Source organism: Providencia sp. PROV269 (assembly GCF_028477785.1).
In the GTDB taxonomy this organism is placed as follows: Bacteria; Pseudomonadota; Gammaproteobacteria; order Enterobacterales; family Enterobacteriaceae; genus Providencia; species Providencia rettgeri.
The window spans coordinates 346030-403700 of sequence record NZ_JAMPLV010000005.1 but is presented as its reverse complement, the minus strand read 5'-3'; the positions used below and the strand labels follow the sequence as shown (position 1 = coordinate 403700).

Annotated in this window: 57 protein-coding genes and 3 tRNA genes (2 of these 60 only partly in view); 40 read left to right on the top strand and 20 right to left on the bottom strand. The window is 41.7% G+C overall.

The window, feature by feature from the left end:
- Together asd and rsgA are read right to left on the bottom strand one after the other, a co-directional pair.
- Positions 1-751 carry the 5' portion of an archaetidylserine decarboxylase gene (asd, locus tag PR683_RS09885; RefSeq protein WP_004907387.1) on the bottom strand. It extends 146 nt beyond the left edge of the window, so the window shows 751 of its 897 coding nt (coding positions 1-751); its start codon is at positions 749-751; the stop codon falls past the left edge of the window.
- Positions 752-907: 156 nt separating this feature from the next.
- Positions 908-1960, bottom strand: a complete 1053-nt coding sequence (gene rsgA / locus PR683_RS09880; RefSeq protein WP_109912144.1) for a small ribosomal subunit biogenesis GTPase RsgA — start codon at positions 1958-1960, stop codon at positions 908-910.
- A gap of 110 nt (positions 1961-2070) precedes the next feature.
- Between rsgA and orn the strand changes: the two genes are divergently transcribed.
- The 4 genes from orn (at position 2071) to PR683_RS09860 (ending at position 3187) form a co-directional block, all read left to right on the top strand.
- Entirely contained in the window at positions 2071-2616 is a 546-nt protein-coding gene (orn, locus tag PR683_RS09875; RefSeq protein ID WP_110731581.1) for an oligoribonuclease, read from the top strand.
- A gap of 264 nt (positions 2617-2880) precedes the next feature.
- A tRNA-Gly gene (locus PR683_RS09870) sits at positions 2881-2956 on the top strand.
- 40 nt (positions 2957-2996) lie between these two features.
- A tRNA-Gly gene (locus PR683_RS09865) sits at positions 2997-3072 on the top strand.
- Between the two features lie 39 nt (positions 3073-3111).
- Positions 3112-3187: transfer RNA gene (locus tag PR683_RS09860), tRNA-Gly, on the top strand.
- A 686-nt stretch (positions 3188-3873) separates the two neighbouring features.
- Here the strand turns inward: PR683_RS09860 and queG are convergent.
- Complete coding sequence (gene queG, locus PR683_RS09855) at positions 3874-5055, bottom strand: tRNA epoxyqueuosine(34) reductase QueG (RefSeq protein WP_110731582.1); 1182 nt, start codon at positions 5053-5055, stop codon at positions 3874-3876.
- Positions 5056-5342: 287 nt separating this feature from the next.
- Here queG and tsaE point away from each other — a divergent pair, with 287 nt between their 5' ends.
- The 16 genes from tsaE (at position 5343) to rplI (ending at position 21388) form a co-directional block, all read left to right on the top strand.
- A complete protein-coding gene (gene tsaE / locus PR683_RS09850) occupies positions 5343-5807 on the top strand; it encodes a tRNA (adenosine(37)-N6)-threonylcarbamoyltransferase complex ATPase subunit type 1 TsaE (protein WP_004907392.1) in 465 nt (154 codons plus the stop codon).
- Positions 5808-5821: 14 nt separating this feature from the next.
- Entirely contained in the window at positions 5822-7108 is a 1287-nt protein-coding gene (amiB, locus tag PR683_RS09845) for an N-acetylmuramoyl-L-alanine amidase AmiB (RefSeq protein ID WP_272581777.1), read from the top strand.
- Positions 7109-7119: 11 nt separating this feature from the next.
- Positions 7120-9093, top strand: coding sequence for a DNA mismatch repair endonuclease MutL (gene mutL, locus PR683_RS09840; RefSeq protein WP_196719592.1), 1974 nt, complete (start codon positions 7120-7122; stop codon positions 9091-9093).
- The gene (gene miaA, locus PR683_RS09835) at positions 9086-10027 is read left to right on the top strand and encodes a tRNA (adenosine(37)-N6)-dimethylallyltransferase MiaA (protein ID WP_109912139.1); all 942 of its coding nucleotides are present in this window, start codon (positions 9086-9088) and stop codon (positions 10025-10027) included. The genes mutL and miaA overlap by 8 nt, the downstream gene beginning before the upstream one ends.
- Positions 10028-10134: 107 nt before the next feature.
- On the top strand, positions 10135-10428 hold the full coding sequence (gene hfq, locus PR683_RS09830; protein ID WP_004906005.1) for an RNA chaperone Hfq: 294 nt from the start codon (positions 10135-10137) through the stop codon (positions 10426-10428).
- Between the two features lie 92 nt (positions 10429-10520).
- Positions 10521-11801, top strand: coding sequence for a ribosome rescue GTPase HflX (hflX, locus tag PR683_RS09825; RefSeq protein ID WP_272581776.1), 1281 nt, complete (start codon positions 10521-10523; stop codon positions 11799-11801).
- 100 nt (positions 11802-11901) lie between these two features.
- Positions 11902-13107: an FtsH protease activity modulator HflK gene (gene hflK, locus PR683_RS09820; protein WP_209101667.1), complete on the top strand. Its 1206-nt coding sequence runs from the start codon at positions 11902-11904 to the stop codon at positions 13105-13107.
- Between the two features lie 2 nt (positions 13108-13109).
- Entirely contained in the window at positions 13110-14111 is a 1002-nt protein-coding gene (gene hflC, locus PR683_RS09815) for a protease modulator HflC (protein ID WP_109912137.1), read from the top strand.
- A gap of 280 nt (positions 14112-14391) precedes the next feature.
- Entirely contained in the window at positions 14392-15693 is a 1302-nt protein-coding gene (locus PR683_RS09810; protein WP_004907406.1) for an adenylosuccinate synthase, read from the top strand.
- Between the two features lie 329 nt (positions 15694-16022).
- Entirely contained in the window at positions 16023-16445 is a 423-nt protein-coding gene (nsrR, locus tag PR683_RS09805; protein ID WP_004907407.1) for a nitric oxide-sensing transcriptional repressor NsrR, read from the top strand.
- 42 nt (positions 16446-16487) lie between these two features.
- Complete coding sequence (gene rnr, locus PR683_RS09800; RefSeq protein WP_196719593.1) at positions 16488-18956, top strand: ribonuclease R; 2469 nt, start codon at positions 16488-16490, stop codon at positions 18954-18956.
- Positions 18957-19041: 85 nt separating this feature from the next.
- A complete protein-coding gene (gene rlmB, locus PR683_RS09795) occupies positions 19042-19791 on the top strand; it encodes a 23S rRNA (guanosine(2251)-2'-O)-methyltransferase RlmB (RefSeq protein ID WP_004907412.1) in 750 nt (249 codons plus the stop codon).
- Positions 19792-19946: 155 nt separating this feature from the next.
- The gene (rpsF, locus tag PR683_RS09790; protein WP_004905988.1) at positions 19947-20342 is read left to right on the top strand and encodes a 30S ribosomal protein S6; all 396 of its coding nucleotides are present in this window, start codon (positions 19947-19949) and stop codon (positions 20340-20342) included.
- Between the two features lie 8 nt (positions 20343-20350).
- Positions 20351-20668: a primosomal replication protein N gene (gene priB / locus PR683_RS09785; protein ID WP_004907414.1), complete on the top strand. Its 318-nt coding sequence runs from the start codon at positions 20351-20353 to the stop codon at positions 20666-20668.
- Positions 20669-20672: 4 nt separating this feature from the next.
- Positions 20673-20900: a 30S ribosomal protein S18 gene (rpsR, locus tag PR683_RS09780; protein ID WP_000135199.1), complete on the top strand. Its 228-nt coding sequence runs from the start codon at positions 20673-20675 to the stop codon at positions 20898-20900.
- 38 nt (positions 20901-20938) lie between these two features.
- Entirely contained in the window at positions 20939-21388 is a 450-nt protein-coding gene (gene rplI, locus PR683_RS09775; RefSeq protein WP_004907418.1) for a 50S ribosomal protein L9, read from the top strand.
- A gap of 124 nt (positions 21389-21512) precedes the next feature.
- Here the strand turns inward: rplI and PR683_RS09770 are convergent, their stop codons facing one another.
- Positions 21513-22112, bottom strand: coding sequence for a LysM-like peptidoglycan-binding domain-containing protein (locus PR683_RS09770; RefSeq protein ID WP_109912135.1), 600 nt, complete (start codon positions 22110-22112; stop codon positions 21513-21515).
- 218 nt (positions 22113-22330) lie between these two features.
- On the opposite strand from PR683_RS09770, the gene PR683_RS09765 reads away from it, so the two are divergent.
- Both PR683_RS09765 and cysQ read left to right on the top strand, forming a co-directional pair.
- A complete protein-coding gene (locus PR683_RS09765) occupies positions 22331-22951 on the top strand; it encodes a peptidylprolyl isomerase (protein ID WP_004907421.1) in 621 nt (206 codons plus the stop codon).
- Between the two features lie 124 nt (positions 22952-23075).
- Positions 23076-23816: a 3'(2'),5'-bisphosphate nucleotidase CysQ gene (gene cysQ, locus PR683_RS09760; protein WP_004907423.1), complete on the top strand. Its 741-nt coding sequence runs from the start codon at positions 23076-23078 to the stop codon at positions 23814-23816.
- A gap of 44 nt (positions 23817-23860) precedes the next feature.
- Here cysQ and mqo read toward each other — a convergent pair whose 3' ends face one another.
- The 4 genes from mqo to PR683_RS09740 form a co-directional block, all read right to left on the bottom strand.
- The gene (gene mqo, locus PR683_RS09755; protein ID WP_110731583.1) at positions 23861-25354 is read right to left on the bottom strand and encodes a malate dehydrogenase (quinone); all 1494 of its coding nucleotides are present in this window, start codon (positions 25352-25354) and stop codon (positions 23861-23863) included.
- 8 nt (positions 25355-25362) lie between these two features.
- A complete protein-coding gene (locus tag PR683_RS09750) occupies positions 25363-25752 on the bottom strand; it encodes a cupin domain-containing protein (RefSeq protein WP_004907427.1) in 390 nt (129 codons plus the stop codon).
- 319 nt (positions 25753-26071) lie between these two features.
- A complete protein-coding gene (gene nudK / locus PR683_RS09745; protein WP_004907428.1) occupies positions 26072-26659 on the bottom strand; it encodes a GDP-mannose pyrophosphatase NudK in 588 nt (195 codons plus the stop codon).
- 114 nt (positions 26660-26773) lie between these two features.
- Positions 26774-27178: a YgiW/YdeI family stress tolerance OB fold protein gene (locus PR683_RS09740; RefSeq protein WP_042851727.1), complete on the bottom strand. Its 405-nt coding sequence runs from the start codon at positions 27176-27178 to the stop codon at positions 26774-26776.
- A gap of 180 nt (positions 27179-27358) precedes the next feature.
- Here PR683_RS09740 and qseB point away from each other — a divergent pair, with 180 nt between their 5' ends.
- Entirely contained in the window at positions 27359-28021 is a 663-nt protein-coding gene (gene qseB, locus PR683_RS09735; protein ID WP_272519945.1) for a quorum sensing response regulator transcription factor QseB, read from the top strand.
- Positions 28021-29382, top strand: a complete 1362-nt coding sequence (gene qseC, locus PR683_RS09730) for a quorum sensing histidine kinase QseC (RefSeq protein WP_272519964.1) — start codon at positions 28021-28023, stop codon at positions 29380-29382. Before qseB ends, qseC begins: the two co-directional genes overlap by 1 nt.
- 169 nt (positions 29383-29551) lie before the next feature.
- Here qseC and PR683_RS09725 read toward each other — a convergent pair whose 3' ends face one another.
- A complete protein-coding gene (locus tag PR683_RS09725) occupies positions 29552-30112 on the bottom strand; it encodes a YtfJ family protein (RefSeq protein WP_272519944.1) in 561 nt (186 codons plus the stop codon).
- A gap of 290 nt (positions 30113-30402) precedes the next feature.
- Here PR683_RS09725 and PR683_RS09720 point away from each other — a divergent pair, with 290 nt between their 5' ends.
- Positions 30403-30609, top strand: a complete 207-nt coding sequence (locus PR683_RS09720; protein ID WP_109912131.1) for a DUF1107 domain-containing protein — start codon at positions 30403-30405, stop codon at positions 30607-30609.
- A gap of 75 nt (positions 30610-30684) precedes the next feature.
- Here PR683_RS09720 and PR683_RS09715 read toward each other — a convergent pair whose 3' ends face one another.
- Together PR683_RS09715 and msrA are read right to left on the bottom strand one after the other, a co-directional pair.
- Positions 30685-32052 carry a hemolysin family protein gene (locus tag PR683_RS09715; protein ID WP_109912130.1) on the bottom strand — a complete coding sequence of 456 codons (1368 nt, stop codon included), beginning with the start codon at positions 32050-32052 and terminating at the stop codon, positions 30685-30687.
- Between the two features lie 253 nt (positions 32053-32305).
- Entirely contained in the window at positions 32306-32947 is a 642-nt protein-coding gene (gene msrA / locus PR683_RS09710; RefSeq protein ID WP_272519943.1) for a peptide-methionine (S)-S-oxide reductase MsrA, read from the bottom strand.
- A 133-nt stretch (positions 32948-33080) separates the two neighbouring features.
- Between msrA and tamA the strand changes: the two genes are divergently transcribed.
- Genes tamA through PR683_RS09695 form a run of 3 tightly spaced genes read left to right on the top strand, consistent with a single transcriptional unit; the run spans position 33081 to position 38947 of the window.
- A complete protein-coding gene (gene tamA / locus PR683_RS09705; protein ID WP_004907439.1) occupies positions 33081-34823 on the top strand; it encodes an autotransporter assembly complex protein TamA in 1743 nt (580 codons plus the stop codon).
- Positions 34820-38596, top strand: coding sequence for an autotransporter assembly complex protein TamB (gene tamB / locus PR683_RS09700; RefSeq protein ID WP_272581775.1), 3777 nt, complete (start codon positions 34820-34822; stop codon positions 38594-38596). The genes tamA and tamB overlap by 4 nt, the downstream gene beginning before the upstream one ends.
- A 3-nt stretch (positions 38597-38599) precedes the next feature.
- Positions 38600-38947, top strand: a complete 348-nt coding sequence (locus PR683_RS09695) for a gamma-glutamylcyclotransferase family protein (protein WP_004907442.1) — start codon at positions 38600-38602, stop codon at positions 38945-38947.
- A 142-nt stretch (positions 38948-39089) separates the two neighbouring features.
- On the opposite strand, the gene ppa is transcribed toward PR683_RS09695, so the two are convergent.
- A complete protein-coding gene (gene ppa, locus PR683_RS09690) occupies positions 39090-39620 on the bottom strand; it encodes an inorganic diphosphatase (RefSeq protein ID WP_004905951.1) in 531 nt (176 codons plus the stop codon).
- A gap of 206 nt (positions 39621-39826) precedes the next feature.
- A complete protein-coding gene (gene fbp / locus PR683_RS09685) occupies positions 39827-40834 on the bottom strand; it encodes a class 1 fructose-bisphosphatase (RefSeq protein WP_272581774.1) in 1008 nt (335 codons plus the stop codon).
- 163 nt (positions 40835-40997) lie between these two features.
- Between fbp and mpl the strand changes: the two genes are divergently transcribed.
- Positions 40998-42380, top strand: a complete 1383-nt coding sequence (mpl, locus tag PR683_RS09680) for a UDP-N-acetylmuramate:L-alanyl-gamma-D-glutamyl-meso-diaminopimelate ligase (protein ID WP_109912127.1) — start codon at positions 40998-41000, stop codon at positions 42378-42380.
- Positions 42381-42385: 5 nt separating this feature from the next.
- Here the strand turns inward: mpl and PR683_RS09675 are convergent, their stop codons facing one another.
- Both PR683_RS09675 and argR read right to left on the bottom strand, forming a co-directional pair.
- Positions 42386-42838 carry a DUF6122 family protein gene (locus tag PR683_RS09675; RefSeq protein ID WP_004907447.1) on the bottom strand — a complete coding sequence of 151 codons (453 nt, stop codon included), beginning with the start codon at positions 42836-42838 and terminating at the stop codon, positions 42386-42388.
- Between the two features lie 87 nt (positions 42839-42925).
- On the bottom strand, positions 42926-43396 hold the full coding sequence (argR, locus tag PR683_RS09670) for a transcriptional regulator ArgR (RefSeq protein WP_004907450.1): 471 nt from the start codon (positions 43394-43396) through the stop codon (positions 42926-42928).
- Positions 43397-43888: 492 nt separating this feature from the next.
- On the opposite strand from argR, the gene mdh reads away from it, so the two are divergent.
- Complete coding sequence (gene mdh / locus PR683_RS09665) at positions 43889-44827, top strand: malate dehydrogenase (protein ID WP_004905937.1); 939 nt, start codon at positions 43889-43891, stop codon at positions 44825-44827.
- Positions 44828-44899: 72 nt separating this feature from the next.
- Here mdh and PR683_RS09660 read toward each other — a convergent pair whose 3' ends face one another.
- Positions 44900-45874 (bottom strand): LysR family transcriptional regulator, encoded by a 975-nt coding sequence (locus PR683_RS09660; RefSeq protein ID WP_004905935.1) that lies wholly within the window; start codon positions 45872-45874, stop codon positions 44900-44902.
- A gap of 260 nt (positions 45875-46134) precedes the next feature.
- Here PR683_RS09660 and PR683_RS09655 point away from each other — a divergent pair, with 260 nt between their 5' ends.
- Positions 46135-47322, top strand: a complete 1188-nt coding sequence (locus PR683_RS09655) for an amino acid permease (RefSeq protein WP_226537980.1) — start codon at positions 46135-46137, stop codon at positions 47320-47322.
- 25 nt (positions 47323-47347) lie between these two features.
- Positions 47348-48520, top strand: a complete 1173-nt coding sequence (gene metC / locus PR683_RS09650; protein WP_196718302.1) for a cystathionine beta-lyase — start codon at positions 47348-47350, stop codon at positions 48518-48520.
- Positions 48521-48613: 93 nt separating this feature from the next.
- Here metC and PR683_RS09645 read toward each other — a convergent pair whose 3' ends face one another.
- On the bottom strand, positions 48614-48886 hold the full coding sequence (locus PR683_RS09645) for a helix-turn-helix domain-containing protein (RefSeq protein ID WP_004907453.1): 273 nt from the start codon (positions 48884-48886) through the stop codon (positions 48614-48616).
- Positions 48887-49402: 516 nt separating this feature from the next.
- Here PR683_RS09645 and PR683_RS09640 point away from each other — a divergent pair.
- Positions 49403-49750: a DNA-binding protein gene (locus PR683_RS09640; protein WP_109912123.1), complete on the top strand. Its 348-nt coding sequence runs from the start codon at positions 49403-49405 to the stop codon at positions 49748-49750.
- Positions 49751-49881: 131 nt separating this feature from the next.
- Positions 49882-50244, top strand: a complete 363-nt coding sequence (locus PR683_RS09635) for a DNA-binding protein (RefSeq protein WP_004907457.1) — start codon at positions 49882-49884, stop codon at positions 50242-50244.
- Positions 50245-50284: 40 nt separating this feature from the next.
- Here the strand turns inward: PR683_RS09635 and ispB are convergent, their stop codons facing one another.
- Positions 50285-51256 (bottom strand): octaprenyl diphosphate synthase, encoded by a 972-nt coding sequence (ispB, locus tag PR683_RS09630; RefSeq protein WP_004907459.1) that lies wholly within the window; start codon positions 51254-51256, stop codon positions 50285-50287.
- A 334-nt stretch (positions 51257-51590) separates the two neighbouring features.
- Here ispB and rplU point away from each other — a divergent pair, with 334 nt between their 5' ends.
- The 3 genes from rplU to cgtA all read left to right on the top strand — a co-directional run bounded on the left by rplU (position 51591) and on the right by cgtA (position 53517).
- Entirely contained in the window at positions 51591-51899 is a 309-nt protein-coding gene (gene rplU, locus PR683_RS09625) for a 50S ribosomal protein L21 (protein ID WP_004905925.1), read from the top strand.
- A 19-nt stretch (positions 51900-51918) separates the two neighbouring features.
- A complete protein-coding gene (gene rpmA, locus PR683_RS09620) occupies positions 51919-52176 on the top strand; it encodes a 50S ribosomal protein L27 (protein WP_004905922.1) in 258 nt (85 codons plus the stop codon).
- Positions 52177-52341: 165 nt separating this feature from the next.
- Positions 52342-53517, top strand: coding sequence for an Obg family GTPase CgtA (gene cgtA / locus PR683_RS09615; protein WP_004907460.1), 1176 nt, complete (start codon positions 52342-52344; stop codon positions 53515-53517).
- A 60-nt stretch (positions 53518-53577) separates the two neighbouring features.
- On the opposite strand, the gene dacB is transcribed toward cgtA, so the two are convergent.
- On the bottom strand, positions 53578-55026 hold the full coding sequence (gene dacB / locus PR683_RS09610; RefSeq protein WP_110731588.1) for a serine-type D-Ala-D-Ala carboxypeptidase: 1449 nt from the start codon (positions 55024-55026) through the stop codon (positions 53578-53580).
- 245 nt (positions 55027-55271) lie between these two features.
- Here dacB and greA point away from each other — a divergent pair, with 245 nt between their 5' ends.
- Positions 55272-55748, top strand: a complete 477-nt coding sequence (greA, locus tag PR683_RS09605) for a transcription elongation factor GreA (protein WP_004907463.1) — start codon at positions 55272-55274, stop codon at positions 55746-55748.
- 118 nt (positions 55749-55866) lie between these two features.
- Here greA and yhbY read toward each other — a convergent pair whose 3' ends face one another.
- A complete protein-coding gene (yhbY, locus tag PR683_RS09600; protein ID WP_004905914.1) occupies positions 55867-56160 on the bottom strand; it encodes a ribosome assembly RNA-binding protein YhbY in 294 nt (97 codons plus the stop codon).
- Between the two features lie 135 nt (positions 56161-56295).
- Here yhbY and rlmE point away from each other — a divergent pair, with 135 nt between their 5' ends.
- Positions 56296-56925 (top strand): 23S rRNA (uridine(2552)-2'-O)-methyltransferase RlmE, encoded by a 630-nt coding sequence (gene rlmE / locus PR683_RS09595; protein WP_004905912.1) that lies wholly within the window; start codon positions 56296-56298, stop codon positions 56923-56925.
- Positions 56926-56973: 48 nt separating this feature from the next.
- Positions 56974-57671, top strand: partial view of an ATP-dependent zinc metalloprotease FtsH gene (ftsH, locus tag PR683_RS09590; RefSeq protein ID WP_004907466.1) — the 5' portion only. 1312 nt of this gene lie beyond the right edge of the window; the window shows 698 of its 2010 coding nt (coding positions 1-698); the start codon lies at positions 56974-56976; its stop codon lies beyond the right edge, outside the window.

Genomic DNA, 57671 nt, shown 5'->3' with positions numbered 1-57671 from the left:
TAAACAGTCCCATTTCCTCACCTTTTTTCAAGAAAACAGCCCCTTCAGAGTCTAACTCAGGGTAAACCCAACGCTTAATGACGCCTTCACGAGAGGAGTTAACGCAACCGCTCCATACGGTTTCAATACTACCAACGATGGTTGCACCGACGAGGATCTGTACCATTAGGCCGACAGGGGTGTCAAAGACACAAATCAAGCGTTCATTACGTGCAAATAGATTGGGAACATTTTGTGCCGTCAACGGATTTACAGAGAATAAATCGCCAGGAACATAAATCATCTCTTTGAGCAAACCGTCACACGGCATGTGTACACGGTGATAGTCACTCGGGGAGAGGTAAGTGGTAATAAAGTCACCACCACGAAAACGTTCCGCTAATTGGTATTGGCCTGCAAGTAACGCTTCCACTGTGTAATTATGGCCTTTAGCTTGGAAGATAAGGTCATCATTAATCGGGCCTAATTGGCTAACTGCACCGTCAGCAGGTTGAGCAAGTTGGTGCTCTTTTTCGACAATCGGGCGTGCGCCTTCTTTTAGCAGACGGATAAAGAAATCATTAAAAGTGGCATAAGCAGTAAGTTCGCTTTTTTGCGCTTCATTCATGTTGACTTTATAGGCTTTTGCGAACAGTTTAATTGCCCATTGTGTCATGAAACCCGCATTGCGGCTTGCAAACCAGCCTGCAAATTCAGTAAGACATTGTTTTGGAAGCATATATTGCAAGCGAATTTTAATTTTATCTAGCACGTTAACCTCTGATTTTTAAAGGTATGTTAGCAAAAGGGCGGCTATTGTACACAGTTTACTCATCATATTTCAAACGGTCGCGTAACAGGCTAACCGTAATTAAATTATTTAGAGCTGTCTTAGCGTTAGGGAGTTAATTGTAAGCACTCACTAACATTATTTATCTTTTGCCGTAAAATTGCCACGAGGTTTGATTTGTTCCATGCTTTCTAAAATGCGATGGTAGTTTTCAAAACGTGATTCAGCAATTTTATTTGCTTCTACGGCTTCACGTAACAGACAACCTGGATCATCTAAATGTTTACAGTCACGGAATTTACAGCCACCAAGGTAATCTTTAAATTCGACAAATCCTTTGGTCACTTGTTCCGTTGTTAAATGCCATAAACCAAATTCGCGCACACCAGGGGAGTCAATCACATCGCCGCCCAACGGGAAGTGGTATAAACGAGCTGTTGTTGTTGTATGTTGCCCTAGCCCTGAGTTGTCTGAAACCTCATTGACTAAAATCATTTCTTCATTGTGAGGGAGTAATGCATTTAATAAACTTGATTTGCCCACACCAGACTGCCCAACAAATACTGAAACTTTACCTGCTAGCGCGTTAGTAAGTGCTTCCATGCCTTCGTTGGTATGGCTTGAAACTTCGAGAACTTGATAGCCAATATTGCTATAAATCGTCATTAAATCGCTTACCCACTCACGGTTTTCGTCGTCGAGTAGGTCGACTTTATTGAGAACGATAACAGGCTTAATCCCTGTGGTTTCGCAGGCAACTAAATAGCGGTCAATAATATTCAGCGAAAGCTCAGGTAAAATAGCGGAAACTACGACAATTTGGTCAATATTAGCAGCAATCGGTTTTAAGCCATCATAATAATCGGGACGAGTTAGAACAGAACGGCGTTCATGAACAGCTTCGACGATGCCATTTACTTTGATATCGCTCTGTGTGTTCAAGGCTGGCCGCCACACCACGTTATCCCCTGTTACGAGGGATGAAATAGTTCTACGCAAGTTACAGCGCTGGATAGTCCCGTCACTTGCTTGAATGTCAGCATGTTGCCCAAAACGGCTAATGACTAAGCCTTCTTGTGCTTCACCTAATTGGCTATCATCAATTTCAACTGTTTTTTGCTTTTTAAGTCTTTTTTGATGATTTTCTTGAACTCGGCGCTGTTGGCCTTTCGAAAGTTTCTGTTTAGCCACCTGTCCTCTCTTTACTATGGGCTGTATTTTAGGGGTTACTCACGCCTGTCACTGAAGGCATGAAGAGTGCTATCATACCTTAACTTCATAGAATGCAGTTAGGGTATATCATGCAAAAGAATGAGAATAATTTAATTTGGATCGATTTAGAAATGACGGGGCTCGATCCTGTTCGTGATCGTATTATTGAAATAGCGACTATTGTAACAGATAGCCATCTTAATATTTTAGCAGAAGGCCCTGTAATTGCAGTTCATCAAACGAATGAACAACTTGCTTTAATGGATGAGTGGAATGTAAGCACTCACACCAATAGTGGTTTAGTTGAACGTGTGCGCAAAAGTACCGTGAGTGAGCGTGAAGCTGAGCTAGCCACCATTGAGTTTTTAGAAAAATGGGTTCCCCAAGGGGCATCACCGATTTGTGGGAATAGTGTTGGGCAAGACAGGCGTTTTCTATTTAACTACATGCCTGAATTAGAACGCTATTTTCATTATCGTTATCTTGATGTTAGTACACTTAAAGAACTTGCACGTCGCTGGAAACCTGAAATTTTAGCAGGGTTTTCGAAGAAAAATACCCACCAAGCTCTTGATGATATTCGTGAATCGGTCGCTGAACTGGCTTATTATCGGGAAACATTTATTAAAGAATAAATGATTCGTTATGAAAGTCGCCATTGGCGACTTTCATTCGCGGTTTTTTCTCAATAAGTTAACAATGTTAACGTATTGAAATCAGTTTATTACAACGGGTGTTGATAAAATCACCATTGTGATTGAATTGTCAGCAAACGAATAAAAAAATAAAAATTTTGAGCGCAAGGGCTTGCTAGTATCTGAATTTTTCGTATAATGCGCTCCCCGTACCGATGAAGTTTTTGTTATTGAGTCGGCACGTGAAACATCCAGAAATGTGATGCGGGAATAGCTCAGTTGGTAGAGCACGACCTTGCCAAGGTCGGGGTCGCGAGTTCGAGTCTCGTTTCCCGCTCCAAATTTTCTTGATGTTTTAGCTAGAACACTATTTTCGTGATGCGGGAATAGCTCAGTTGGTAGAGCACGACCTTGCCAAGGTCGGGGTCGCGAGTTCGAGTCTCGTTTCCCGCTCCAAACTTTCTTAGTGTTTTAGTTCGATAGTACCCACCAAATGCGGGAATAGCTCAGTTGGTAGAGCACGACCTTGCCAAGGTCGGGGTCGCGAGTTCGAGTCTCGTTTCCCGCTCCAATATTTTCTTTATCTCTTAACTTTTCTTCTTAATTAAATCTCACATAATATTCATTTAACTTAATTTTATTTAAGTAAAATCACTTAGTGCATATGAACTGCGTTTGTTCACTGTTTTTATCCCTTGAACACTGGGATCTAAAAGGGTTTCGCGATCTTTTTTGGATCATATCCAGATTTGTGCTTGCATTCATTTTCAGGGCGCCATAGAATAGCCACCCCTTAGCAATAGGGTGTTTTACTTCCATCTCTAAGATGAAAACATGAAGTTTAAATAATAAACAAAAATATGCTTTTTTATTTACTTCGAGTGTTTTTTCATTTTAATCTTACTTTTTGGTCACTTTTGTATTGCTAGTTAACGTAAAATCAGTGTTTTTCTTTTCAACGCGACATTAGAAAGTTATCCACAGCTAACTCAATCAATCTGAGTTTTTATTGCGATTTGAAATAACTTATTACACAGAGTTATCCACAGGCTAATTAACAAATTCCTGCTGTGCTATTTAATTCTAGCGTTTAAGTTGTATTATTATAACTTGTTGATTTTATTGGTCTGTGAATTATTTTGTCAAAATGAGGCTAGCACAGCTTGCAAATTCTTTACCTATTGTCAGGTAAGCATTTTTTATTTTATTCACATCAATTTGACAATTCTTCATTCCGGATATATAGCAGGCTTTTTTCTAGGCGTCTCTCGGTAAACCTTTGTTAATAGCGCGTACAAGGCGTTTTTGCTGTGAAGTTTGAATTGTGACTTGGTTTGCATCGCGTCGGTTAAGCTGTTGTTGTATAGACCATTGGAAGTGCTCATCTAGCATTTCGTTGATCCCCAATCTATTTTGTAAAGCCAGTACAATACGGTCTTGATAAGGTGCATTACCTAGTGCCACACTGATATTTCGCAGCCACTTAATATAACCAATGCGGCGGATTGCAGAGCCTTCGGTCACCTTTAAAAAGGTTTTTTCATCCCATGAGAACAAGTCAAGTAGCTCTGGTGTATGTAAGTCCTTTCTTGGACTAAAATCATCTTCATCAGTAAGCTGGGAAAAACGGTTCCACGGGCAAATGAGCTGGCAGTCATCGCAACCATAGATCCGATTTCCCATGAGTGGACGAAATTCTTCTGGGATAGCACTATCTAGCTCGATTGTGAGATAAGAAATACAGCGTCTTGCATCGACGGTGTAAGGTTCAACAATCGCACCTGTTGGGCAGGTTGTCATACAAGCAACACAGCGACCACAATCTTCTTCGACAGGTTTATCAACAGGAACGGGTAAGTTAATCAATAACTCACCGAGAAAAAACCAAGATCCTGCTTCACGATTTAAGACTAATGAATGTTTCCCTGTCCATCCTAAACCTGCTTTAACTGCAAGAGGGCGTTCTAAGATTGGAGCGGAATCGACAAAAGGTCGAAAATTAAGATCATCGCTACTGGTGCCATCGGGCAGTATCACTCCGTTAAATTCACGACAATAGTCTAAAATACGATCTGAAAGTTGTTTTAGGCGTTTTTTTAATAGCTTGTGGTAGTCTCGTCCTAGGGCATAACGGCTGATATAACCTAATTCGGGGTTATTTAATGTACTGGCAAATGCGGCTTTGGCGGGCAAGTAATTCATACGCACACTAATGACACGTAACGTGCCTGGGTGCAGTTCGTGTGGTCTGGCTCGCATCATTCCATGGCGGCTCATCCATTCCATCTCGCCATGAAATTGTTTGTCTAGCCATGCTTGTAATTTGGGCTCTTCCGCAGAAAGGTCAGTATCGCAGATCCCTACTTGTTGGAAACCTGCTTCAATGCCCCATTGTTTAATATTCTGAGCGAGAAGATCGAGATCGAGGTATCTTGCCATCAGATCCTATCTTGATAAAGATTAAAACGGCAGGCACTCTATCATGACCTGCGTTGTTCATCAAAATGCATGAAAAATACCGTCAATATTGAGAACAATTATAGGATATTTCTGAACTCATCATTCAAGCAATGTTAATTAAGAAAAAAGCCCCATCTTAGGTTAATATAAGCGGTAATATTGATGTTTGTTGATATCTCTTTATGCATTTTGATCAGCAATATAAACTATGCATTTAAAGGATAAACAGGCGACACCGCCTATTAATGACATAATAAAAGAACAATATGAAAGAATGTACAATACAACTTGCCAATGAAGCGCAAACTGTTGCGTTAGGTAATGCTATCGCTAAGGCTTGCCATCAAAGCACTGTGATTCACTTATACGGTGATCTTGGTGCAGGGAAAACCACCTTTAGCCGAGGTTTCTTACAAGCGCTAGGTCATCAAGGCCATGTAAAAAGTCCAACTTACACATTGGTTGAACCCTATGAATTAGCAGATCGTCAAGTTTTCCACTTTGATCTCTATCGGTTAGCCGATCCTGAAGAACTTGAATTTATGGGAATTCGTGACTATTTTTCTGGAAATTCGATCTGTTTGGTCGAATGGCCGCAACAAGGTAAAGGTTTTTTACCTGAAGCGGATCTTGAGCTCCATCTGACCTATCAAGGCGAAGGGCGTCAGGCTCACTTTGTTGCTTTTTCTGCCAATGGGGAGTCGTTGTTAGAAGCATTACCCCTACTCTAAGGAAGCTATTGCTCATGTTGAATGCATCAATGCACAGAATAACAAAAAAGGGTTTTTTTACTGTTTTCGTCTTGTTTATGGTATCCGTTATGTGGCTGTTTGCTGCAAAAACACAAGCGGCAACATTATCGAATATTCAAGTTAACAATAGTCCATCACAAGCAGAAGTGGTACTAAGCTTTGTTGATGGTAAGCCTGATTACTCCTATTTCCCATTGCATTCACCTGAGCGCCTTGTTGTTGATATCAAACAGCGAGGCGAGATTATTGGCCTACCGCTTAAAGTTCCCGCAGGGGATCTTGTAAAACTAGTACGGGCAAGCCAACCTTCTGATAATCAACACAAACGCTTAGTTTTAGAGCTATCTCGTGCAGCTAAAACGAAAGCAGTACTTAAACAAGTTTCAGGTGAATATCAGTTGGTATTAATGATATCGACGGGAAATTCATCCGGTTCTACTTCCTTTAATCAAACCAATAATACGATTAAAGCAGCGGCAAATAGCGCTCAAGATAAACCATTGAAGATGAATAATCCTGCACCTGTTGCCACGCCAACACCGACTAAATATAAAAATATGCCGAAGGGCAGCAAGCAGGTAGTTATTGCGATTGATGCAGGGCACGGTGGAAAAGACCCTGGTGCGATTGGTAAGAATGGTTTTAAAGAAAAGGATGTGACTCTTAGTGTTGCACGTAAGTTATACCAACGTCTTGAAGCCGACCCAATGTTTAAACCTGCGATGACACGTGATGGAGACTATTTTATTTCCGTTAGTGGCCGTTCTGATGTGGCACGTAAGAAAGGGGCTAATATGTTGGTGTCAATTCACGCAGATTCGGCTCCGAATAGCAGTGCACGAGGAGCATCAGTGTGGGTATTGTCTAATCGACGTGCAAACAGTGAGCTGGGTAGTTGGCTCGAACAACGTGAAAAACAATCTGAATTATTAGGTGGGGCGGGTGATGCGCTTAGTGGTGCGGACCCTTATTTAAGCCAAGCTGTTTTAGATCTACAATTCGGCCATTCTCAGCGTGTGGGGTACGATGTTGCGGTTAAAGTGATCGAACAGCTGCGAAAAGTGGGTAATATTCATAAAAGAACACCTGAGCATGCAAGTTTAGGTGTATTGCGCTCCCCAGATATCCCATCGATTTTAGTCGAAACTGGTTTTATTAGTAATACGGCAGAAGAACAGTTGCTAAAATCTAATGAATTCCAAGACAAAGTCGCAGAAGCTATCCATTTAGGATTACGTCAATATTTCTTGGCGAATCCAATACAAGCGGCACCACAATAAGGGGGGAAGACATGGCAATACATATTCTCTCCCCACAGCTAGCCAACCAAATTGCGGCAGGAGAAGTGGTCGAAAGGCCTGCGTCAGTGGTTAAAGAGCTCGTTGAGAACAGTCTTGATGCCGGGGCAACGCGTATTGATATCGACATTGAGCGTGGTGGAGAAAAACTGATCCGTATTCGTGATAATGGCTGTGGTATCGGTAAAGATGAACTGATTCTCGCATTAGCTCGCCATGCGACCAGTAAAATTGCCACTTTGGATGACCTTGAAGCTATTATGAGTATGGGGTTTCGCGGTGAAGCGCTAGCGAGTATCAGTTCCGTTTCACGTTTAACATTGACATCCAAGCCCGCAGACCAAACAGAAGCATGGCAATCATATGCCGAAGGCCGGGATATGGAGGTGATGGTTAAACCTGCAGCGCATCCCAATGGCACAACGGTTGAAGTATTAGATTTATTCTATAATACGCCAGCTCGCCGTAAATTTATGCGCACAGAAAAAACCGAGTTCGGCCATATTGATGAAATTGTTCGCCGAATTGCACTTTCTCGTCCTGATGTGGCTATTAACCTGACTCACAACGGGAAATTAGTAAAGCAATATCGAGCCGCTCATGATGAAGCGCAGCAAGAGCGGCGTCTCGGGACGATTTGCGGTACGGGTTTTCTGCAAGGCGCTTTGGCGTTATCTTGGGAACATAGCGACCTTGCTATCAAAGGGTGGGTTGTTTCTCCATCAATGACATCAGGTAGCGAAACGCAATATTGCTATGTTAATGGCCGTATGATGCGTGACCGCCTGATTAACCATGCTATTCGCCAAGCCTATGAAGGGCATTTAGACGAAAACCAACAGCCTGCTTATGTCTTGTATTTGACGATTGATCCAAAACAAGTTGATGTTAACGTACATCCAGCAAAACATGAGGTTCGTTTTCACCAAGCTCGCTTGGTACATGATTTTATTTATCAAGCGGTACGAACGGTATTATTAGAAGCTGCATCTATTGATGAGCTTCCGGGTATTGAACCAGCAAATATAGAGTTAGAAAATCGACCTTCTGCGGGGGAAAACTATTTTTCTTCACCAAACGTGACTCCCAAGCAGCAACATAAGACAGAAAATCATACGCTCATTGAAAATACCGTTCGAGAGTCTAAAATACCTTATGACCAGCCCAGCCACTTAAAGGATAGTGCCGCAAATCACGCTTTTTCTTCACCGAAGACAACGTCAGGTTTTTCAGAAAATGCGCCAGCAAAAACGTTTGGTTCAACGTATGACAAAAAAGCGGGTGAGCTGTATCAGAGCTTAATGTCAATTCCGGTTGCCTCTGAAGATAAAAAACCGCTTTTTCCTGAGCGTAAACCGATAAACTCGCCACCAATATCGTCACAACCTGTAGCAAAAAATGCGGATAACTACCTTTTTGGCAAGGTATTGACAATTTACGCAAAAAACTTTGCATTAATTGAGTCTTCGTTGGGGCTAATCCTGTTATCCTTAACGGAAGCTAATTATTTATTGAAATTGTCACAATTGTCACCGGGTGGCGGAGCCTTAAAGCCTCAGCCATTGTTAATACCTCTAAAAGTGTCACTTAAAAATGATGAAATAGAGGTTTTACAGCGGTACAAGGAACAATTGACAATATTTGGTATCGAAGCCACGATATTACATGGAAAAGTAACAATTCATACGGTATCGTTACCATTAAGAACACAAAATTTATCACAGCTTTTTTCTGAACTACTCGATTTTTTATCGAGAAAAGAAAGTGTCACTGACGAAGAGATTGCACAATGGCTCGCTAAAGCAGTTTCACAGGTTAAAACAGAAGAAAGTTGGAGTTTAGCACAGGCTGTTCAGTTGCTGGCTGATGTTGAGCGGGTATGCCCTCAGTGGGTAAAAAATCCCCCACCAACATTATTACAATTAATTAATTTACAATCCGTGGTAGCTACACTAACAAATGAGTGATTTAGCAACTCAGAAAAAACCTGACGCAATATTCCTAATGGGTCCAACGGCCTCAGGTAAAACCGCTTTGGCGATCGAACTTCGCAAGCATTTGCCTGTGGAAATTATTAGTGTCGATTCGGCATTAATTTACCGAGGAATGGATATTGGCACAGCAAAACCAACAGCGGAAGAACTCAGCCAAGCTCCCCATCGTCTGATTGATATCCTCGATCCGTCTCTACCATACAGCGCTGCCGATTTTCGCCGTGACGCATTAAATGCCATGGCTGAAATTACCTCACAAGGTAAAATTCCGTTATTAGTTGGCGGCACTATGTTGTATTTTAAAGCCTTATTAGAAGGACTTTCACCACTTCCTTCAGCTGACCCAACAGTTCGTGCTGAAATTGAACACATTGCGAAAGAACAAGGATGGGGAGAAATTCATCGTCGTCTTACTGAAGCTGACCCAGTTGCCGCGGCAAGGATCCACCCTAACGATCCACAAAGATTATCCCGTGCTTTAGAGGTATATCTCATTTCGGGACAAACTTTGACTGAAATGACACAAACAGCTGGGGAAGAATTACCTTATAATGTGTTTCAGTTTGCTATTGCGCCACAAGATCGTAAAATTTTACATGAGCGCATAGAACAACGTTTTCATCTGATGATAGATGCGGGTTTTGAAGAAGAAGTTCGCAAATTGCATCAACGAAATGATTTACATGTTGACCTCCCTTCAATCCGTTGTGTGGGATATCGGCAAATGTGGTCATATTTAGATGGTGAAATTAGCCATGATGAAATGATTTATCGGGGAATTTGTGCAACTCGCCAATTGGCAAAACGTCAAATTACCTGGTTAAGAGGCTGGGAGAATGTTCATTGGTTAGATAGTGAACAACCTCAGCAAGCGCTTAGCACCGTTATGCAGGTTATGCGTGCATAGGACTGATGTTTGTGTACAATTAGAACGTTAAGCGCAATTTTTGAGTAGTTACTTTTTGGAATCTAAAAGATTCTCTTTTAAAAACAACAAAATAAGGAAAACATAGAATGGCTAAGGGGCAATCTTTGCAAGATCCGTTCCTGAACGCATTACGTCGTGAAAGGGTTCCGGTCTCTATTTATCTCGTTAATGGCATCAAATTGCAGGGGCAAATTGAGTCTTTTGACCAATTTGTCATTTTATTAAAAAACACAGTTAGCCAGATGGTTTATAAGCACGCTATCTCTACTGTTGTCCCTGCTCGCCCTGTTTCTCATCATAGCGGTACTGCGGGTAGCACTGGCAATGGTAATTACCATTCAGGTAACCCTGCAGCGCAAGATGGCGAAGTAACTGAGTAAGTTTGTACGCTAAAAGACAAGGAAAGCATGGGTAGGGAGACTGTACCTGTGTTTTTCCTTTGCAATTATTGTTTAGCCTAAGAGGTTACACCTTGTTTGATAGGTATGAAGGCGGTGAACTAGCTGTATTAGTCCATGTCTTTTTTTCTCAAGAAAAAGATGTTGATAATCTGGCAGAATTTGAGTCACTTGTGACATCTGCTGGCGTAAAACCAGTACAAATAGTCACGGGCAGTCGTAAAGCCCCTCATCCAAAGTTTTTTGTTGGGGAAGGTAAAGCAGAAGAAATCGCCCAAGCTGTTGAGGAAAGTGGTGCAGATGTGGTGTTGTTTAATCATACTCTAAGCCCTGCTCAAGAACGTAATCTCGAAAGGATTTGCCAATGTAAGGTGGTTGACCGTACAGGGGTAATTTTAGATATTTTTGCTCAACGCGCACGTACACACGAAGGTAAGCTTCAAGTTGAATTGGCTCAGTTAAGGCATTTATCGACTCGCTTAGTGAGGGGATGGACGCACTTAGAGCGACAAAAAGGCGGGATTGGCTTACGAGGTCCCGGTGAAACTCAACTTGAGACTGACCGCCGGCTATTAAGAGATAAAATTAAACAAATCTTATCTCGTCTTAGTCGGGTGGAAAAACAGCGTGAACAAGGGCGTCAAGCGAGAAGTAAGGCTGATATCCCGACTATTTCGCTTGTCGGTTATACCAACGCTGGTAAGTCTAGTTTGTTTAACCGCATGACGGCCGCTGATGTTTATGCTGCTGACCAGTTATTTGCAACACTTGACCCAACACTTCGTCGTATTGATGTAGAAGATGTTGGTGTTGTCGTTCTTGCAGATACTGTGGGTTTTATCCGTCATTTACCCCATGATTTGGTTGCAGCTTTTAAAGCAACCCTGCAAGAAACACGTGAAGCAACGTTACTGCTGCACGTTATCGATGCAGCTGATAATCGCTTGGATGACAATATTCATGCAGTTGAAAGTGTGTTAGAAGAAATCGAAGCGGATGAAATACCAACACTTTTAGTGATGAACAAAGTTGATATGCTGGAGGATTTTGTCCCGCGTATTGACAGAGATGAGGATAACAAGCCGGTTCGTGTCTGGGTTTCAGCGCAAACGGGCGATGGTATCTCATTGCTGCTACAGGCATTGACGGAACGTCTTTCAGGTGAAATCGCACATGTTGAATTGCGTTTACCACCGAATGAAGGCCGTTTACGTAGCCGTTTCTATCAACTTCAGTCAATCGAACGTGAATGGCAGGAAGAAGACGGCTCAATTGGCCTTGAGGTGCGTATGCCAATGGTGGATTGGCGGCGTCTGTGCAAACAAGAGCAGCAATTACCTGACTACGTTATTTAATTGTTTTGGTGATTAATGATGTAGTTAGGCAATGGAATTGATATTAAGAGCCCTATCGCTCTTAGCCCTGAAAATCAATCATAAAGAATGGAGCTAAAACATGGCGTGGAATCAGCCCGGTAATGACGGACAAGACCGCGATCCGTGGGGAAGCGGCAATAAAGGCGGCAACTCTAGCGGGAACAAAGGTGGTCGAAAACGTGGGGCTTATGATCTCGACGATCTCTTTCGTAAACTAGGCAGCAAGCTTGGTGGAAATAAAGGCAGCGGTGGTGATGGCGATAATAAACAACCATCACAAATCAGCGGCCGTTTAGGTATGTTAGCTCTTGCTGCTATCGTTGTTGTATGGGCAGGTTCAGGCTTCTACACCATCAAAGAAAGTGACCGTGGCGTAGTATTACGTTTTGGTGAATATAGTGGTGTTGTTGGGCCTGGTTTGAACTGGAAACCAACCTTCATTGATAGAGTTATTCCTGTCAACGTAGAAACCGTACGTGAACAAGCGACAAATGGCATGATGTTAACGTCAGATGAAAACGTGATCCGCGTTGAAATGAACGTTCAATATCGTGTTACCGACCCTGCGCAATATTTATTTAGTGTCACAAACCCAGACAATAGTCTGCGTCAGGCGCTAGATAGTGCTGTGCGTGGTGTAATCGGTCAGTCTGCGATGGAGCAAGTACTGACTACGAATCGTGCTTTTATCCGTGATGTAACACAAAAAGAGCTCGAAGCAACAATTGCGCCATACAAAATGGGTATCACACTGCTTGACGTCAACTTCCAGGCAGCGCGTCCGCCTGAAGACGTTAAAGCCGCATTTGATGATGTAATTGCAGCAAGGGAAGAAGAACAAAAAACCATTCGTGAAGCACATGCTTATCGAAACGAAGTTCTTCCTCTGGCAAAAGGTAACGCACAACGCTTAATTGAAGAAGCTGAAGCTTATAAAGCCAGTGTGGTCTTCAAAGCAGAGGGTGAGGTGGCAAGTTTTGCAAAAATGTTGCCTGAATATCGTGCTGCACCTGAGATTACCCGTGAACGTCTATATATCGAAACGATGGAACGTGTATTAGGTAATACACGTAAAGTGATAGCAAATGATAAGAGCAACAGCATGTTAGTGCTGCCGCTTGATCAAATCATGCGTGGTGCTAATACGAACGCTACATCAGCACCGAAAGTCAGTCCATCAGCCAGAATGGCGACGCCAAATAATAACGCGTCATCTAATGGCGCAACATCAGCTCAGCCAAACAGTGCTGTTCGTGGTGATGCAGTTAGAGTAGGGAGACAATAATCATGCGTAAATCGCTAATTGTTATCGTTCTGGCCATTTTGGCAGTCGCATACGCATCTATCTTTATTGTTCCTCAAACTGATCGCGGCATTGTCTTGCGTTTTGGTAAGGTTCTGCGTGATTCTGAAAACAAACCGATCATTTATGAGCCGGGTCTGCATTTCAAAGTACCATTTATTGAAACGGTAAAAATGTTGGATGCACGTATTCAGACACTGGAAATTCAGGCTGACCGCTATCTGACAAGTGAAAACAAAGACTTAATGGTGGATTCCTACCTGAAATGGCGTGTTACTGATTTCAGTCGTTACTATGTAGCGACTGGCGGTGGTAATCCATTCCAAGCGGAAACCCTGTTAAAACGTAAATTTAGTGACCGTTTACGTTCTGAGTTTGGTCGCTTAAGCGTAAAAGATATCATTACTGACTCACGTGGCCGTTTGACCATTGATGTCCGTGATGCTTTGAACAAAGGTACAGCAACTGACGATGCAACCAAAGAAGCGGATGCAGCGATTGCGGATGCAGCAAAACGTGTTGAAGAAGAAACAAACCTGAAGCCACTGGTTGTGAATGCAAACAGTATGGCGGCGTTAGGTATTGAAGTTGTCGACGTACGTATTAAACGTATCGAGCTACCAAACGAAGTTTCTGAAGCTATTTATGCGCGTATGCGTGCAGAACGTGAAGCAGTTGCACGTCAACACCGTTCACAAGGTCAAGAAGAAGCGACTAAGATCCGCGCTGTTGCAGATAAAACAGTAACAGAAACGTTGGCTGAAGCGGAGCGTACCGCATTGACTTACCGTGGTGAAGGTGATGCGATGGCAACAAAATTGTTTGCTGATGCATTCAACCAAGACCCAGAGTTCTATGCGTTTATTCGTAGCTTACGTGCTTATGAACAAAGCTTTAAGAGTGGTGATGACGTGATGGTCATGAGTCCAGACACTGACTTCTTCCGCTTTATGAAGGCACCAACTAAGCTTCGCGCGACAGATTAATAACAAGCTAAGTTGCGTGCAACCTAGCAAAATAACTGTTAATCTATTAAAGAAAAGCCCGCTTCGGTGGGCTTTTTTTCGCCTGTCGTTTTAAGTATAGGATTTTTCAGGGAAAATTTGAGCTGCTCAACTGATGGCATTCATTTTGAGTTTACGGCAGAAATAAAAAATACCATTTTACTTGCTTTCCAGAAAAAAATTTTTGTATTGCCAAAATATCACTGGAACAGTTCATTTTTGATGGTAGAATTCATTTTTAAGCAACCGAGTGTATTTCAAAATGGGTAAGAACGTTGTCGTACTGGGCACCCAATGGGGTGACGAAGGGAAGGGCAAGATCGTTGACTTGCTGACAGAGCGTGCTAAATACGTAGTTCGCTATCAGGGCGGCCATAATGCTGGCCATACTCTTGTTGTAAACGGTGAAAAAACCGTTCTCCACTTAATTCCATCCGGTATTCTTCGTGAAAATGTCATCAGTATTATTGCTAATGGTGTTGTTTTAGCGCCAGACGCATTAATGAAAGAGATGAAAGAATTGGAAGACCGCGGTGTTCCTGTTCGGGAACGTTTACGTCTTTCTGAAGCATGCCCACTGATCCTGCCTTATCATATCGCATTAGATAATGCGCGTGAAAAAGCACGTGGTTCCAAAGCGATTGGAACAACAGGTCGTGGTATTGGTCCTGCTTATGAAGATAAAGTTGCACGTCGTGGTCTACGCGTTGGTGATTTGTTTGATAAAGCCACGTTTGCAGAAAAATTAAAAGAAATCGTTGAATACCATAACTTCCAACTTGTTCATTATTATAAAGAACCTGCTGTAGATTACCAAAAAACGTTAGATGATATTATGGCTGTAGCGGATATCCTGACTGGCATGGTAATTGATGTTTCTGATCTGCTATATAAAGCAAATCAGAAGAATGAATTAGTGATGTTTGAAGGTGCACAAGGGACATTATTAGATATCGACCACGGTACTTATCCTTATGTAACCTCTTCAAATACGACCGCTGGTGGTGTAGCGACAGGTTCTGGTTTAGGCCCTCGCTATGTCAACTACGTATTAGGTATCATCAAGGCTTACTCAACGCGTGTTGGTGCAGGTCCATTCCCAACTGAGCTGTTTGACGAAGTGGGTGAGTTCCTGCGTGAAAAAGGCCAAGAATTTGGTGCAACTACGGGTCGTAAACGCCGTACTGGTTGGTTAGATATCGTTGCGATTAATCGTGCGGTACAAATTAACTCACTGTCAGGCTTCTGTATGACTAAACTGGATGTTTTAGACGGTTTAGAAGAAGTCAAAATCTGCGTAGGCTACCGTCGTCCAGATGGCAAAGTGCTTGAAACAACGCCTTTAGCTGCTGATGAGTGGGATGGCTTAGAGCCAGTTTATGAATCAATGCCAGGTTGGAAAGAAACAACTTTTGGTGTGAAACAAAGAGAATTACTGCCACAAGCAGCTCTGAATTACATCAAACGCGTTGAAGAACTAACGGGTATTCCAGTTGATATTATTTCAACCGGTCCAGATCGTTCAGAAACCATGATCCTGCGTGATCCATTTGACGTTGAGTAATAACACTGACTGCGCCTAATACAGGCGCAGTTTTTTACTGCTTTACCTCCTTCCACTATGCAGCTTCTTTGATAAAACAGTCAAAATTCCCCATAATGATTGAATCAAGTCACTTTTGTGTGCAAATTATGTGCAATTAAGTGCATATTTGACTTGTGTTATACGTTAAACTTTATTTAACGACATATAATTTATTAGCATGCTATATTTTGTTCAGAAAACTGAATGTGTTGGGTTAGAAATAGCAAGCGTGAATTTTAAAATGAGTCGCATTTTTTAGGCCAATGATTTGCGGCCAACAGCGTTATAGCTAAAATTTTGAGGTGATTGTGCAACTGACTAGTTTTACAGATTATGGGTTACGAGCTCTTATTTACCTGGCATCCCTAGGTGAAGGGAAAATGACCAGTATTACAGAGGTCACCGAGGTTTACGGTGTATCGCGTAACCATATGGTAAAAATTATTAATCAGCTCAGTCACCTAGGTTATATTAAAGCCACTCGTGGCAAAAATGGCGGGATTACACTAGGACAACCAGCGGAATCAATTCGTATAGGGGACGTTGTCAGAGCATTAGAGCCCCTGACTCTTGTTAATTGTAGTGGCGAATTTTGCCACATTACACCTGCGTGTCGTTTAAAAGGTGTGCTACACCAAGCAATACAGCAGTTTTTACAAGAACTTGATCAATACACGCTGGCGGACATGGTGAAAGATAACAGCCCGCTCTATCAACTACTGCTTGACTAGCATTTGCGGTAGTTATGAATTCTGATGACAACGGAGGTAACGATGTCACAAGATCCTTTTCAGGAAAGAGAAGCAGAAAAATACGAGTCCCCAATTCCAAGTCGAGAATACATTCTTGACCTTATCTCGAAGCGTACTGCACCCGCTAATCGCGAAGAAATCGCACAATTATTGAATTTATCGACAGAAGATGAATTAGAGGCACTGCGTCGTCGGTTAAGAGCCATGGAACGGGATGGGCAATTAGTCTTCACTCGCCGTCAGTGTTATGCATTACCGGAGCGTTTAGACTTATTAAAAGGGAAAGTGATTGGCCATCGTGATGGCTACGGCTTCCTGCGTGTTGAGGGTAAAAAAGAAGATTACTATTTATCTCAAGACGAAATGAAACGCGCCCTACATGGTGACGTTATTCTAGCGCAACCTTATGGGCAAGACCGTAAGGGGCGGACAGAGGTTCGTGTTGTTCGTGTGTTAGAACCGCGTAATAACCAAATTGTTGGCCGGTATTTTATTGAATCGGGTATGGGGTTTGTCGTACCGGATGATAGTCGTTTAAGCTTTGATATTTTGATTCCGAAAGATCGCGTCCTTGGCGCTCGTATGGGAAATGTGGTGGTGGTTGAATTAGTCACCCGTCCACAACGTCGCTCGCAAGCGGTGGGGAATATCATTGAAGTATTAGGCGAAACAATGGGAACAGGTATGGCGGTAGAGATCGCTTTACGTACCCATGAAATTCCACATTCATGGCCACCACAAGTTGAAAAACAAGTTGCGGACCTGAGTGAGAATGTCCCTGAGTCTGCAAAAAAAGGGCGCGTTGATTTACGTGATCTCCCTTTAGTGACCATTGATGGCGAAGATGCCCGCGACTTTGATGATGCGGTTTATTGTGCACCGAAAAAAGGCGGTGGTTGGCGCTTATGGGTGGCGATTGCGGATGTCAGCTATTATGTCCGTCCGCAAACAGCTCTAGATACAGAAGCTCGTAGTCGCGGTAACTCGGTATATTTTCCATCTCAAGTTGTTCCTATGCTCCCGGAAGTCTTATCGAACGGCCTGTGCTCACTGAATCCTGGTGTTGACCGCCTGTGTATGGTGTGTGAAATGACAGTATCGGCATCCGGTAAGCTTTCGTCATACAAGTTCTATGAAGCGGTTATGAGCTCTCATGCAAGGTTAACTTACACGAAAGTGTGGAAAATCTTGGAAGGAGACGAAGAGCTGCGTGAGCATTATAAAGCCTTAGTGCCGCATATTGAGCATCTGCACCAATTATATAAAGCACTGGATGCTGCACGTATTGAGCGTGGTGCAATTTCCTTCGAATCCGAAGAAGCGAAATTTATTTTTAACGCAGAACGCCGTATTGAAAGTATCGAACCGGTTGAGCGAAATGATGCACATAAATTGATTGAAGAGTGCATGATTTTGGCTAATATTGCGGCGGCTCGGTTTGTTGAGAAAAACGAAGAGCCTGCTTTATACCGTGTGCATGACCGTCCTAAAGAAGAAAGCGTGATGAATTTACGCTCAGTATTCAGTGAATTAGGGTTGACCCTACCGGGTGGAATGAAGCCAGAGCCGAAAGATTATGCGCAGGTAATGAATGAAGTGGCTGAGCGCCCTGACCATGAATTACTGCAAACCATGATTTTACGTTCGATGAAACAAGCGATTTATGATCCTGAAAACCGCGGGCACTTTGGCTTAGGTTTGAAATCGTATGCTCACTTTACATCACCAATTCGTCGTTATCCTGACCTGACGTTACATCGTGGGATAAAATATTTACTGGCGAAAGAACATGGTCATTCAGATAAGCGCTGGACGGAAACAGGTGGCTGGCATTCAGATATGGATAGCATGTTACAGCTTGGTGAGCACTGTTCAATGACTGAGCGCCGTGCGGATGAAGCGACGCGTGATGTGGCTGACTGGCTTAAATGTGATTTCATGCAAGACCAAGTTGGCCAAACCTTTACAGGTTTAATCACAAGCGTCACTGGTTTTGGTTTCTTTGTGCGTCTTAATGATTTATTTATTGATGGTTTAGTGCATATTTCAACGTTGGATAATGACTACTACCGTTATGATGCGGTCGGTCAGCGTTTAATTGGTGAGTCATCAGGTACCACTTACCGTCTTGGTGATGAAGTGGAAATTCGTGTCGAAGCTGTGCATATGGATGAGCGCACCATTGATTTCGCTTTAATTTCAACTACTCGTAAAGCGAAAAACCCGGGTAAAACAGCGCGGGACAAAATGAAGCAAGAAGTGAAAAACGCGACGCGTCCAGCTCGTCGAAAAGCGGATGCGAGCAAAGATAAAAACTTCGAGCCTGATTCTGCATTTCGTCGCTCAGAGAAAAAAGGGAAAAAAGCTGAAGCTAAGCCCGAGGCGAAAGGGAAAGGAAAAGGCAAAAAACCGTCTGATAAAACCAGAAAAATTACAGCAAAATTAAAAGCTAAGCGTGTTGCAAAAAAATCCCAAAAACAAGAGGGATAATGGTATTGCTGTAGTTATGAACCATCGTTATTAACCAAAGTGGCGTATTAGCGCCACTTTACTATTTATATAAATAAGAAATTTTATGAGCGAAATGATTTATGGCATTCACGCAGTGAAAGCCTTACTGGAGCGTTCACCGCAACGCATCAAAGAAGTCTATATTCTGAAAGGTCGTGAAGATCGCCGATTAATGCCGTTGGTGCATGAAATTGAAGCATTAGGTGTCGTCGTTCAAGTGGCGAATCGTCAATGGATGGATAGCCAAACTGAAGGTGCGGTTCACCAAGGCATCATTGCGAAAGTACTACCAGGTAAACAATATCAAGAAGGTGACCTGCCTGATTTATTGGAGAGCACACCATCGCCATTTTTATTGGTATTGGATGGCGTGACAGACCCACATAACTTAGGTGCATGTTTACGTAGCGCTGATGCGGCAGGTGTTCATGCTGTGATTGTTCCTAAAGATAAATCCGCTCAGCTTAATGCAACTGCGAAAAAAGTGGCCTGTGGTGCGGCAGAAAATATTCCTCTTATTCGTGTGACGAATCTAGCAAGGACATTGCGCTTGCTACAAGAATACAATGTATGGATTGTGGGAACGGCAGGTGAAGCTGACCACAATTTATATCAAAGCAAGTTAACGGGCCCGATAGCTCTGGTGATGGGAGCTGAAGGTGAAGGTATGCGTCGTTTAACTCGTGAGCATTGTGACGAGTTAATTAGCATTCCAATGGCAGGTTCTGTGTCATCATTGAACGTCTCTGTAGCAACAGGGGTTTGCTTGTTTGAAGCCGTGCGTCAGCGCTTATCCGTTTCTGTAGAAAAATAATATTTAGCGTAAAATTGCATCCATCTCTTGAGTTTTATATCAGGGATGGGTATAGTTACGCGTCAATTTTTTAGCCGCACTCAACAAGTTCCTTGCCTCCGCGGGCCGCGGTTAACCCAGACAGGAGGCTAATAATCCGTAAGGAGCAACTACTAATGCGTCATTACGAAATCGTTTTTATGGTCCATCCTGACCAAAGCGAACAGGTTCCGGGCATGATCGAGCGTTACAGTGCTGTTATCACTAACGCACAAGGTCAGATTCACCGTCTGGAAGACTGGGGCCGCCGTCAACTGGCTTACCCAATCAACAAACTGCACAAAGCACACTATGTTCTTCTGAACGTAGAAGCGCCGCAGGAAGCGATTGATGAGCTGGAAACTAACTTCCGCTTCAACGATGCCGTTATCCGCAGCATGGTTATGCGCTTAAAACACGCAGTAACAGAAGCTTCTCCAATGGTCAAAGCTAAAGACGAACGTCGTGGCCGTGACATGTCTGATGAATATCAGGATGAAGAAGTAGAAGAAACTGGGGATTCTGAAGAGTAATTGCGCAAGTGACCACTAATCGTTTGGTGCTCACAGGCACAGTCTGTAAAGCATTGATTCGAAAAGTGAGTCCGTCAGGCATTCCTCACTGCCAGTTTGTTTTAGAACATCGTTCGGAGCAACAGGAAGCGGGGTTGTCAAGGCAAGCATGGTGCAGAATGCCCATTATCGCCAGCGGACAAACCTTACAAGCTCATACTCACAGTATAACGGTCGGCAGTTGGATTACAGTAAGCGGTTTCATTAGTACCCATCAAGGTCGCAATGGGATCAGCAAGATTGTCCTCCATGCCGAGCAGATTGATTTGATAGATTCTGGAGACTAGCCATATGGCACGTTATTTCCGTCGTCGCAAGTTCTGCCGTTTCACAGCGGAAGGCGTTCAAGAGATCGACTATAAAGATATCGCAACGCTGAAAAACTATATCACTGAAAGTGGTAAAATTGTACCAAGCCGTATCACCGGTACTCGTGCAAAATATCAACGCCAGCTCGCTCGTGCTATCAAGCGCGCTCGCTACCTGTCTCTGTTACCATACACTGATCGTCATCAGTAATTGGTACAGTCCATTAACGACTAATAGAGGATAAGGTAATGCAAGTTATTCTGCTTGATAAAGTAGCTAACCTAGGTAGCCTGGGTGACCAAGTTAACGTTAAATCGGGCTATGCTCGTAACTTCTTAGTACCACAGGGCAAAGCTGTTCCTGCAACTAAGAAAAACGTTGAATTTTTCGAAGCTCGCCGCGCTGAACTGGAAGCTAAATTAGCTGACGTTCTGGCAGCAGCACAGGCTCGTGCAGCAGCTGTTACTGCACTGGGTTCTGTAACTTTAGCTTCTAAAGCTGGTGACGAAGGTAAACTGTTCGGTTCAATCGGTACTCGTGATATCGCTGACGCAGTTACTGCGGCTGGCGTTCAAATCGCGAAAAGCGAAGTTCGTCTGCCAAACGGCGTTCTGCGTACTACTGGTGACCACGAAGTTCACTTCCAGTTACACAGCGATGTTTTCGCAGAGCTGAACGTTATCATCGTTGCTGAGTAATCAATAATGATGATATGCATCATTGGGTTATCCATGGTGCAAATAAAAAACACCGGCTAAGTCCGGTGTTTTTTGCTTTTTAGATATCTGTTTTTTTTATTTCATAAGCGTTTTTGCACTAATACTAAGGCGTTCTGTAATAACTCCCATCGCTTAATCGCGCAAAGCTATAGGTTTTTCCATCAGAACCGGTAGTTTCTAATAATTGAACTTCACCTTTTGAATTGGCTTTTAATCGAATTTTTTGCCCTTGACGTAAATTACTCAGTGGTTTTTCTGCACCTTCTACGCGAGCCATAATAAAAGCGTCATTGGCTTGTAAGTTATTATCACGAAACAGTTGTGCGAGAGTCTTCCCTTTTTGAACTCGGTAGTTTTGCCATTCGCTAGTTGAAGGGCGAGTGGTTTTGGGCTCAGGCGCTTTTTCTGGTGAAGTCACTATTGGAGGCTCATTGGGTGTGGGCTCAATAGGTTCTGGAATAATCTCAGGCTCAGTAGGTAAAAGTGGGGAATTACCTTCAGGTGTCGGCACTGGCTCTGGTACTGGTGGTGTAATAGTAGATTCAGGCATGACCTCAGGGGTAGTGGGTGGGGGAATGACAATCGGTTGGTTTTGAACAATATCGCTGGGGGATTTATCACTTGTAGGCCAAAAAAAAGCGACCACGACAATTAGAGCGAGCAGTGCAATACCATAGCGATGAAATTTTGAAAGTTTAAACATCACTCCTCCTTGATGAGGCAATGAGTAAATTAGACCGTATTAATACGCATACTAGCACCCTTTTTAGACATTTTTAGCGTTTAGCTGAATTTTTCAGAGAACACTGAATAAATTTGTCGGGAATCAATCAGTTTTATTCTTTAGATTCATTGTTTGGGTTTACCCATAAGGGTGAGGCTGCTATTCTTGGTTTTTCTCAAAATCATATGGGTATTTTCATGGCAAACCAAAATTTCGATTCGGTAGAAGCTCAAGCGAGTTATGGCATAGGTCTACAAGTTGGGCAGCAATTATTAGAGTCAGGGCTAGAAGGTTTAGTGCCAAATGCAATCCTAGCAGGTCTCGTTGATGCTTTAGAAGGCAATATGCCATCGGTACCTGTTGAAACTCTGCACAAAGCATTGCGTGAAGTGCATGAGCGTGCCGACGCTGTCCGTGTCTCTCGTCAGGCAGCATTAGCGGAAGAAGGCCAAAAATTCCTAGATGAAAACCAAAAACGTGATGGTGTTTCAACGACTGAGTCAGGCTTACAATTTTCAGTGATTAACCAAGGTGATGGTGCTATCCCATCCCGCTCAGACCGTGTACGTGTTCATTACACAGGGCGTTTAATTGATGGCTCTGTGTTTGATAGCTCAGTACAACGTGGTCAGCCAGCAGAATTTCCTGTAAGTGGTGTTATTCCTGGTTGGATTGAAGCATTGACTCTGATGCCAGTTGGTTCTAAATGGGAATTGTATATTCCTCATCAATTAGCTTATGGTGAGCGTGGTGCAGGCGCATCAATCCCGCCATTCAGCACATTAGTATTTGAAGTTGAATTACTTGAAATTTTATAATTTCTGTTAATTCAGTTCACAGCTAAAAAGCCTCATTGTCTTTGGACTTTGGGGCTTTTTTTATGGCGTTAATTTCACACAATTGCTACTCTTGCTATAAAGGGTCATCAGAGAGGTGAATAATATGCTACAGCAAATTTGCGAATTAGCTCAAGAAGCGGGTTATGCGATTATGGAAACTTATAATGCGCAAGAACCTTTACAGGTTGAACATAAAAGTGATAATTCGCCTGTGACCGAGGCTGATATTGCCGCCCACAATGTGATTACAGCAGGCCTTGCTCGCATTGCCCCTGATATCCCTCAACTGTCTGAAGAAGACCCTCCACAGTGGTCAACCAGGCAGAATTGGCAACGTTATTGGTTGATTGACCCATTGGATGGAACGAAAGAATTTATTAATCGTAATGGGGATTTTACGGTTAACATTGCACTGATTGAGAATGGCGTACCAACGATGGGGGTGGTATATGCCCCCGCGAAAGGGTTGCTATATTATGCGGAAGGAAATCAAGCCTGGAAGGAAGAAGGTGGCCACAAGCAACTTATTCATGTGAATGATGCTAAGCCTCCGGTGATTGTTATTAGCCGTTCTCATCAAGACAATGAATTAATGGATTATTTAAAACAAATGGGTGAACACACGACAGTAGAAATTGGTTCTTCACTCAAATTTTGTTTGGTTGCGGAAGGAAAAGCACAGCTTTATCCACGTTTTGGGCCTACGAATATTTGGGACACTGCTGCGGGTCATGCGGTTGCCATTGGTGCAGGTGCGAAAGTCGTTGATTGGCACGGAAAAACGTTAGACTACACACCGCGAGAATCCTTTTTGAACCCAGGTTTTCGGGTCATTTTATTCTAAATATTGGTAAAGGTTGGGAAGTGATTTCCCAACCTAATTAATAACTAATTATCTAGTTTCAGCACTTTGGCAGTAGCTGTACGAATATCTAAACAGGCTTTTGCATCCGTTTTTAAATCAATCCCATAGGTTGGAATGATATCTTTTAAACGTGTTTCCCATCCATCGGCTTTGAGTTGGTCATCAAAACAGGTTTTTAATACATTTAGTGCAATAAATGCCGCAGTGGAGGCCCCCGGAGATGCGCCCATCAATACAGTAAATGATTTATCCGCACTGGTAATCAGTTCTGTACCAAATTCTAAAACCCCTTTCTTATCATGGTCAGGCTTAATAATTTGTACTCGTTGCCCTGCAACCACCTCTTTCCAATCCTCATGCTGTGCTTCTGGGTAGAATTGTTGCAACATGGCAAATTGGTGAGCAGAAGTTTGCAGAACTTGGCCTACTAAGTATTCTGCGAGTGACCAGTTATCTTTCGCAACCGCAAGCATTGGTTCAATGTTATTCAATTTAACCGATTCAAACAGGTCTAAATAAGAGCCGTGCTTAAGGAATTTACTCGAAAAACCGGCATAAGGCCCAAATAATAGAGAACGTTTACCTCCAATAATGCGAGTGTCCAAGTGTGGAACAGACATTGGTGGTGAGCCTTTATCTGCTTTACCATAAACTTTTGCATGGTGGCGAGAAGCAATTTCTTCGTTATCACAACGCAACCAGATACCACTAACAGGGAATCCACCATACCCTTTTCCTTCAGGGATCCCAGATTTCTGCAGTAATTCGATTGCCCGCCCGCCTGCACCAACGAACACAAACTTCGCGGAAGTGATCGTTTTTTCATGCGTGAGTAGATTTTTAACTTCAATATTCCATCTGCCATCGGGGGTCTTTTTAACATCGATGACTTCATGTTTATAGTGAATTGAAAAACCGGATTGTTCGCTTAATTGTGCAATTAATAAATGCGTTAGTGCACCGTAATCGACATCAGCACCAGTATTAACACGGGTAACCGCAATCGCTTCTTTAGGGTCACGACCCTCCATGATCAAGGGAGCCCATTCGTTGATCTGTTTTGGATCATCACTGTATTCCATATTGTGGTAACAGTGGTGAGCAGACATCTGTTGGTAGCGTTGTTTTAAGAATTTTACATTGTCTTCACCCCAAACAAAGCTCATATGTGGGCATGGGTGAATAAAGTCACGTGGATCTTTAATTTTACCTTTGGTGACTAGATAAGACCAAAGCTGGCGAGAGAGATCGAACTCCGTATTGACTTCAAGCGCTTTACTGATATCCACCGTACCATCTGGGTTTGGTGGAGTATAGTTCATCTCACAGTTAGCGGCATGACCTGTTCCCGCATTGTTCCACGGATGGGAGCTTTCTTGGGCACAGTCGTTTAGCCTTTCAAAAACAGCAATCGTTAGCGAAGGCTCTAGTTCTTTGAGAAATGTACCAAGCGTTGCACTCATGATCCCTGCGCCGATGAGAGCAATATCGACATTTTCAGCAATCGGTTTATTCATGATGGCCTCTATTTTTTTGTTGGAGTAAAGCTAAGATTGGTACCTTCTTGATAGACAACATAAGCACGACGCCATGGCTCATCACCAATAAGCCGCCATTTATGGCCGGTTCCTGTATTATCTTGCGCAAGTAAGATATCACCAGGATTGATGATAAATTTAGAACCATCTTTAGTTTCGAATTCTAAAGTGCCGGAAAGGGTAATGACATAACGAGGAACAGGGTCTTGATGCCAATCAAAAGAACCGCCGGAAACTGTTTCACGGAAGGTCAGTTCACTGGCTGCAATGGCGGAGGTTTGGCTATCTCCTCCTGTGACATTATTGAGCTCAAGAGTGCCTTCTTCAAATAGAGAATTTCCATCTTCTCCTGTCCACATACGAACGCAGCGTATCATTTTATTTAGCTCCTTAATCACCGATTGTAGTGTATAACAATTATTTGATATTAATTGGATACAAAAATAAGACTCTTAAAATGATGATAAATAAAATTAAATATTATTTAAATTTAAGGTTTTTTAGCGGATAGGTCAAAGTGAAATATGTTTTATCTTGGAATTATGGTTTTATTTTTTAATAAAAGAATAAAATAATAAAAGTTGATTATCTTTTTACGATTGTTTTTATTTTTATCGTTCGTTTAATGATTGATAAAAAATAGGAAAGCTCACTATGACTTTATTTTATCATTATGAGCTATCAGAGCTGGATTAGCTATTTGAGAATAGCGTTTAGGGCGAGGTATTGGATCAACATGATGGTTTTACCATCAACAATTTCTCCCGTTTTAATCGCATCAATGGCTTTAGAGAAAGGCCACTCTAAAACTTCAATATCTTCGCCTTCTTCCTTAAGTCCACCACCCGCGTTTTGACGATTATTATCACTGTATTCAGCGATGTAAAAGTGGAGTTTTTCGGTGACAGAGCCTGGGCTCATAAAGGCTTCAAAAACTTTTTGAATTTTATCGACTTTAAAACCCGTTTCTTCTTCGGCTTCAGCAATAATTCGTGTTTCTGGTGAGGCGTTTTCGAGTAAACCTGCGGCAGCTTCAATTAGAAAATCAGAATAGCCATTTATATAGACTGGCATACGAAATTGGCGAATTAATATAATGCTATTCTTTATTTTGTTATATAACAAAATAACGGCACCATTGCCTCTATCATAGACTTCGCGTTCTTGTTGTTGCCAACTACCGTCTCGTCGTTGTAACTCATAAGTATATTTTTTTAAAATATACCAATTGTCTGAAAGCAGTTTCTCTCGAATATTACGTATGTTGGGGAGTTTTACAGTCATTAAGCAGCCTTAGTAAGCAAAAATGATTTTGTTAATTTAACACTGTTAATTTCTGTATGAAATAGGATTTAGATGGGACCTACTTTAAAGCAGATCCCATTGTAAAGCTGTGAATTATTTAATGATTTGGATTTGTTTAACTTCGACTTCTCTTGAATTCCAGTCTTTATCAATTTTACCGCGAATTTCAACTTTGTCTTTTGGCGTTACGTTGATACCGTTCCAACGCTTTTCACTGATTTCTAAATTAATGGTGCCAGTACCATCAGTGAACTCATAATGTTTATTATCGAGTTGTTTAACGATATTACCACGTAAAATAACCCAGCTATCATCTGACATATCAAGTGCTTTTGCGACCGTCATTTCCCCACTATTTGGGCCGATGAAACCACCCGTTTGAGTCGTTTGAGTCGTTGTATTTATGGCTGCACCTGGGCCATCAAATCCACCATTTGCAGCGAAAACAGGGGCACTTGCGAGTGCAGCAACTAAAGCGATTACAGGTAATTTTTTCATCATCAGTATCTCCAAATGGACATGAACTTGTTGTTTGTATGGAGGGTATTAAACCAAGTAAATCTTAACAGGATCTTAAGAAACATAATTAACGAATTATATTTTTAATTTTATTAATTATAGCTAGTCATCTCAAGACTGATGGGATAAATATAATAATATGCTGAGGTGGAGGATATTATGCGTATTCTATTAATTGAAGATGACAGGCTAATTGGTGATGGTCTAAAAGTGGGATTAACACAGCTAGGGTTTACGGTTGATTGGTTTATGGATGGTAAACAAGGGCAAATCGCTTTATTTGATGCACCCTATGATGCTGTTGTACTCGATCTTTCATTACCAAATATTGATGGCATGGATATTTTAAAATATTGGCGCAAGGAGGGGCGTGATGAACCTGTCTTGATTTTGACGGCACGAGATGCACTGGATCAACGTGTTCAAGGGTTACAACAAGGGGCTGATGATTATCTTTGTAAACCTTTCGCTTTAATGGAGGTTATGGCACGTTTACAAGCGTTGATCCGTCGTCGAAGTGGGCAATTGTCGTCTAAGCTTACACATGGTGATGTTGAAATGGACCCGATTGCAATGACAGTGACACAGCAAGGCGAACCTGTACAGCTAAAGGGTAAAGAGTTTGCCTTACTATCTTTATTTATGCATAACCCAAATAAAGTTTTCTCTCGTCCTTTAATTGAAGAAAAATTGTATAACTGGGATGAAGAGGTCTCTAGCAATTCTGTTGAGGTACATATCCACCATTTAAGGCGTAAATTAGGTAATAAGTTTATTCGAACCATTCATGGTGTTGGCTATCGATTAGGTGATGAGAAATGATGAAGACATTTAGTCTTAGGCTGAAACTCACTTTAATGCTGCTCCTGTTGGCTTTGCTGACATGGGGGATCGCCAGTTCGTTAGCGTGGTACCAAAGCTATAAAACGATTAATGAGCTATTTGATACCCAGCAAATGGCGTTTGCTAAACGGCTATCTGTTTTACCATCAGACTTTGAATTGAGCCGGCCTTCCCTGACTAAAACCAAAAAATTATTGCGCAAGAACCGTGGCCATCAGGATGACGATGCATTGGCATTTGCTATCTTTTCACAGAATGGCGAAATGGTATTAAACGACGGTGATAACGGTAGAGATATTGTCTACCAATTTAAGCGAGAAGGGTTTACCGATGGGATGCTCCAAGGAAGTGACGACCCTTGGCGTTTGGTGTGGTTAAAATCTCAGGATGGCCAATATGTTATTGCAGTAGGTCAAGAGTGGGAGTACCGGCAAGAAATGGCGACCGATATTATGGTTGCACAATTTATGCCTTGGTTGATGGCTTTGCCAATTATGTTATTGCTATTTTTATGGCTGCTCACACGTGCTTTACGTCCATTGAAGGATGTAGCAAAGCAGCTATATCACCGAAAGCCAGATGAATTAGCCCCAGTACAAGTAACGCGCATCCCCAGCGAAGTAAGACCCATTATTGACTCCATGAATGTGCTATTTGGCCGTATTAATGACATGTTTGCTCGCGAGCGACAATTTACATCGGATGCCGCTCATGAATTACGTAGCCCACTCGCAGCGTTAAGAGTACAGGCGGAAGTGGTACAAATTGCGGGGAATAATACAGATATCCGTAATCATGCAGTAGCTAATTTATCGGAAGGTATTGATAGGGCAACAAGGCTTGTTGACCAACTACTCATGTTGTCTCGGTTAGAGTCATCCTCGCAACTTGATGATATTACGGCGGTATCTTGGCCCATATTAATTGAAACAGCAATAAAGGATGTTGAACCCGAAGCTCAAGAGCAGCAAACAACGATAATAAACACCTTAATAAGTCGTCCCCCTGATTTTCAAGGTCAGCCATTACTACTCAATGCGTTGCTGAGAAATTTACTCAATAATGCAATACGTTATGGAAAAATAGCTGGGCGAGTAGAGATCATTTTGTATGCTGACCACCTTGAAATTCAAGATGATGGTAATGGTGTGACACCTGAAGTTTTACAGCGTCTAGGTGAGCGTTTTTATCGTCCACCAGGACAAGAAAAGACAGGGAGTGGTTTAGGACTCTCTATTGTTAAGCGGATTGCGCAATTGCATCATTTGCAGGTTATTTTTACTCATGGCACTAATGGCGGGTTTTGCGCCAAAGTGTATTGGAATGAAACTAAAGCGTGATAATGCGCACATTAGTCATGATTATTTATGAAAAAAACAATCATAATTATGCATGTTTAATGTAAGGGTATTTTAGCATAACTCACTATTTTTGACGTAATAGAGATAGACTGAATTGTAGGTGTAGTGTGCGAAATTACGCACACTACATAATAGTAAAAGTTTGACCTTATTGGTTTAGTGATGAGCTTAACAAACTAATGACTTTTTGAATTTCTTGGGGATTTAATTCACCATCTTTGAAAAACAACACCTTTCCTTGATTATCCAATACGATAATTGCTGAACTTTCTGGTTTCAAACCCCATGCACTCTTCACCGTACCCTCGCTATCAACAATAAATTGTGAATAAGGGAACTCTTTTTTGCTATCTTCAACACTATTTTTAACAAATACACCCGTACCGAACATTGCATCATCAGTATTAATGATTGTTGTTGTTTGATAGGTATCATGCGGGAATTTGGCTTGTTTGATGGCTTCAACTAAAGGGGCATTGAGCTCTTTTGCGGAAGAACGGCCAGCAATATGTTGAATTGTCCGTACTTTTCCAACGAGCTGTTGGCTTTTCCACGGTTGATAATCCAACTTCCCTTCATTATTTATGACAAGCTCACCTTTGTCGGTGACAGAAATGGTAGGAACAGATTGGTTTAATTGAATATTTGCAGCAGAAGCTATCGCTGATGCCCCTAGCAAGCATATTAAAAGTAAATAATTTCTTATCATAACAGCCCCTTGATTGATTATTTTGTCATGTGAGCCTAACGGTTTGTCTGATTACTACTATTTATAGCATAGCTCATCGGATGAGTTGCAAGAGGTAATTTAACATTTTTTTAAAATTCAGAATAAAAATAATGTTTATAGGGTTTTAACAGTTAGTTTACAGTGTCATGTTATGTCAGTAAATTGAATAAAACTGCAATTTTAGAACCAAAGTGAAAATTTCTGGTCTATGATTATTGTACGGTATGAGTTATTGAATATCGTAAGAACAAAGGGGAGGCAAAGTTCTAATGAAAATTTTTAACCGTTATAACCCATCAAAGATTGCTCTTTACGTCAAAACGCTATTCCGTGGCCGGCTCTATATTAAGGATTTTGGGGCATTTGAGTTTAACTATGGGAAAATTCTACCACCTAAAATTAGTGATAAGCGCCATTACAATGTGATGAGTGAGGTCAACAAACAGGTTTCATTATTGCAGGCAGAAATGGGGTAGGTTAATCAAGAATGTTTTGGTTAACAACGCGCCACATGGGTGGCGCATTGAAAGAAACGGCTTCGCCATCAAGCACTAATGTTCAGTATCTTTTGTTTGTTGTTTTGCGTCAGCCGTTTCAATAGTATTTTTTCCGGGCTGTACAACGACAGGTGATGGCACCGTAGTAAGACGAGTTACGAGTAATTGGTCAATTTTGTAATTATCAATATCGACAACTTCAAATTTGTATCCCGCATATTTCACATAATCTGTCCGCTTTGGCATTCTTCTTAACCGGTACATCATAAACCCTGCGATGGTTTCATAGTTGCTAAAGTCAGGGAAATCATCAATATCCAAAATGCGCATCACATCTTCGATCGGTGTTCCACCTTCAACTAACCAAGAATTCTCATCACGTACCACGATTTGCTCTTCTTGTCCTGGACCAATTAAGTCTCCCATTAAAGTGATCATTACATCATTGATGGTAATGATACCCATGACTAATGCATATTCGTTAAGAATAACAGCAAAATCGACGGCGTTTGTTTTAAATGCTTCTAAGGTATCTGATAATGAGAGAGTGTCAGGGATCATTAGCGTATTTCTAATGTGAGCACCATCTTTTAAACTTAAGCTCTGCCCATTGAGCACGCGATTAAGTAATTCTTTTGAATCAACATAACCGATAACATGATCGATATCCCCTGCACACACTAGGAACTTAGAATGGGGTTGGGTTGAAATTTTATGTTTGATACTGTCTTCTGACTCATCTTTGTCAAAATAAATAATGCTCTCACGTGGGGTCATGGCTGATGGCACAGTACGTGATTCCAGCTCAAACACATTCTCAATTAATTCGTGTTCTTGCTTACGTAATACACCCGCTACAGCACCCGCTTCAACGACCGCAAAAATATCATCAGAAGTGATATCTTCATTACGTGACGTCGGTAATTTGAATAACTTAAAAAAGAGGTTCGCAAGGCCATTAAAAAACCAGACGAATGGGCCCAGTACCACTAAACAGAAGCGCATTGGATTCACAATGCGAATCGCAATGGCTTCAGGTTTTACCATACCGATACGTTTAGGTGTTAAATCTGCCACTAAAATAAACAAGCTCGTCACAATGGTGAACGACAGTACTGATGAAACTTGCTGAGCCCAGCTTGGCGATAAAAATTGAATAAAGATATCGTACAAAGCTGGAGAAAAAGCAGACTCTCCCACAATACCGGCAAGGATAGCAACGGCATTTAAACCAATTTGAACGACGGTAAAAAACATTCCCGGCATTTCTTGTAATTTAAGCACGCGAGCCGCATTAATGTTGCCTTCATCGGCCATAAGTTTAAGTTTAATGCGGCGGGAAGCCGCCAGAGAAATTTCTGACAAAGAAAAGAATGCGCTGATTGCACATAATAATAGAACAATTAATAAACTGTTGAGCATAAGTTATCCAGCCAATCAAAGGAAGAATCCATAAAATTCAAAAATCTCTGAAGGCATAGTCTCGTGTATTTAAATATATTGAGTATGCAAATATATATTGCGCGATATGCGCAAATTGTTGATATGTTGCATTAGTATAGCACTGAGGTGATTTATCTGCCTAGATATTCATCATCATTCAGGCTGCTTTAAGTCATATTGAAAAGCAGCTTGAATGGTTGGGAAGATGAACTCACTGTAATAACTTATTGATTTAATTGTTTAACGAGGGTGGTAAACAGATACCAATTCCTCCTAATCCGCAATATCCATTCGGGTTTTTGTGTAAGTACTGCTGGTGGTAATCTTCGGCAAAATAGAAAGTGTCTAATGGCGCTATTTCGGTCGTGATTACACGAGTGTCATGCTGCGCTTTCATTGCATTTTGGTAAGCTTGCAGTGTGTCCATCGCTTGCTTATCTTGTTCGTCTGACACAGTATAAATGGCAGAGCGATATTGGCTGCCCATATCGTTCCCTTGGCGCATGCCTTGTGCTGGGTCATGGTTTTCCCAAAATAACGTCAATAATTGGGAGTAACTGATAACTTGCGGATCAAAAACAACCCGTACTGCTTCCGCGTGGCCAGTTCGTCCTGAGCAAACTTCTTCGTAGGTTGGGTTAGGGGTCACACCACCACAATACCCCGCAGAAGTTGAATAAACCCCAGCTTGCTGCCAAAATAATCGTTCAACTCCCCAAAAACAGCCCATGGCAAAATACGCAACTTCCATATTCTTAGGAATAATCTCAATCGAATGATGGTTAAGCGCATGATATGGTGAGTAGGTCATAGCAGTTGCTCTGCCGGGCAGAGGTTGTGCAATACTTGCAGAGTGAAATTTATTAAAAGGCATAATGATTCCTATATATAGTGACTACACAAATAATCTAAAAATAGGGATAAAAACTTGTGTCTATGGCGAATTTTACTCAAAATAAATTGATATGAAGTATTTAGTCAATCGAACAATCACCTTAGGAGTAGGCGTGTCGAAATACCCTCTAATTTGTTTTCTCTGCCTAACTGCGGCAGTGCCAGTGGTACACGCAGCTAATCTTCGTCTTAATATTGAAGGCCTTGAAGGACAACTTAATCAAAACGTTCGTGTACAACTGTCTAATATATCGCAAGATGAAGTTGTGCCAAACGGTCGTTTTCGAGCCCGTGTTGAGAAAGCAATTAAAGAAGGTTTAAAGCCTTTAGGCTATTACCAACCCACGGTTGAATTTAGCTATGAAGAAAAAACACCGCCTGCTCGTTCTGTTTTAACCGCCAAAGTCACTCCTGGGGAACCTATTTTATTAAAAGGGGTGAATGTTGAATTGCAAGGTGGCGCTAAAACGGACCCTGACTATGAAAAGATGCTCAAACAATATACGCCAAAGCTCGATACAGTTCAAAATGATGGTGAATACGAAGAATTTAAAGGGCGCTTTAGCAGTTTAGCCGTTCGCAAAGGTTATTTTGATGCGATGATGGAGAAAAGCCAACTGGGTATTTCTCTTGACCACCATGCGGCTTATTGGGATTTTGATTTTAACAGTGGCGAACGTTATCGGTTTGGCGCCATTTCTTATTCAGGCTCACAAATCCGTGAAGATTATCTGAACAACCTTGCGCCTTTCAAAAAAGGGGAATACTACACATCAGAGCAACTTGCTGAATTTAACCGCCGATTAGCTGAAACAGGGTGGTTCTCTTCTGCGATTGTGACTCCGCGTATCGTGAGTGCCCGAAAAGATAACTCCTATGAATTACCGATGGAAGCGGTGATGACGCCTAGAGCCAAAAATTTTATTGAGCTCGGTGGGGGTTATGCAACAGATGTAGGCCCTCGCGTTAAAACGACATGGAATAAGCCTTGGATTAACTCTCGTGGGCAGAGTTTAACGTCAAATATTAGTTTATCCCAACCAGAACAATTAATAGATGCAAGCTATAAAATTCCATTAAAAGCGAACCCACTTGAGCAATATTATGCGGTTCAAGGGGGCTTTAAACGGACAGATTTAAATGATACGCAAGCGAATACAACAACCTTGAATGTGTCTCGTAACTGGGATTATTCATCCGGTTGGCAATATGGTGTGAATATGCGTTGGATGCTGAGTAACTTTACCCAAGCCAACGTGACGAATACGACGATGTTGCTGTATCCCGGGGCCTATGTGAGCCGAATTCGCCAACGTGGAGGTGTGATGCCAACATGGGGGGATAGCCAACGTTACTCTATTGATTACTCGAATAAAATTTGGGGTTCAGACATCGATTTTGCGGTACTACAAGCTAAAAATGTGTGGATCAGAACGCCATGGGAAGGTCATCGCTTTATTGTTCGTGGAAATATCGGTTGGATTGAAACCAATGATTTCGATAAGGTTCCACCGGACTTACGCTTCTTTGCGGGGGGTGATGGCAGTGTGCGTGGATATGGCTATCAAAAAATCTCTCCAGAAGATAGTAAAGGTAAGCTGACAGGGGCATCAAAATTGGCTGTAGGCTCTGTGGAATACCAATATAACTTTACTGGGAATTGGTGGGGTGCGACCTTTATTGATAGTGGTGAAGCCGTTGATAATTTTAAGGATAATGATTTTAAAACGGGGGCGGGAGTCGGTATCCGTTGGGTCTCACCGGTTGGGCCAATAAAATTAGATTTAGCCAAACCTATTGGCGATCCAGATAACAACAAAATACAGTTTTATATCGGCTTGGGGACTGAGCTATGAGGTGGTTGAAGTGGCTAAAATGGACCAGTCTTTCCATTTTATTAATTCTTGTTCTGGTTGTTGCCGCACTCAGTTGGGTGATTGGAACGCAATCAGGTCTTCACTTTGCATTAAATACAGCGACACGTTTTGTTCCTGAATTAACCATTGATAAAATTGACGGTGATATTAGTGACTTAACGCTAAGTGGCGTTAAATATCAAATGCCAGGCGTTGATGTTAATGTAGGGAAATTAAATTTAGCGGTACGTCTAGGTTGTTTAACAAGCCGTGAGCTATGTGTCGACAACTTAGGCACGGAAAATGTCACTGTGACTGTCGATACCACCCAATTCCCCCCTTCAGAAGAAACGCCACCATCTGAACCACTGACTGAACTCAAGGCACCTTTGACCATTCGTTTGAATCAATTGGCTTTGGTTTCAACTCACGTCAATGTGGATGGCATGGACATCGATTTAGCGAAATTTACCACAGGGGTAACGTGGGAAGGGAAAGCGATCACGATCATTCCAACTGATATCATTGATTTAGCGATTAATTTACCTGAAACCAAATCAGATGCCGTCGTTGAAGAGAAACAGCCAGACCCAACTCCGATTAATGAACAAAAATCATTGGCAGACGAATTAAAAGCACTATTTTCTAAACCGTTACTTGCTGAATTACCAGAAGTTATCTTACCGATTGATTTAAATGTTAATGGCATTAATGCTTCGAATTTTCAGTTAACGGGGGCGGCTGATCTTAAAATTAACCAATTGCACCTGAGTTTTTCAAATGAAGGACAACAAGTCCTCGTTAAACAGTTAAAAGTCGATGCACCGCAGGGGAATATTGCGTTATCTGGCTCGGCAACCTTGCAAGATAAATGGCCAGTCTCATTATCAGTCGTGGGGGAAAGCCGTTTAGAAGATTTAAATGGGCAAAAAATAGACCTCTCCTTAAAAGGTGGTTTGATTGATGAGCTAAAATTAGCCTTGAACTTACATGGGCCAATTAATGCAAAATTAGATGCAGAAACGGATTTGTCCCAAGTAGACTTGCCGATTTTACTCACACTAGAAAGTGATAAGTTAACGTGGCCGTTAGTGGGGGAAGCACAATACCAACTCGATGGGACACGTCTGCGCCTAAATGGCCGCCCATCCGCTTATGACATGTCTGTACGTTCAGCTATCACTGGGCAGGATTTACCACCTTCGACCTTGCTATTAGATGCGAAAGGTAATGAAGAGCAAATTAATTTAACTCGCTTACGTTTAGCTGCTTTGCAAGGTCATGCTGATATTACTGGCGTTGCGGACTGGAGCAAGGCAATTAGTTGGAATGCAGTATTGACCCTTTCAGGTATTAATACTGCCAAACAGTACCCTGAATGGCCTGCTAAAGTGGAAGGTAAAATTGCCACGCGCGGAAGTTTATACGGCGGTAGTTGGCAGTTGGATATTCCTGAAATTGTTTTAGACGGCAATGTTAAAAATAACCTCTTAAAAGCACGCGGTAAAGCCAAAGGTAACGCAGCTGGTCAATGGGATATTCCAAACTTTAATTTGGCACTGGGTAAAAACCATGTCGATGTAAAAGGCTCTCTTGCCGATAAATGGAACCTTGATGTCAAAATTAATGCCCCTGCTCTCAATGGCTTGCTACCCGGCTTAGGGGGAGTGATTGCCGGTGATGTGAAATTGCGTGGTAATTTACAGACACCAGAAGCCCTTGTTGACCTTACGGCACGCGGCGTGAAGTGGCAGGATGACCTTGCTATCGAGAATGTTGTTATCAAAGGAAATGTAGCAACAGGCGAGCAAATTAAAGGGGATTTATCCGTTGTTCTTCGTCAGTTGAAGCAAGGTGATCTTGTCGTCAATAACCTAACTTTAGACGCGAAAGGAAGTGAAAAACAGCACACGCTCAAGTTGAACATGAAGGGCGAACCGGTTTCTGGGCAATTAGCATTAGCAGGTAGTTTTGACCGGCAGACTGAAGTGTGGAAAGGGAATTTAACCAATACCTTATTTGATACGGTGGTGGGTGAATGGCGCTTAAACCAAGCGATGTCACTCAATTATGCTAACCAAACTCAAGAAGTGACTATCGGCAGCCATTGTTGGGTTAACCCGAATGCCCGTTTGTGTGTACCAAAACCGATTAAAGCAGGTAAAAGTGGTAGCGCAGATATCGTGCTAGAACGTTTTGACCTCGCGATGATCAAACCGTTTATGCCACAAGATACTCGAGTCAGCGGCGTATTTACGGGTAAAGCCAATGCGATTTGGAAAGCAGATGGCAGTATGCCGCAAGTGAAGTTGGACTTGCGAGGAAATGATGTCAAAGCGGTTCAGTTTGTGGATGGCACTCGTTTACCTGTTGCTTTTGATACCTTAACGTTAAGCGCGGGCTTGAAAAATGGCAAGGCAGACCTTAACTGGTTGTTTGGGCTAACGAATAATGGCCAAATGCGCGGCAATATTCAAATTTCTGATATTGAAAAGCGCCGCTTACTGTCGGGTAATGTTGAAATCAATTCAGTGACATTAGATTTAATCAAGCCGTTGCTGGGCCAGAAGGAAGTGGCGAATGGGCGCTTGAGTGCGAACTTACGTTTAGGTGGGTCAGCGAATAACCCATTATTAAATGGTAATTTAGCGCTTTCGAGCTTAGAAGTGAGATCGGCAATGATCCCGTTTGATATCAAAAGTGGTCATTTAGGTATTAATTTCAACGGCACAAGCTCAGTAATGAATGGTCAGATAAACACGCCAGAAGGCTATCTGAACATTGATGGTGATGCAGATTGGCGCAATGTTAATGCATGGCGTGCAAAAGTCATGGCACGAGGTAATAACCTTCGAGTTTCTTTACCGCCGATGATCCAAATTGATGTTCAACCGGACATTGTATTTGATGCATCACCTTCGGTACTCACGCTAAACGGTACCGTCAATATTCCGTGGGCACGAATTACTGTTCAAGAACTCCCTGAGTCGGCGGTAAGCCCATCATCGGATGTGGTGATGCTAGATAGCAACCTGCAGCCAATTGAACAAAAAGCGCCGTCCATTCCTATTCAGACCAATTTAGATATTAAAATTGGTAATGATGTTCGATTGGATGCGTTTGGCTTAAAAGCGCGCCTGACGGGTTTATTGAAAGTGGTTCAGAATATCCATGGCTTGCACATCAATGGCCAAGTGGATATTCCAGCCGGTCGTTTCCGTGCTTATGGGCAAGATTTGATTGTCCGTAAAGGCCAAATTCAATTCTCAGGCCCTGCGGACCAACCATTCTTAAACTTAGAAGCCATTCGTAACCCAGACAACACGGCAGATGGCGTGATTGCTGGGGTGAAGGTCACAGGGCTTGCGGATAAACCGAAAGTAGAAATATTCTCTGAACCGGCGAAAACACAACAAGAAGCGCTGTCTTATTTATTAAGAGGAGAGGGCTTAGATAGTGGAGACGCAAATGGTTCACAAATGACATCTATGTTAATAGGCTTAGGTGTAGCACAAAGTGGGCAACTCGTGGGTAAAATAGGTGAGACATTTGGAGTCTCTGATTTAGCCGTCGATACCCAAGGTGTGGGGGATGGTTCTCAAGTCGTTGTAAGTGGTAAGATCACTAATGATTTACAAGTGAAGTATGGAGTTGGTATCTTTGACTCATTGGCGACGTTAACTTTACGTTATCGGTTGATGCCAAAACTGTATTTAGAAGCTGTGTCTGGTGTTAATCAGGCATTGGATCTCCTCTACCAATTTGAGTTTTAGATTATGCGTGTAATTGTTTATGGCAGCTTAAGACAAAAGCAAGGAAATCATCACTGGATGACTTATGCTCAGCTACTCGGTGAGCATAAGCTAGAAGGCTATGAACTGTATGATCTTGGATATTATCCTGCGGTTGTCAAAGGAGATGGGGCAATAGAGTGCGAGGTTTATCGAATCAACCCGTCCATTTTGACAGAGTTAGATGAGTTAAAGAAAAACTCTCAAGACTATGTGAGGGAGCTCATCCCAACGCCGTATGGCAACGCTTGGATTTATCTGTATAAACATTCTGTTGATGGTCTACGCCAAATAAAAAGTGGCGATTGGCTGAAACGTGATGAAGAAGTATAACGGCTCAATAACCACTATCGAGTCGTAAAAATATAAAACGCCAGCATTATTGCTGGCGTTTTTTATCAACGAATTGGCTTGTTAGGGCCCATAAAAAAGCTCTGGTATTAACCAGAGCTTTCATAATGTTCCGAGAGGGAGATTATTTTTTTGCAGCGCGTTCGAAAGATTCGATGATCTCTGCTTTTGCAGACGCAGCATCTTCCCAACCATCAACTTTAACCCACTTACCTTTTTCTAAGTCTTTGTAATGTTCAAAGAAGTGAGTAATTTGAGCACGCAGTAATTCTGGCAGGTCGTTCACATCTTTAATGTGATCGTACTCTTTGCTTAATTTAGTGTGCGGAACAGCAACTAATTTTGCATCTTCACCAGATTCGTCAGTCATTTTCAGTACGCCAACAGGGCGGCAACGAATGACTGAGCCTGGTTGTAATGGGTATGGTGTTGGGACTAATACATCAACTGGGTCGCCATCTAGAGACAGGGTGTTGTTGATGTAACCATAGTTGCATGGATAGAACATCGCTGTTGACATGAAACGGTCTACAAACAGCGCACCAGACTCTTTATCAACTTCATATTTGATAGGATCTGCGTTCGCTGGAATTTCGATGATAACATAGATATCTTCTGGCAGATCTTTACCTGCCGGTACATTGTTCAGGCCCATTTAAATGTATCCTTTGTGTGAATAATGAATTTACCCTTGCTAACTTGTTGGAGGGCATCACATTTATGGCGGCCTTCAGACAAATTAAATACTCGGGTAGATAGCGTGGGGAACATTATAGCCGTAAAGAGGGGTAAAACTCACTAGTTGGTGAAAAAAAGGAACAAAAAAGGCGGGAAGCCCCGCCTTATAATTAATGAATTAGATTATTCCGTGTCAGGGAATTCACGCATAAATGATTCTGCTTTCTCTACCATCGACTCAGTTCCGACAAAGAACGGTGCGCGTTGGTGTAATTCGCTAGGCATGATATCTAAAATGCGGTTTGCTCCGTCACTGGCTTTACCACCGGCTTGCTCTGCTAAAAATGCAATTGGGTTGCATTCGTACAGAAGGCGCAGTTTTCCATTTGGATGGCTTGCGGTACTTGGGTAAATATAAATTCCCCCTTTGAGCAAGTTACGATGGAAGTCTGCAACCAAAGAACCGATATAACGAGTGGTATACGGGCGATTTGTTGCTTTATCTTCTTCTTGGCAATATTTAATGTACTTTTTAACACCCATCGGGAACTTGATATAGTTTCCTTCGTTGATGGAGTACATTTTCCCTTCGGAGGGGAACATCACTTTTTCATGAGATAAGCAGAAAACGCCCAATGATGGGTCGTAAGTAAACGCATGAACACCAAAACCAGTGGTGTAAACCAACATTGTTGATGAACCATAAACCACGTAGCCCGCAGCCACTTGGCGATTACCTGGTTGCAGGAAATCGGCTTCTGTAACCGGTTGACCAATCGGTGTAATACGATGGTAAATGGAGAAAATTGTTCCAACGGAAACGTTTACATCGATGTTCGAAGAACCATCAAGCGGGTCCATTAAAACAACATATTTTGCGTTTTCTGCACGGTCTCCTTCGAAAATGACAATTTCGTCTTCTTCTTCAGAGGCGATACCGGCGACTTCTCCGCGTGCTTTTAAAGCCGCTTTTAGTTTTTCGTTTGCATACAGGTCAAGCTTCATCTGAACTTCACCTTGAATATTCGAAACACCGTTAGTGCCAAGAATATCGACAAGTCCAGCTTTATTAATATCACGATGGATAATTTTAGCGCCCAGTTTGATAGCTGATAATAAAGAAGTCAGCTCACCTGTTGCATGAGGAAAATCTTGTTGCTTTTCGACGATGAATTCGCCTAATGTTTTCATGACGAAGGTCCTGAATAAAATTGACAGAGGTTTTGCGGGGCATTTACCCTCGCGCGGGAAGAGTTTAACTAAATAAAAAAAAGATTAATAGGTTAATGCATTTATAAACCTGTTTTTGATGGGTAGAATAGTGACCAACCTCATGCTAATTGGATGAAAAAGAATGCACATACATATTTTAGGTATATGCGGTACCTTTATGGGAAGCTTAGCAATATTGGCTCGTTCTTTAGGACATAAAGTGACGGGTTCGGATGCCAATGTATATCCACCGATGAGCACATTACTTGAAAATCAAGGAATTGAACTCATTCAAGGGTATGATCCGGCTCAGCTTGACCCAATACCGGATATGGTAGTGATTGGTAATGCAATGACGCGTGGTAACCCTTGTGTCGAAGCCGTGTTAGAAAGAGGTTTGCCGTATACATCTGGCCCACAGTGGCTTCATGACCATGTCTTACCTGAACGTTGGGTACTGGCTGTGGCGGGAACTCATGGTAAAACAACCACCGCGGGAATGCTTGCATGGATTTTAGAAGACTGTGGTTACAAGCCTGGTTTTCTAATTGGCGGTGTTCCAGGGAATTTTGATGTCTCCGCTAAGATAGGTGAAAGCCCGTTTTTTGTTATCGAAGCGGATGAGTATGACTGTGCATTCTTTGATAAACGTTCTAAATTTGTGCATTACAGCCCGAAAACCTTGGTATTGAACAACCTTGAATTCGACCATGCGGATATCTTTGAAAACCTCGAAGCGATTCAAAAACAGTTCCATCATCTTGTACGTATTGTGCCAGCCAGCGGCAAAATTTTCACACCTGACAACGACAATCATTTAAAACAAGTGATTGGAATGGGCTGCTGGAGTGAACAAGAGCTGGTGGGTGGAGAGCATGGCGGATGGCAAGCTGAGAAGCTCAGCCACGATGGCAGCCACTTTGCTGTGTACTACCAACAAGAAAAAGTTGGAGAAGTCACTTGGTCACAAGTGGGTAATCACAATATCCAAAATGCACTGATGGCGATTGCAGCGGCTCACCATGTGGGCGTTCCAGTAAAAGAAGCTTGCCTCGCTTTGAATCGTTTTATCAATGCACGCCGTCGCCTTGAGCTACGTGGTGTTGAAAATGGTGTCAGTGTTTACGATGATTTTGCACATCACCCAACTGCTATTTTAGCGACGTTAGAAGCACTTCGCAGCAAAGTTGGCGGAACTTCACGTATTCTTGCGGTGCTCGAACCTCGCTCGAATACGATGAAAATGGGTATCAATAAAAATGATATTGCACCTGCGCTAGGCCGTGCAGATGAAGTATTTCTGTTCCAACCTGCCAATATCCCTTGGATGGTCACAGACATTGCTGAAAAATGTGTCCAACCCGCGCGTTGGAGTGCAGATATTGAGGCATTCACCAATATGATTATTGAAACCGCACAGCCGGGCGATCATATTTTGGTGATGAGCAACGGTGGCTTCAGCGGTATTCATGGCAAATTACTCGCAGGTTTGAAAGCCAAATCAGAAACAGAGCAAGATGATTAATTCTATTAGCTAGCTATTTGATAACCCCAGTGATTCTTATGATTGCTGGGTTTTTTTATGTTTGGCATACCTAATGGGCGCTGTTCTATGACGAGACTTAATGTTATTGGGCTATTCATTTCTTTTTTTAAGCTTCCCATATAACAATCTAGTGAGTCAGTAAAAAGGTGGAATAAACAACCAACGGCAATGGCTTTAAGTTTCCATGATGGCATGAATAATAACACCACATAGATAACAGCAGCCCAAAAAGAATGAAGCGGGTGGAATCCGATGCCACAGCGCTCTGGGTCGAAAATCGGATCAGCCAGCAGATGATCTAAGTCGATAGCCATTGTGGCAATCATAATCAGGGCGGCTAGTTTCCAATTTTTTCGCCAAAACAGGTAACCAAAGGCAATTGGCATCAGAAAATGAAAGCCGTAGTGTATGAAGTTACGAAAAATATCAAATAGCAAAATGATGTCCCAAAATCGAATAGAAATAGATAAAAACAAAAAGAGGGAAATTCAATTTCCCTCTTTTGATGCTTAAATTAGTATGGATTAGAGCTCTTGTTCAAACAACGCTAAAATCGCTTCATATAGCTCTTTTGTGGTAAAATTGTTTGCTGGCGTTGAGAAGATAGTATCATCACCAGCAATACTACCTAAAATTCCTTCCGCTTTACCTAATGAATCTAACAAGCGTGCAATAAGCTGTGCAGCCCCTGGGCTCGTTCTGATCACGACAACAGAAGGGTTATAGTCTATATCCAAAACCAAATTTTTGAGTGGGCTGGTGGCGGTAGGAACACCGGGCTCTGTAGGTAGGCAATATACCATTTCCATTTTTGCATTACGGGTGCGAACAGCACCAAATTTAGTTAGCATCCTGGAAATTTTTGATTGGTTAATATTTTCGAAGCCTTCTTCTTGCAAAGCCGTGACGATCTCAGCTTGCGAGCTAAATTTTTCTTCTTTAAGTAGGGCTTTAAAAGCCTTAACCAAGTCTTCTTGTTTAGACGGAGTGCGCATAATTAACCCATTCTTTTGCATTGAACTAAGTTGTATTATCCGTAAAAGTGCATTTTTATGCAACAAAATTGCGTTATGATGATTTTATAACCAGTAATCACTTGAAGTTAGGTAAGCGCGTTTTGAGTTGATAGTCAGAAGTATTTATTTATCGTAAATTATGGAAATGAAAAATTAGCATGATAGAACAATGAATTTTTCAGATATTCGTTGTAAATTTATTGTTAATAAAAATGTTTTTGATTGAATAATATACACTAAAAACAACTTATTGTGCGAAATGCAATAGCTAGAAAAACTATTTGTTAAAAAAGTGCCCGTTATCTCATTAACAGATAAGGAATTTGTTTAGAATACTGGCAATTATTAAACAAGTTCTCTTGCGTTAAACTCTCTCTCTATCTGTTAACAAATTGTTTTTTATACGTAATGTGTTAAGTGTATAACAAATAAAGTGATATCTTTTTAAAGTACAAATTAAGGAGTTTCAGAATGAAAGTTGCAGTCCTAGGTGCAGCAGGTGGTATCGGTCAGGCTCTCGCCCTTCTTCTCAAAAACCAGCTCCCAGCAGGTTCAGAACTCTCCCTCTACGACATCGCACCAGTCACTCCAGGTGTTGCTGCTGACTTAAGCCATATCCCTACTGATGTTAAAGTGACAGGTTTTGCTGGCGAAGATGCAAAACCTGCATTGAAAGGTGCTGACATTGTCCTTATTTCTGCGGGTGTTGCTCGTAAACCAGGTATGGACCGTTCTGACTTATTTAACATCAATGCGGGTATTGTCCGTAACCTGATCCAACAAATTGCTGAAACTTGCCCTAAAGCATTGATTGGTATTATCACTAACCCAGTGAATACCACCGTTGCTATCGCTGCAGAAGTCCTGAAAAAAGCAGGCGTCTATGATAAAAACCGTTTATTCGGTGTGACGACATTAGATATCATTCGTTCTAATACGTTTGTTGCTGAATTAAAAGGCAAAAATGTTAATGATCTTGAAGTGCCTGTGATCGGCGGCCACTCTGGTGTGACCATTCTGCCTCTGTTATCTCAAATTGAAGGTGTTAGCTTCACTGACGAGGAAGTTGCTGCGTTAACTAAACGTATTCAAAATGCAGGTACAGAAGTCGTTGAAGCGAAAGCGGGTGGCGGGTCTGCAACTTTATCTATGGGCCAAGCAGCTGCACGTTTAGGTTTATCTTTAATTCGTGGTCTCCAAGGCGAAAGCAATGTGGTTGAATGTGTTTACACCGAAGGTGATGGTGAACATGCTCGCTTCTTCGCACAACCTGTTGTTTTAGGCAAAAACGGTATCGAAAAGCATTTACCAATCGGTAAATTAAGTGCATTTGAAGAAAAAGCACTGAAAGATATGCTAGATGTATTAAAAGCAGATATCGAATTAGGTGAAAAATTCATTAATGGCTAATGCCAATTAATTTTTCCTAATAGTAAAAGGTTGAGTTTCGTTTTGAACTCAACCTTTTTTATTGGTAAGTCATCATGAAGCATGCTGCCGCATCCAATGGTCCCAATGCGGATCTGATGGTATTTTCTCTACTAAAAAATCAATAAATGTCCTGATTTTAGGTGAGTGAGTGTGGGCTGGGTGGTATAAGGCATATAGGGCAAATGGAGTGGATTTAGGGTCATAATCCAATAAAACAGGGAGCAATTCCCCATTTTCAATATAATTGCCTAGCATATAAGTTGGTAAACAAACGATACCTTGATGGCAGCGAGCCGCCTCTAATAACCCTAAGCTACTATTTACCTCAATCATATTATTAATTTCTAGAGGATATGCGCTACCGTCTTTATCTGTCATGCGCCAAGTGTCAGGAATATTTGGGTTAATTAAACAATTGTGTGATGCAATATCGGCAGGAGATTGAGGAATACCATATCGTTCGAAATAAGTACGGCTCCCACAGTATACCCAATTAATATTACAAATTTTTCGTAACGCAAAGTTTTCGGGGGGATGGCTGGTAATTCGTAACGCAATATCAAAATCGACTTCATTTAAATTAATGAGCTCATCATTAAGGTCAACAGACAAACTCACTTTCGGATTGGTTTCTCGGTATTCACTGTATATTTGCATTAAATGACAGACTCCAAATGCAATAGAACAGGTAATTTTTAATTGCCCTTGAGCATGTTGATAGAAGCTGGCGGTATTGACCAATGAGTCATCGAGATCGGCCAATAAGTTTTGCGATCGTTGCAATAAATAGCGCCCTGCATCCGTTAAAATAAAATTTCGCGTTGTGCGCTTTAGGAGTACAACCCCCAACTGATCTTCGAGTTGTTGAAGACCTCGACTAACTGACGATGGTGTTACATTCAGCTTCTTGGCGGCAAGGCTGAAGCTATTGCACTCGACGATTTTAATGAATAACTCTAAATGCCGAAAAATCGCGTAGCTGTCAATTTTTGCTTTAAACGCAAAAGTGTTTTTATTTATTAGCATTGTCATGCCCTATTAAACCCGTTTATTCCAGCATACTATAATTGTGAATTTATCGCAGTTTACTCATGCCACACCAGTTTTAAAAAGAAACCTAGTTCCTACACAATAATGTTGTTCCTAACTTTTTTAATAATTAAATCTATAACGTTGAGGAATAGACTATGTCTAATAGTATTCAGGCAAGTGCAGATAATCCGATTAATACGAAAAAGATCCCCTTTACAAAATATGATGTTGGTTGGGTTATTTTGTGCATTGGCATGGCAATTGGTTCAGGAATTGTTTTTATGCCTGTGCAAATTGGTATCAAAGGTATTTGGGTCTTTATTGCAGCGACAATGTTTTCTTATCCAGCAATTTATTGGCTACAAAATTTATATCTAAGAACATTATCAGAATCTGAAGAATGTAATGATTACGCGAGTGTTATTACACAATATTTGGGGAAAAACTGGGGGATAGCATTAGGAATTGCCTATTTCTTGATGTTATTGCACGGGATGTTTTCTTACTCGCTGGCGGTCACCTTCGATAGCGCTTCCTACATTAAAACGTTTGGATTAACGGAAGGGCTATTATCTGATTCTGTTTGGTATGGGCTGATTATTATTTCGGTATTAGTCGCCATTGCTGCACAAGGGGAGCGGTTACTGTTTAAAGTCTCTGGTCCAATGGTTATTGTAAAATTTGGCATTATCGTACTGCTTGGTATAGTGATGGTGCCATATTGGAATTTTGCGAATATCACGGCTTTTCCTGATTTTCTCCCATTTATGCGGGATGTTTTTTTAACACTCCCATTTACCCTATTTTCTATATTATTTGTGCAAATATTGAGTCCTATGAATATTGCGTATCGTAAAATAGAAAGTGATAAACGCATTGCGACATACCGTGCAATACGCGCTAACCGTGTTGCATATATTATTCTCGCTGTTGCAGTCTTGTTTTTTGCTTTTTCTTTTACTTTTTCAATTAGCCATGAGCAAGCGGTATCGGCTTTTGAACAAAATATTTCAGCATTAGCGATTGCTGCGCAAGTGATACCCGGTGCCGTTGTAAAAGTAATGACCGCATTACTCAATATTTTTGCTATCTTGACGGCATTCTTAGGCATTTATTTAGGCTTCCAAGAAGCGATAAAAGGCATCGTAGTCAATTTACTGAGTCGATTTATTCCTGAAGAACGTATCAACCAAACAGTGCTACATTATGGGGTATGCTTAGGCGTTATCATTGCACTGTGGTTTTGGGTTTCAACACGGTTCTCAATTCTATTTTTTATGCAACTTGGTGGCCCATTATTTGGTATCGTTTCTTGTTTAATTCCTTGCTATCTGGTTTACAAAGTCCCTGCATTACACAAATTTAAAGGCCCAACAGTGTGGTTCATCATTTTCTTTGGTGTGTTGTTATGCCTATCTCCATTCTTTAAATTTTTCGAATAAATAATAATGTTGTTGAGAGGATCTCATGAAGAAAAAAGCGGTATCTGAATTTCATGTTGATACACAAGTTACCCAGTTAGGGAGAGACCCCGCTAAGCAAGCTGGGTTTGTAAATACCCCCATTTATCGTGGCTCAACGGTCGTATTTCCAACGGTTGATGCTTTAATTAATGATAGGGCGGAATTTAATTATGGCACAGCGGGCACGCCAACAATTAAGCAATTGGAGCAAGCTTGGTCTGCTCTTGCTGGAGCTGAAGGTACGGTGCTTTCACCATCTGGTTTAGGCGCGATTGTATTGGCATTGCTGACAACCTTGAAAACAGGTGACCATTTATTAATGCCTGATAGTGTTTATCGGCCAACACGTAAATTTTGCCATGGTTTGTTGGATAAAATGGGGATCATCACGACCTATTATGATCCGATGATTGGTGCTGATATTGAAAAACTAGTAACGCCAAATACCAGCACAATTTTTTTAGAATCCCCTGGCTCTCAAAGTTTCGAAATTCAGGATGTTCCTGCAATTGTTGAGGTTGCAAAGCGCCATAATATTGCGACGATTATTGATAATACATGGGCGACACCTCTATTTTTTAAAGCTCATGAACTGGGTTGTGATATCTCGCTGGAGGCGGGTACTAAATATTTAGGTGGCCATTCTGATTTGCTAATGGGAGTTGTCTCAGCAAACCAAGCGTGGTGGCCGAAATTACGTGAAACTTATGATTACATGGCCATGCTGCCGGGAGCAGAGGACTGTTTTCTTGCGTTACGTGGTTTGCGAACCTTACCTATTCGTTTAAAAGAAGCCCAAGAAAGAGCTTTAAATATTGCACATTGGCTGCAAGAACGCACCGAAGTGATTCGTATTTTGCACCCTGCATTTGCGGATTGCCCAGGCCATGAAATTTGGAAGCGGGATTTCACGGGTTCATCGGGGCTATTTTCCATTGTACTTGATCCTAAATATACCCAAACAGATATTGCAAGAATGCTGGATGGTTTATCAATTTTTGGTATGGGGTATTCATGGGGGGGATTTGAAAGCTTAATTATTCCATTTAACTGTGCTGAATATCGAACTGTGACTAATTGGAATCCTGGAGGGCCGACATTGCGCTTGCAGATTGGCTTAGAAAATTTAGATGATTTAAAACAAGACCTTGCTGATGGTTTCGCGCGAATGAAGTAAACAAAGCTGTTTTTATTGATTTGCCATCAAAAGATAACGCCGTGAATAAATTAATTTATTATTCACGGCCTTATAATTTATTTCATTCAGTTTTTAATCTTCCACTGGTGTTTTTACTCTGACTTTTCTTTCTAATAAATCCCCTGTAATTGGATCGTAATAACGACTTGGCCAAATTTCAGCAGGGTGGATCGCTAAGAAATTTGCAATGATCCATTCCCCTTTAGGCCAAGGACGTGATAGTGCATTTGCTAACGTTGAAGAGCTTAACCCTGCCTCGCGTGAAATTGCGGCAAGTGTAGTTCCACGTTTACGTAAAGCTGCAATGATGTCTGCAGGGTGCCAGTCCGACTTCCGTAAAATCATTTTTTAGTCCTTTTTTCACTTAGAATCATGTAGAGTTAGTGGTACGAGTAACCGAAAATTATGATACATTCAGTACATCCGTTTAGTTATTGGAAATAAAATAACAGAAATTTCTCAAAATAATTTCTGATTTTTTCTTAAAAATTCATTTTATGAAACTATCGTGGTTTTTATGAAATTAAATAGAAAGTCAGAATGAATAACTGTGAATTAGGATAAAACTTTGATGTTAAAACTAACTCTTTCTAGTTAGGGACAAGAATAGCGTATTTAATGCTACTTTTTACTTGTACGAGTAATATATCTAGATTAGTTAATAAAATTAGTTAAATTATTAGCAAGTAAATTATTTAATTATCTGTTATTAAAAGAAATTAGAATGCTAATAACAAATATAATTTGTATATTATTATTTATAGGTATAAATAAAACGAATGAGTCAATAAGGTTTTGAGAAAATATAGATAGTTTTCAACAACTGAAAATTAAATTGTCATCATGACTAGGAGGGTCAGCATGTACAAGGAATGGCTAACGGCAAAAGAGTTGGTTGGGTTACAAGGGCTTCCCATGACAACTCAAGGTATTAATGCAATGGCAAGGCGTGAAAACTGGTTAAACCGCAAAAGGCGGGGTATTCAAGGCAAAGCATTGGAATACCATATTAGTTCTTTACCTATCGATATTTTTGAAGGTCAGTTTGCTAACGAAACTTCACCACCTTATCAAGTAAAAAGAAATGATAATGCCTTTATTTGGCAGGAAGCTTATAACCAGCTTTCCAATGAGGAGAGAGACATTATCCTGACATTTATTATGCGTGAAGGGGCATTAGCGCTAATTAATTTAATTAATAATAAATAATTTACAATTACTTAAGGTGTAAATAATTAATATATAAAAATAATATTATATTGAATTTAAAAATTTTTTTAACTGATGACATTTTAGCAAAGCTGCAACAGCGGGTTTCATAATATAAGCGTGAAGTGAAAATGAAAAAATTGTGGTTCACTGCCAAAGAATTAGCAGGGTTAGAAGGGCTCCCTACATCACCCCAGGGAATTAACCTAATGGCAAGACGAGAAGGCTGGAAAAACCGCCGTAAAAGAGGGGTACAGGGTAAGGCTGTTGAGTATTACTTTGAAAGCTTACCGGGGGAAATCCAAGGGCAGCTTAGCCTGCATGAGCCTTCGGTAACTTATCAAAGCCAAAGAACCGATGCATTGCAAATCTGGTCGGAAGCGTATTACCAACTGACTGAGCCTGAGCGCAATAAAATAGTGAAATACATCCTGCGTTATGGTCTGTCATCACTGCTTGCTCAAATTGATGAAGAAGACAAAGGGGAAAAATAGCGTTTCCCCTTTTCTTGACCCGCTTTATCTTTTTTAGTGACTAAGAATGGCGTTGGATTGCGATATAAGCTAAGCCGATCAATGCATCTTTATAAATTGAATCTTCAATGACATGTAAGGCATCAATCGCTTTTTGTGCTTCTTCTTGGGCTCTTTCATAAGTATATTCAAGAGAACCACAACGTTTCATGGTTGCAAGAACAGTATCTAACAGATGGCGTCCATTACCTTGTTCAATGGCTTGGCGGATCAATGCTGATTCTTCTTCGTTACCATTTTGCATCGCGTGAAGTAGGGGAAGTGTAGGCTTACCTTCATCTAAGTCATCACCCGTGTTTTTTCCCAGTTGAGCGTTGTCTGCATCATAATCGAGGAGATCATCAATTAACTGGAAAGCGGTACCAATATAACGACCATAATCTTGTAGTGCTTTTTCTTGCACTGGTGTTGCATTGGCTAAAATCGCAGATGCATGAGCCGCTGCTTCAAACAGACGTGCGGTTTTACTGTAGATCACTTGCATGTAGTTTTCTTCAGTAATGTTAGGATCGTTGCAGTTCATCAACTGTAAAACTTCGCCTTCAGCGATCACATTCGTCGCTTCAGACATTAGTTTTAGCACTCGCATTGAATCAAGATCCGTCATCATCTGGAATGATCGAGTGTAAATAAAATCACCTACTAAGACACTCGCGGCATTACCAAAAACAGCATTTGCAGTTTGCTTTCCACGACGCATATCAGATTCATCAACGACGTCATCATGCAGCAATGTTGCTGTATGAATGAACTCGATCAATGCAGCAACTTGGGTATGTTTATGACCCGAATAGCCTAAGGATCGACCTGCAAGTATTGCGATCATTGGCCGGATCCTTTTACCGCCACCACTAACTATGTAATAACCAAGCTGGTTAATTAGTGTAACATCTGAATTCAATTGACTGAGGATGGCTTCGTTTACCGCTGACATATCCTCAGTTGTCAGTTCAATAATAGATTCTAAATTCATCGTAATTTATTCATATTATTAGTTTTTGGTTCATTCCCGAAATAAAAAAATGGGAGACCGATAGAACAGTTATCTTTCTAGCATAACATTATTAATTATAAGATTATCAGGTGTGATGCAAAAAATGTTTAAATAAGTAACAATTGAGTGAATAGGGACGAAATCAATGCTCAAAAACGGTTATTGAGAAAAAAGTCGTATTTTTTGTCATCTAACCGCATTATTGGCTTGTGTTCTGCTGCTTTTTTGCGTAGAATTCGCGCCCTATTGTGAATATTTTATAGCGTACTCTGGAATTGAAATATTTAGCGGGTACGCGGAAAGCGGAGTTAATATGTACGCGGTTTTCCAAAGTGGTGGTAAACAACACCGAGTTAGCGAAGGTCAAACTGTCCGCCTAGAAAAGCTGGACATCGCAACAGGTGAAACTGTTGAATTTGATCAAGTTCTGATGGTTGCTAATGGCGATGAGATCCAAATCGGCGCTCCTGTCGTTGAAGGCGTTAAAGTGAAAGCGGAAGTGGTTGCACACGGTCGTGGCGAAAAAGTTAAAATCGTCAAATTCCGTCGTCGTAAACATAGCCGTAAACAACAGGGTCATCGTCAGTGGTTCACTGATGTTAAGATCACTGTCATCGCTTAAGATTTAGGAGAGCAGATTAATGGCACACAAAAAGGCTGGTGGTTCGACTCGTAACGGTCGTGACTCAGAAGCAAAACGTTTAGGTGTTAAACGTTTTGGTGGTGAAGCTGTATTAGCAGGTAGCATCATCGTTCGTCAACGTGGTACTAAGTTCCACGCAGGTAACAACGTAGGTTGTGGCCGTGACCACACTCTGTTCGCATTAGCGGACGGTAAAGTTAAATTTGAAGTTAAAGGTCCAAACAATCGTAAATTTATCAGCATCGAAGCTGAATAAGTTTTCTGACCTTTAATTCAGAATTAAAGCCCTGCAAAAACCTTTTGCGGGGCTTTTTATATTCAGATATTTGATCTTTAATGAACTACACACGTATTAAAGATACACCATCTCTGAGTAGAACAGCCATCCAGCGTTATGCGGCTCAGAAGCGGAGAAAGAATTATGAAATTTGTAGATGAAGCCAAAATATTGGTCGTGGCAGGAGATGGTGGCAATGGTTGTGTCAGCTTCCGCCGTGAAAAATACATCCCTAAAGGGGGACCGGACGGTGGTGACGGTGGCGATGGTGGGGACGTTTACTTACAAGCAGACGAAAACCTCAACACGCTAATCGACTATCGTTTTGAAAAATCATTTCGTGCAGAACGTGGCCAAAATGGCCAAAGCCGTGAATGTACAGGTAAACGTGGTCAAGACATCACTGTAAAAGTACCTGTAGGAACGCGTGTACGCGATTTAGGGACCAACGAAGTACTTTGTGATATGACACGTCATGATCAACGTCATATGGTCGCTAAAGGCGGTTTCCATGGGCTTGGGAATACCCGTTTTAAATCTTCAGTAAATCGCGCTCCACGTCAACGTACTATGGGGACTAAAGGTGAAACCCGCGAAATACTGTTAGAATTGATGCTGTTAGCAGATGTGGGCATGCTTGGTATGCCAAATGCAGGTAAATCAACATTTATCCGTTCTGTATCAGCAGCAAAACCAAAAGTCGCTGATTATCCATTTACCACTTTAGTCCCAAGCTTGGGTGTCGTGCGTATGGATAACGAGCAAAGCTTTGTGGTTGCCGATATTCCAGGATTGATCGAAGGCGCAGCAGAAGGTGCAGGCCTTGGGATCCAATTCCTGAAACACTTAGAGCGCTGTCGTGTCTTACTTCACTTGATTGACATTTGCCCTATTGATGAGTCTGATCCTGTCGAAAATGCGAAGATCATCATCAGTGAGTTAGAAAAATACAGTGAAAAACTGGCAGCAAAACCACGTTGGTTAGTCTTCAATAAAATTGATATCTTAGGTGAAGAGGAATCAGCACAGCGTGCGGCAGAAATTGCTAAAGCGATGGGCTGGGAAGATAAATTCTACATGATTTCAGCGGTTAACCACGAAGGTGTGAAAGCACTGTGTTGGGATATCATGGAATTTATGAATACTCAACCACGTGATATGGCAACAACTGAAGATGCACAGCAACCTGAAAAAGTTGAATTCATGTGGGATGATTATCATAAGGAACAACTTTCTGGTACTGAAGATTTTGATGATGACTGGGATGACGATTGGGATGAAGATGACGACGAAGGTGTCGAAATCATTTATCAAAAATAGTTTATCTTAGAAATATAAAAAGGCGCGAAAGCGCCTTTTTAATATCTAAATCACGTATGATCAGTTTTTCTGATACAGATCTTTATACAAACGGCTTTCAAACCGTACTAATGGTACTCGACGAGTACGTTGCTGGTTTTGCGGTACTGCATAAGCAGAGATAAACTGCACAAAAGCAACACGCTGGCCACTGGCAGTTGTGATAAAACCTGCGAGATTATAGACCCCTTGCAATGCCCCCGTTTTGGCGGAAACTTTACCATTTACACCAGCTTCATCAAAGCCGCCACGATAACGCAATGTACCATCATGACCTGCAAGTGGAAGCATGGAGATAAAATCGAGCTGTTGATCGTTTTTTGCGATAAATTGCAAGATCTCCATCATTGTTGCAGGCGTGATCAAATTGTGGCGAGACAGTCCTGAACCATCAACCATCACAGTATTGCCAAGATCGATCCCCGCTTTTTGCTTCAGTACTTGTCTTACCGCATCGGATCCTGAGCGCCAAGTACCTGGGACGCCATAATATTCTCGACCGATAGTACGAAAAACAGTGTCTGCTATCATATTATCGGATTTTTTTAGCATCACTTTTAACAAGTCATGCAGTGGTTTAGATTCAGTTTTGACTAACACTTGTGATTGAGGCGCTGGGAATGTGCGCTTTTTCACATGGCCGGTGAGCTCAATACCCGCAGTGGTTAATTCATTTTTGACAATCGCCCCTGAGTAACTTGCTCCGTTTTGTACCGCAAAGGCAAGTGGTAAGGGCTCGCTGCGTTGAGTTAAGCAACCTGTCAAGGTATAGCGATTCAGTTCACCAGGAACAACATCAAGTTCGCAATAGCGTGCTTCAGGGGAGCCTTTAGCTAATGTTTTGACTTCGCTGAACATATTGACAGGGTAAAAACTAGCCGCCTTAATGAAGGCATAGTCACCTGCTTTTTCTGCGGGATAAAGAGAAACTGAAAAACAGTTGCGGTCAATGATAGCAGCTGCAGGTGGCGCACTAAAACATTGGGTCATATCATTCCAAACCCAACCAGGCGCTTTGTCATGGCTAGTAAAAGCAGAAATATCAACGACGAGATCGCCATCAACTTTATGGATCCCAAGCTGCTTTAACGCATTAGCCATATTGCGAATTTGTTGACGGGTTAGTGTTGGGTCACCACTGAAGCGGATCACTAAATCGCCAGTCAATGTGTTGTTGCTAAGTTTTGCATCAGTTTCAAAATTGGTGACAAAACGGTAATCTGGCCCCAGTTGTAATAGGGCAGCAAGAGCGGTCACAACCTTTTGTGTACTTGCAGGTAATGCCATTTGCTGTGCATTATAATCAATTAATGGGGTACTACTTCCCACTTTTTGCGCGACCAGAGCAAGGTTAGTGCCATCAGGTAAATATTGTTTGTACTCATCAATAGGAATCGCAAAAACTTGCGTACTGGCTAAGGTAATTCCTAAAGAGATGATCCATTTTCTGGTTAAAGTTAATAATGACATATATTTCACGCATTAGGGTGGACATATAATACATACTAAAGTGTAATGCCCAAGAAAGTAAACGGTGACCCGTTATTAAGTCTCAGTTAAAATAGCGTACATTATGATAAGATAAATGAGTACATAAGTCTGATTGCGTTTTTTTACTAGAACACCCCCGGTTTTACGTAGGTGTTCGGTGTACTGTTGTTACAAAATCAGGAAGATACTTGTTTTTAGATAGGATTGAACCGAGGTATTTATTAATGAAACAGATCCCGATGACGGTACTTGGTGCGGATAAGCTAAGAGAAGAGCTTGAATTCCTTAAATCTGTCCGTCGCCCAGAAATTATTGCATCTATTGCAGAAGCGCGTGAGCACGGTGACTTAAAAGAAAATGCAGAATATCATGCAGCACGTGAGCAACAAGGTTTCTGTGAGGGCCGTATTCAAGAAATCGAAGGTAAGCTTTCTCACGCTCAAGTGATCGATGTAACTAAAATGGTCAATAATGGTCGCGTTATCTTTGGCGCAACTGTGACAGTACTGAATGTTGATACCGATGAAGAGCTAACGTATCGTATCGTTGGTGATGACGAAGCAGATATTAAGATCAATCTGATTTCTGTTAACTCCCCGATAGCACGTGGTTTAGTGGGTAAAGAAGTTGATGACGTGGTCTCAATTAAAACCCCAGGTGGCGATGTTGAGTTCGAAATTCTTAAAGTTGAGTATATCTGATTCCTATTTCCCTGAATTGGTTATATTATTTCCCTGATTTAAAGAAAAAGGCCGCAGGCGGCCTTTTTCATCATATAAAACATGCTTTCAATGGCATTTTTATATAAATGATGGGAAATTATTTAGGTAAAATGATTTTGCGGTCTGCCGAAGGACGGTAGATAACAAGAATTTTACCGATGATTTGTACATTTACTGCACCAGTTTCGCGAACAATCGCATCAGCGATCAAATTTTTAGTATCACGGTCTTCGCCTGCGATCTTGACTTTGATAAGCTCATGATGCGCTAATGAGAGTTCAATCTCAGCCAAAACACCTTCGGTTAAACCATTGTTGCCGATCATAACAACAGGGTTTAAATGGTGAGCGAGACTTTTTAGGTGCTGAATTTGTTTTTTATTAAGATTCATTGATTTTTTGCTTGGTTAGTATTGAAAATGGCTTATTCTACCGCCATCTGATATCTATCACCATCAATTATATCTTTTTGATGGTAAAGAAGCAGCAAGTTAGGTGAAGTTCTTTTAGTATAGTTGGAAAGCACAATGGCCAATAAAAAACGTTCGGCAAGCTCAAGTCGCTGGTTGCAAGAGCATTTTAGTGATAAATATGTTCAGCAAGCACAAAAAAAAGGGCTACGCTCACGTGCATGGTTTAAGCTGGAAGAAATCCAGCAAGGTGATAAAATTTTTAAACCAGGTATGACCGTTGTTGATTTAGGAGCAGCCCCTGGTGGTTGGTCGCAATACGTTGTTAGCCAAATAGGTCATAATGGGCGGGTTATTGCTTGTGACTTATTGCCGATGGACCCAATCGTTGGCGTTGATTTCCTGCAAGGGGATTTTCGCGATGAAGCCGTTCTCGCCGCTTTGTTAGAACGCGTTGGCGACAAAAAAGTACAGGTGGTCATGTCTGACATGGCGCCAAATATGAGTGGGACACCAGCGGTTGATATTCCTCGCTCTATGTATCTAGTTGAATTAGCATTGGATATGTGCCGTGCTGTATTGGCGCCTGGGGGGAGTTTCATTGTTAAAGTGTTTCAGGGAGAAGGCTTTGACGATTACCTTAGGGATATCCGCTCCCTGTTTACGAAAGTAAAAGTTCGTAAACCCGAATCTTCGCGGGCACGGTCACGTGAAGTATACATTGTAGCGACAGGGCTAAAACTATAGTACCCTGAGCGTTATTTGTTAACACAGTTGTAATATGAGGTTAATCCCTTGAGTGACATGGCGAAAAACCTGATTCTCTGGTTAGTCATCGCAGTTGTTCTGATGTCCTTGTTCCAGAGTTTTGGCCCAAGCGATTCGAATAGTCGCAGAGTCGATTATTCTACGTTTATCAATGAGTTAGCCCAGGATCAGGTGCGTGAAGTTCGTATCACCGGTCGTGAACTGAACGTCAGAAAGGCTGATAATAGCCGCTATACAACTTATCTTCCTATGCAGGATGAGAAGCTGTTAGACACTTTGCTGAATAAGCATGTGACGGTTGTTGGTGAACCACCAGAAGAACCTAGCTTACTGACATCTATTTTTATTTCCTGGTTCCCAATGCTTCTGTTGATTGGTGTCTGGATTTTCTTCATGCGCCAGATGCAAGGCGGTGGCGGCAAGGGGGCGATGTCATTTGGCAAAAGTAAAGCCCGCATGCTGACAGAAGATCAGATCAAAACAACATTTGCAGACGTTGCTGGGTGTGATGAAGCCAAAGAAGAAGTAGGCGAAATCGTAGAGTTTCTGCGTGAACCTGCTCGTTTCCAAAAACTTGGCGGTAAAATTCCAAAAGGCGTCTTGATGGTAGGGCCTCCAGGAACAGGTAAAACATTACTGGCAAAAGCTATCGCTGGTGAGGCAAAAGTCCCATTCTTCACTATTTCCGGTTCAGACTTCGTGGAAATGTTTGTGGGTGTGGGGGC

Excerpts from the sequence above, each read along its gene's own strand:
- PR683_RS09655 (WP_226537980.1), top strand. The coding sequence starts at position 46,135 with ATGGCAATTGGTTCAGGAATTGTTTTTATGCCTGTGCAAATTGGTATC.
- qseC (WP_272519964.1), top strand. The coding sequence starts at position 28,021 with ATGAAGACATTTAGTCTTAGGCTGAAACTCACTTTAATGCTGCTCCTG.
- cysQ (WP_004907423.1), top strand. The coding sequence starts at position 23,076 with ATGCTACAGCAAATTTGCGAATTAGCTCAAGAAGCGGGTTATGCGATT.
- mutL (WP_196719592.1), top strand. The coding sequence starts at position 7,120 with ATGGCAATACATATTCTCTCCCCACAGCTAGCCAACCAAATTGCGGCA.
- PR683_RS09695 (WP_004907442.1), top strand. The coding sequence starts at position 38,600 with ATGCGTGTAATTGTTTATGGCAGCTTAAGACAAAAGCAAGGAAATCAT.
- msrA (WP_272519943.1), bottom strand. The coding sequence starts at position 32,947 with ATGCCTTTTAATAAATTTCACTCTGCAAGTATTGCACAACCTCTGCCC.
- PR683_RS09740 (WP_042851727.1), bottom strand. The coding sequence starts at position 27,178 with ATGAAAAAATTACCTGTAATCGCTTTAGTTGCTGCACTCGCAAGTGCC.
- rlmB (WP_004907412.1), top strand. The coding sequence starts at position 19,042 with ATGAGCGAAATGATTTATGGCATTCACGCAGTGAAAGCCTTACTGGAG.
- rlmE (WP_004905912.1), top strand. The coding sequence starts at position 56,296 with ATGGCCAATAAAAAACGTTCGGCAAGCTCAAGTCGCTGGTTGCAAGAG.
- PR683_RS09635 (WP_004907457.1), top strand. The coding sequence starts at position 49,882 with ATGAAAAAATTGTGGTTCACTGCCAAAGAATTAGCAGGGTTAGAAGGG.
- miaA (WP_109912139.1), top strand. The coding sequence starts at position 9,086 with ATGAGTGATTTAGCAACTCAGAAAAAACCTGACGCAATATTCCTAATG.
- rplU (WP_004905925.1), top strand. The coding sequence starts at position 51,591 with ATGTACGCGGTTTTCCAAAGTGGTGGTAAACAACACCGAGTTAGCGAA.
- rpmA (WP_004905922.1), top strand. The coding sequence starts at position 51,919 with ATGGCACACAAAAAGGCTGGTGGTTCGACTCGTAACGGTCGTGACTCA.
- PR683_RS09810 (WP_004907406.1), top strand. The coding sequence starts at position 14,392 with ATGGGTAAGAACGTTGTCGTACTGGGCACCCAATGGGGTGACGAAGGG.
- cgtA (WP_004907460.1), top strand. The coding sequence starts at position 52,342 with ATGAAATTTGTAGATGAAGCCAAAATATTGGTCGTGGCAGGAGATGGT.
- hflK (WP_209101667.1), top strand. The coding sequence starts at position 11,902 with ATGGCGTGGAATCAGCCCGGTAATGACGGACAAGACCGCGATCCGTGG.
- qseB (WP_272519945.1), top strand. The coding sequence starts at position 27,359 with ATGCGTATTCTATTAATTGAAGATGACAGGCTAATTGGTGATGGTCTA.
- mpl (WP_109912127.1), top strand. The coding sequence starts at position 40,998 with ATGCACATACATATTTTAGGTATATGCGGTACCTTTATGGGAAGCTTA.
- argR (WP_004907450.1), bottom strand. The coding sequence starts at position 43,396 with ATGCGCACTCCGTCTAAACAAGAAGACTTGGTTAAGGCTTTTAAAGCC.
- metC (WP_196718302.1), top strand. The coding sequence starts at position 47,348 with ATGAAGAAAAAAGCGGTATCTGAATTTCATGTTGATACACAAGTTACC.
- queG (WP_110731582.1), bottom strand. The coding sequence starts at position 5,055 with ATGGCAAGATACCTCGATCTCGATCTTCTCGCTCAGAATATTAAACAA.
- PR683_RS09720 (WP_109912131.1), top strand. The coding sequence starts at position 30,403 with ATGAAAATTTTTAACCGTTATAACCCATCAAAGATTGCTCTTTACGTC.
- orn (WP_110731581.1), top strand. The coding sequence starts at position 2,071 with ATGCAAAAGAATGAGAATAATTTAATTTGGATCGATTTAGAAATGACG.
- amiB (WP_272581777.1), top strand. The coding sequence starts at position 5,822 with ATGTTGAATGCATCAATGCACAGAATAACAAAAAAGGGTTTTTTTACT.
- ispB (WP_004907459.1), bottom strand. The coding sequence starts at position 51,256 with ATGAATTTAGAATCTATTATTGAACTGACAACTGAGGATATGTCAGCG.
- rplI (WP_004907418.1), top strand. The coding sequence starts at position 20,939 with ATGCAAGTTATTCTGCTTGATAAAGTAGCTAACCTAGGTAGCCTGGGT.
- PR683_RS09645 (WP_004907453.1), bottom strand. The coding sequence starts at position 48,886 with ATGATTTTACGGAAGTCGGACTGGCACCCTGCAGACATCATTGCAGCT.
- mqo (WP_110731583.1), bottom strand. The coding sequence starts at position 25,354 with ATGAATAAACCGATTGCTGAAAATGTCGATATTGCTCTCATCGGCGCA.
- dacB (WP_110731588.1), bottom strand. The coding sequence starts at position 55,026 with ATGTCATTATTAACTTTAACCAGAAAATGGATCATCTCTTTAGGAATT.
- fbp (WP_272581774.1), bottom strand. The coding sequence starts at position 40,834 with ATGAAAACATTAGGCGAATTCATCGTCGAAAAGCAACAAGATTTTCCT.
- PR683_RS09770 (WP_109912135.1), bottom strand. The coding sequence starts at position 22,112 with ATGTTTAAACTTTCAAAATTTCATCGCTATGGTATTGCACTGCTCGCT.
- PR683_RS09750 (WP_004907427.1), bottom strand. The coding sequence starts at position 25,752 with ATGATACGCTGCGTTCGTATGTGGACAGGAGAAGATGGAAATTCTCTA.
- yhbY (WP_004905914.1), bottom strand. The coding sequence starts at position 56,160 with ATGAATCTTAATAAAAAACAAATTCAGCACCTAAAAAGTCTCGCTCAC.
- nudK (WP_004907428.1), bottom strand. The coding sequence starts at position 26,659 with ATGACTGTAAAACTCCCCAACATACGTAATATTCGAGAGAAACTGCTT.
- rpsF (WP_004905988.1), top strand. The coding sequence starts at position 19,947 with ATGCGTCATTACGAAATCGTTTTTATGGTCCATCCTGACCAAAGCGAA.
- PR683_RS09640 (WP_109912123.1), top strand. The coding sequence starts at position 49,403 with ATGTACAAGGAATGGCTAACGGCAAAAGAGTTGGTTGGGTTACAAGGG.
- ppa (WP_004905951.1), bottom strand. The coding sequence starts at position 39,620 with ATGGGCCTGAACAATGTACCGGCAGGTAAAGATCTGCCAGAAGATATC.
- PR683_RS09715 (WP_109912130.1), bottom strand. The coding sequence starts at position 32,052 with ATGCTCAACAGTTTATTAATTGTTCTATTATTATGTGCAATCAGCGCA.
- tamB (WP_272581775.1), top strand. The coding sequence starts at position 34,820 with ATGAGGTGGTTGAAGTGGCTAAAATGGACCAGTCTTTCCATTTTATTA.
- PR683_RS09765 (WP_004907421.1), top strand. The coding sequence starts at position 22,331 with ATGGCAAACCAAAATTTCGATTCGGTAGAAGCTCAAGCGAGTTATGGC.
- PR683_RS09660 (WP_004905935.1), bottom strand. The coding sequence starts at position 45,874 with ATGCTAATAAATAAAAACACTTTTGCGTTTAAAGCAAAAATTGACAGC.
- PR683_RS09725 (WP_272519944.1), bottom strand. The coding sequence starts at position 30,112 with ATGATAAGAAATTATTTACTTTTAATATGCTTGCTAGGGGCATCAGCG.
- hfq (WP_004906005.1), top strand. The coding sequence starts at position 10,135 with ATGGCTAAGGGGCAATCTTTGCAAGATCCGTTCCTGAACGCATTACGT.
- greA (WP_004907463.1), top strand. The coding sequence starts at position 55,272 with ATGAAACAGATCCCGATGACGGTACTTGGTGCGGATAAGCTAAGAGAA.
- mdh (WP_004905937.1), top strand. The coding sequence starts at position 43,889 with ATGAAAGTTGCAGTCCTAGGTGCAGCAGGTGGTATCGGTCAGGCTCTC.
- rpsR (WP_000135199.1), top strand. The coding sequence starts at position 20,673 with ATGGCACGTTATTTCCGTCGTCGCAAGTTCTGCCGTTTCACAGCGGAA.
- tsaE (WP_004907392.1), top strand. The coding sequence starts at position 5,343 with ATGAAAGAATGTACAATACAACTTGCCAATGAAGCGCAAACTGTTGCG.
- hflC (WP_109912137.1), top strand. The coding sequence starts at position 13,110 with ATGCGTAAATCGCTAATTGTTATCGTTCTGGCCATTTTGGCAGTCGCA.
- rnr (WP_196719593.1), top strand. The coding sequence starts at position 16,488 with ATGTCACAAGATCCTTTTCAGGAAAGAGAAGCAGAAAAATACGAGTCC.